The 57,671-nt window shown below is 26.4% G+C and carries 59 protein-coding genes (1 of these 59 running past the window's edge); 57 read left to right on the top strand and 2 right to left on the bottom strand.

Annotation, left to right across the window (positions count from 1 at the left end; genetic code table 11):
* The 26 genes from TY07_RS09960 to TY07_RS09850 all read left to right on the top strand — a co-directional run.
* On the top strand, nucleotides 1-1,233 hold the 3' portion of the coding sequence (locus TY07_RS09960; RefSeq protein ID WP_042398950.1) for a radical SAM/SPASM domain-containing protein. The gene continues 18 nt to the left of window position 1, outside the view; the window shows 1,233 of its 1,251 coding nt (coding positions 19-1,251); its start codon lies beyond the left edge, outside the window; it ends in the stop codon at nucleotides 1,231-1,233.
* 10 nt (nucleotides 1,234-1,243) lie between these two features.
* A complete protein-coding gene (locus TY07_RS09955; RefSeq protein ID WP_042398949.1) occupies nucleotides 1,244-2,272 on the top strand; it encodes a radical SAM/SPASM domain-containing protein in 1,029 nt (342 codons plus the stop codon).
* Nucleotides 2,273-2,328: 56 nt separating this feature from the next.
* On the top strand, nucleotides 2,329-2,493 hold the full coding sequence (locus TY07_RS18085; protein WP_156327496.1) for a hypothetical protein: 165 nt from the start codon (nucleotides 2,329-2,331) through the stop codon (nucleotides 2,491-2,493).
* 400 nt (nucleotides 2,494-2,893) lie between these two features.
* Entirely contained in the window at nucleotides 2,894-3,880 is a 987-nt protein-coding gene (locus TY07_RS09950; RefSeq protein WP_042398947.1) for a S8 family serine peptidase, read from the top strand.
* Nucleotides 3,877-5,595, top strand: a complete 1,719-nt coding sequence (locus TY07_RS09945) for an ABC transporter ATP-binding protein (protein ID WP_042398945.1) — start codon at nucleotides 3,877-3,879, stop codon at nucleotides 5,593-5,595. The genes TY07_RS09950 and TY07_RS09945 overlap by 4 nt, the downstream gene beginning before the upstream one ends.
* Nucleotides 5,596-6,251: 656 nt before the next feature.
* The gene (locus TY07_RS09940) at nucleotides 6,252-6,845 is read left to right on the top strand and encodes a recombinase family protein (protein ID WP_042398942.1); all 594 of its coding nucleotides are present in this window, start codon (nucleotides 6,252-6,254) and stop codon (nucleotides 6,843-6,845) included.
* A 592-nt stretch (nucleotides 6,846-7,437) separates the two neighbouring features.
* Nucleotides 7,438-8,385 carry a coiled-coil domain-containing protein gene (locus tag TY07_RS09935; protein ID WP_154821276.1) on the top strand — a complete coding sequence of 316 codons (948 nt, stop codon included), beginning with the start codon at nucleotides 7,438-7,440 and terminating at the stop codon, nucleotides 8,383-8,385.
* Nucleotides 8,386-8,416: 31 nt separating this feature from the next.
* A complete protein-coding gene (locus TY07_RS17310; RefSeq protein ID WP_052330684.1) occupies nucleotides 8,417-9,622 on the top strand; it encodes an exonuclease domain-containing protein in 1,206 nt (401 codons plus the stop codon).
* Nucleotides 9,615-9,791, top strand: coding sequence for a hypothetical protein (locus TY07_RS18080; RefSeq protein ID WP_156327495.1), 177 nt, complete (start codon nucleotides 9,615-9,617; stop codon nucleotides 9,789-9,791). The genes TY07_RS17310 and TY07_RS18080 overlap by 8 nt, the downstream gene beginning before the upstream one ends.
* Nucleotides 9,792-9,801: 10 nt before the next feature.
* Nucleotides 9,802-10,098 (top strand): hypothetical protein, encoded by a 297-nt coding sequence (locus TY07_RS09925; RefSeq protein ID WP_042398935.1) that lies wholly within the window; start codon nucleotides 9,802-9,804, stop codon nucleotides 10,096-10,098.
* Nucleotides 10,099-10,137: 39 nt separating this feature from the next.
* Nucleotides 10,138-10,281, top strand: a complete 144-nt coding sequence (locus TY07_RS18075; RefSeq protein ID WP_156327494.1) for a hypothetical protein — start codon at nucleotides 10,138-10,140, stop codon at nucleotides 10,279-10,281.
* A 439-nt stretch (nucleotides 10,282-10,720) separates the two neighbouring features.
* Nucleotides 10,721-10,939 carry a hypothetical protein gene (locus TY07_RS09920; protein WP_042398933.1) on the top strand — a complete coding sequence of 73 codons (219 nt, stop codon included), beginning with the start codon at nucleotides 10,721-10,723 and terminating at the stop codon, nucleotides 10,937-10,939.
* 417 nt (nucleotides 10,940-11,356) lie between these two features.
* On the top strand, nucleotides 11,357-12,109 hold the full coding sequence (locus TY07_RS09915) for a ParA family protein (RefSeq protein WP_042398930.1): 753 nt from the start codon (nucleotides 11,357-11,359) through the stop codon (nucleotides 12,107-12,109).
* Nucleotides 12,110-12,176: 67 nt separating this feature from the next.
* Nucleotides 12,177-13,481 (top strand): ParB/RepB/Spo0J family partition protein, encoded by a 1,305-nt coding sequence (locus TY07_RS09910; RefSeq protein WP_042398927.1) that lies wholly within the window; start codon nucleotides 12,177-12,179, stop codon nucleotides 13,479-13,481.
* 361 nt (nucleotides 13,482-13,842) lie between these two features.
* Nucleotides 13,843-14,904, top strand: coding sequence for a replication initiation protein (locus TY07_RS09905; protein ID WP_042398924.1), 1,062 nt, complete (start codon nucleotides 13,843-13,845; stop codon nucleotides 14,902-14,904).
* A 24-nt stretch (nucleotides 14,905-14,928) separates the two neighbouring features.
* On the top strand, nucleotides 14,929-15,069 hold the full coding sequence (locus TY07_RS18070; protein ID WP_156327505.1) for a hypothetical protein: 141 nt from the start codon (nucleotides 14,929-14,931) through the stop codon (nucleotides 15,067-15,069).
* Between the two features lie 477 nt (nucleotides 15,070-15,546).
* The gene (locus TY07_RS09895; protein ID WP_042398985.1) at nucleotides 15,547-15,951 is read left to right on the top strand and encodes a JAB domain-containing protein; all 405 of its coding nucleotides are present in this window, start codon (nucleotides 15,547-15,549) and stop codon (nucleotides 15,949-15,951) included.
* A 217-nt stretch (nucleotides 15,952-16,168) separates the two neighbouring features.
* On the top strand, nucleotides 16,169-16,372 hold the full coding sequence (locus TY07_RS09890) for a hypothetical protein (protein WP_042398917.1): 204 nt from the start codon (nucleotides 16,169-16,171) through the stop codon (nucleotides 16,370-16,372).
* A gap of 243 nt (nucleotides 16,373-16,615) precedes the next feature.
* Nucleotides 16,616-16,909: a hypothetical protein gene (locus TY07_RS09885; RefSeq protein ID WP_042398914.1), complete on the top strand. Its 294-nt coding sequence runs from the start codon at nucleotides 16,616-16,618 to the stop codon at nucleotides 16,907-16,909.
* Between the two features lie 67 nt (nucleotides 16,910-16,976).
* The gene (locus tag TY07_RS09880) at nucleotides 16,977-17,864 is read left to right on the top strand and encodes a DNA methyltransferase (protein ID WP_042398912.1); all 888 of its coding nucleotides are present in this window, start codon (nucleotides 16,977-16,979) and stop codon (nucleotides 17,862-17,864) included.
* 239 nt (nucleotides 17,865-18,103) lie between these two features.
* A complete protein-coding gene (locus TY07_RS09875) occupies nucleotides 18,104-18,433 on the top strand; it encodes a MobC family plasmid mobilization relaxosome protein (RefSeq protein ID WP_042398908.1) in 330 nt (109 codons plus the stop codon).
* Nucleotides 18,394-19,965, top strand: a complete 1,572-nt coding sequence (locus tag TY07_RS17305) for a relaxase/mobilization nuclease domain-containing protein (protein WP_052330683.1) — start codon at nucleotides 18,394-18,396, stop codon at nucleotides 19,963-19,965. The genes TY07_RS09875 and TY07_RS17305 overlap by 40 nt, the downstream gene beginning before the upstream one ends.
* A 313-nt stretch (nucleotides 19,966-20,278) precedes the next feature.
* A complete protein-coding gene (locus TY07_RS09865; RefSeq protein WP_052330682.1) occupies nucleotides 20,279-20,848 on the top strand; it encodes a type III toxin-antitoxin system ToxN/AbiQ family toxin in 570 nt (189 codons plus the stop codon).
* Nucleotides 20,849-20,980: 132 nt separating this feature from the next.
* Nucleotides 20,981-21,478, top strand: a complete 498-nt coding sequence (locus TY07_RS09860; protein WP_042398903.1) for a hypothetical protein — start codon at nucleotides 20,981-20,983, stop codon at nucleotides 21,476-21,478.
* Between the two features lie 196 nt (nucleotides 21,479-21,674).
* Nucleotides 21,675-22,610, top strand: coding sequence for a ParM/StbA family protein (locus tag TY07_RS09855; protein ID WP_042398900.1), 936 nt, complete (start codon nucleotides 21,675-21,677; stop codon nucleotides 22,608-22,610).
* 12 nt (nucleotides 22,611-22,622) lie between these two features.
* Entirely contained in the window at nucleotides 22,623-22,937 is a 315-nt protein-coding gene (locus TY07_RS09850) for a hypothetical protein (protein ID WP_042398897.1), read from the top strand.
* Between the two features lie 32 nt (nucleotides 22,938-22,969).
* On the opposite strand, the gene TY07_RS17300 is transcribed toward TY07_RS09850, so the two are convergent.
* Together TY07_RS17300 and TY07_RS17295 are read right to left on the bottom strand one after the other, a co-directional pair.
* Complete coding sequence (locus TY07_RS17300) at nucleotides 22,970-23,866, bottom strand: helix-turn-helix domain-containing protein (RefSeq protein ID WP_052330681.1); 897 nt, start codon at nucleotides 23,864-23,866, stop codon at nucleotides 22,970-22,972.
* Nucleotides 23,867-24,211: 345 nt separating this feature from the next.
* A complete protein-coding gene (locus tag TY07_RS17295; protein WP_052330680.1) occupies nucleotides 24,212-24,673 on the bottom strand; it encodes a helix-turn-helix transcriptional regulator in 462 nt (153 codons plus the stop codon).
* 218 nt (nucleotides 24,674-24,891) lie between these two features.
* Between TY07_RS17295 and TY07_RS09835 the strand changes: the two genes are divergently transcribed.
* The 31 genes from TY07_RS09835 to TY07_RS09685 all read left to right on the top strand — a co-directional run.
* Entirely contained in the window at nucleotides 24,892-25,233 is a 342-nt protein-coding gene (locus tag TY07_RS09835) for a hypothetical protein (RefSeq protein WP_042398895.1), read from the top strand.
* A gap of 109 nt (nucleotides 25,234-25,342) precedes the next feature.
* Complete coding sequence (locus TY07_RS18065) at nucleotides 25,343-26,161, top strand: hypothetical protein (protein ID WP_052330679.1); 819 nt, start codon at nucleotides 25,343-25,345, stop codon at nucleotides 26,159-26,161.
* 88 nt (nucleotides 26,162-26,249) lie between these two features.
* Complete coding sequence (locus TY07_RS09825; protein ID WP_042398892.1) at nucleotides 26,250-26,432, top strand: hypothetical protein; 183 nt, start codon at nucleotides 26,250-26,252, stop codon at nucleotides 26,430-26,432.
* A 170-nt stretch (nucleotides 26,433-26,602) separates the two neighbouring features.
* Nucleotides 26,603-29,359, top strand: coding sequence for a SpaA isopeptide-forming pilin-related protein (locus TY07_RS09820; protein ID WP_042398890.1), 2,757 nt, complete (start codon nucleotides 26,603-26,605; stop codon nucleotides 29,357-29,359).
* A gap of 19 nt (nucleotides 29,360-29,378) precedes the next feature.
* Nucleotides 29,379-31,229, top strand: a complete 1,851-nt coding sequence (locus TY07_RS09815) for an isopeptide-forming domain-containing fimbrial protein (protein ID WP_042398887.1) — start codon at nucleotides 29,379-29,381, stop codon at nucleotides 31,227-31,229.
* A gap of 42 nt (nucleotides 31,230-31,271) precedes the next feature.
* The gene (locus tag TY07_RS09810; RefSeq protein ID WP_042398885.1) at nucleotides 31,272-32,114 is read left to right on the top strand and encodes a class C sortase; all 843 of its coding nucleotides are present in this window, start codon (nucleotides 31,272-31,274) and stop codon (nucleotides 32,112-32,114) included.
* Nucleotides 32,095-32,844, top strand: coding sequence for an LPXTG cell wall anchor domain-containing protein (locus TY07_RS09805; protein ID WP_052330678.1), 750 nt, complete (start codon nucleotides 32,095-32,097; stop codon nucleotides 32,842-32,844). The genes TY07_RS09810 and TY07_RS09805 overlap by 20 nt, the downstream gene beginning before the upstream one ends.
* The gene (locus TY07_RS17285; RefSeq protein WP_052330677.1) at nucleotides 32,832-33,566 is read left to right on the top strand and encodes a class B sortase; all 735 of its coding nucleotides are present in this window, start codon (nucleotides 32,832-32,834) and stop codon (nucleotides 33,564-33,566) included. Before TY07_RS09805 ends, TY07_RS17285 begins: the two co-directional genes overlap by 13 nt.
* A gap of 375 nt (nucleotides 33,567-33,941) precedes the next feature.
* Complete coding sequence (locus TY07_RS09795) at nucleotides 33,942-34,316, top strand: hypothetical protein (RefSeq protein ID WP_042398880.1); 375 nt, start codon at nucleotides 33,942-33,944, stop codon at nucleotides 34,314-34,316.
* A gap of 160 nt (nucleotides 34,317-34,476) precedes the next feature.
* Entirely contained in the window at nucleotides 34,477-34,959 is a 483-nt protein-coding gene (locus TY07_RS09790) for a PcfB family protein (protein WP_042398877.1), read from the top strand.
* Nucleotides 34,959-36,713: a VirD4-like conjugal transfer protein, CD1115 family gene (locus TY07_RS09785; protein ID WP_042398874.1), complete on the top strand. Its 1,755-nt coding sequence runs from the start codon at nucleotides 34,959-34,961 to the stop codon at nucleotides 36,711-36,713. The genes TY07_RS09790 and TY07_RS09785 overlap by 1 nt, the downstream gene beginning before the upstream one ends.
* Before the next feature lie 16 nt (nucleotides 36,714-36,729).
* A complete protein-coding gene (locus tag TY07_RS09780) occupies nucleotides 36,730-36,933 on the top strand; it encodes a hypothetical protein (RefSeq protein WP_042398870.1) in 204 nt (67 codons plus the stop codon).
* A 31-nt stretch (nucleotides 36,934-36,964) separates the two neighbouring features.
* Entirely contained in the window at nucleotides 36,965-37,798 is an 834-nt protein-coding gene (locus TY07_RS09775; RefSeq protein WP_042398866.1) for a VirB6/TrbL-like conjugal transfer protein, CD1112 family, read from the top strand.
* Between the two features lie 12 nt (nucleotides 37,799-37,810).
* Nucleotides 37,811-38,314 carry a PrgI family protein gene (locus TY07_RS17280; protein WP_052330676.1) on the top strand — a complete coding sequence of 168 codons (504 nt, stop codon included), beginning with the start codon at nucleotides 37,811-37,813 and terminating at the stop codon, nucleotides 38,312-38,314.
* On the top strand, nucleotides 38,214-40,664 hold the full coding sequence (locus TY07_RS09765; protein ID WP_078061333.1) for a VirB4-like conjugal transfer ATPase, CD1110 family: 2,451 nt from the start codon (nucleotides 38,214-38,216) through the stop codon (nucleotides 40,662-40,664). Before TY07_RS17280 ends, TY07_RS09765 begins: the two co-directional genes overlap by 101 nt.
* Nucleotides 40,664-43,021: a glucosaminidase domain-containing protein gene (locus tag TY07_RS18890; RefSeq protein ID WP_052330675.1), complete on the top strand. Its 2,358-nt coding sequence runs from the start codon at nucleotides 40,664-40,666 to the stop codon at nucleotides 43,019-43,021. The genes TY07_RS09765 and TY07_RS18890 overlap by 1 nt, the downstream gene beginning before the upstream one ends.
* A gap of 47 nt (nucleotides 43,022-43,068) precedes the next feature.
* The gene (locus tag TY07_RS09755) at nucleotides 43,069-43,269 is read left to right on the top strand and encodes a hypothetical protein (RefSeq protein WP_042398862.1); all 201 of its coding nucleotides are present in this window, start codon (nucleotides 43,069-43,071) and stop codon (nucleotides 43,267-43,269) included.
* 100 nt (nucleotides 43,270-43,369) lie between these two features.
* Nucleotides 43,370-43,732 (top strand): hypothetical protein, encoded by a 363-nt coding sequence (locus tag TY07_RS09750; RefSeq protein WP_042398860.1) that lies wholly within the window; start codon nucleotides 43,370-43,372, stop codon nucleotides 43,730-43,732.
* 16 nt (nucleotides 43,733-43,748) lie between these two features.
* Nucleotides 43,749-44,360 carry a hypothetical protein gene (locus TY07_RS09745; protein ID WP_052330674.1) on the top strand — a complete coding sequence of 204 codons (612 nt, stop codon included), beginning with the start codon at nucleotides 43,749-43,751 and terminating at the stop codon, nucleotides 44,358-44,360.
* 65 nt (nucleotides 44,361-44,425) lie between these two features.
* Entirely contained in the window at nucleotides 44,426-46,504 is a 2,079-nt protein-coding gene (locus TY07_RS09740; RefSeq protein WP_042398858.1) for a type IA DNA topoisomerase, read from the top strand.
* 34 nt (nucleotides 46,505-46,538) lie between these two features.
* Nucleotides 46,539-46,835, top strand: coding sequence for a hypothetical protein (locus tag TY07_RS09735; RefSeq protein ID WP_042398856.1), 297 nt, complete (start codon nucleotides 46,539-46,541; stop codon nucleotides 46,833-46,835).
* A 60-nt stretch (nucleotides 46,836-46,895) separates the two neighbouring features.
* Nucleotides 46,896-48,875 carry an ArdC-like ssDNA-binding domain-containing protein gene (locus tag TY07_RS17270; protein ID WP_052330673.1) on the top strand — a complete coding sequence of 660 codons (1,980 nt, stop codon included), beginning with the start codon at nucleotides 46,896-46,898 and terminating at the stop codon, nucleotides 48,873-48,875.
* Complete coding sequence (locus TY07_RS09725) at nucleotides 48,865-49,842, top strand: hypothetical protein (RefSeq protein WP_042398853.1); 978 nt, start codon at nucleotides 48,865-48,867, stop codon at nucleotides 49,840-49,842. Before TY07_RS17270 ends, TY07_RS09725 begins: the two co-directional genes overlap by 11 nt.
* Nucleotides 49,826-50,050 carry a transposon-transfer assisting family protein gene (locus tag TY07_RS09720; protein WP_042398850.1) on the top strand — a complete coding sequence of 75 codons (225 nt, stop codon included), beginning with the start codon at nucleotides 49,826-49,828 and terminating at the stop codon, nucleotides 50,048-50,050. Before TY07_RS09725 ends, TY07_RS09720 begins: the two co-directional genes overlap by 17 nt.
* 487 nt (nucleotides 50,051-50,537) lie before the next feature.
* Nucleotides 50,538-52,370, top strand: coding sequence for a hypothetical protein (locus tag TY07_RS09715; RefSeq protein WP_042398847.1), 1,833 nt, complete (start codon nucleotides 50,538-50,540; stop codon nucleotides 52,368-52,370).
* Between the two features lie 478 nt (nucleotides 52,371-52,848).
* Entirely contained in the window at nucleotides 52,849-53,181 is a 333-nt protein-coding gene (locus TY07_RS09710; protein WP_042398844.1) for a cyclic nucleotide-binding domain-containing protein, read from the top strand.
* Between the two features lie 35 nt (nucleotides 53,182-53,216).
* Nucleotides 53,217-53,672 carry a hypothetical protein gene (locus TY07_RS09705; RefSeq protein WP_042398840.1) on the top strand — a complete coding sequence of 152 codons (456 nt, stop codon included), beginning with the start codon at nucleotides 53,217-53,219 and terminating at the stop codon, nucleotides 53,670-53,672.
* 499 nt (nucleotides 53,673-54,171) lie between these two features.
* A complete protein-coding gene (locus TY07_RS09700; RefSeq protein ID WP_042398837.1) occupies nucleotides 54,172-54,864 on the top strand; it encodes a response regulator transcription factor in 693 nt (230 codons plus the stop codon).
* Nucleotides 54,842-56,044, top strand: coding sequence for a HAMP domain-containing sensor histidine kinase (locus tag TY07_RS09695; RefSeq protein ID WP_042398834.1), 1,203 nt, complete (start codon nucleotides 54,842-54,844; stop codon nucleotides 56,042-56,044). The genes TY07_RS09700 and TY07_RS09695 overlap by 23 nt, the downstream gene beginning before the upstream one ends.
* A gap of 172 nt (nucleotides 56,045-56,216) precedes the next feature.
* Nucleotides 56,217-57,284 carry an ABC transporter permease gene (locus TY07_RS09690; RefSeq protein ID WP_042398831.1) on the top strand — a complete coding sequence of 356 codons (1,068 nt, stop codon included), beginning with the start codon at nucleotides 56,217-56,219 and terminating at the stop codon, nucleotides 57,282-57,284.
* Nucleotides 57,284-57,671: hypothetical protein (locus tag TY07_RS09685; protein ID WP_042398828.1), on the top strand; the 388-nt coding region annotated here is incomplete at its 3' end. The genes TY07_RS09690 and TY07_RS09685, both read left to right, overlap by 1 nt.

The following is a 57,671-nucleotide window of genomic DNA, read 5'->3' as shown; positions in this document are numbered from 1 at the left end:
TTTAGTGAAAACTATAGGAAACTAGAACGAGGAAATAGAGTAATATTGACCAATAGAGATTCTGGAGAATGGATTAAAATTTCAAAAGAATGTATTAGTATAATAGAGCGAGGCATTTATAATAAATTAAATTCAGAGGAATTATTGAAGTGTATAGAGGATAGAGAAGATAGAGTCTATATAGATAACTTGATAAGAATATTATATAAAATGAAATTGTTAGATAACAATTTAAATATTGATGAAAAAGTAGATACTATTTATATAAATTTGACAAATCAATGCAATTTGAAATGTAAGCATTGTTGTGTAGATGCTGATTTTATTAGCGAGTATAAAAGAATATTAAGTTTTGAAGAACTAAAAAAAGTAATAGATAAAATAGAGGTGTATGGTATTCCTAAATTAGTGTTCTCTGGTGGAGAACCTATGGTTAGAAGTGATTTCTGGGAAATTTTAGATTATACACGAAAAAATTATAAAGGAAAAATTGATATTGCAACAAATGCTACATTAATTAATGAAGCTAATGTAGATAGACTTATTGCTAATGTAAATCGTTTAGATATTAGTATAGATGGTATAGATGAAGATTCATGTAGTGAAATTAGGGGAAAAGGTGTATTTAATAAAGTTATTCGAAGTATTAACTTATTAAAAGAGCGAGGATTTGATGAAATTTACTTATCTATGGTTATTAGTGATTATAATAAAGAGTTAAAAAAAGGTTTTTTAGAATTAAATAAAGAACTTGGTACTCAGGCGGTTATAAGAATATTTGCACCGGTAGGGCGTGGATTAAAAAATTCAGATAAGTTTATTAAGATTAATAAAGAAATAGATAATAATATTGAGATAGATGATTTATCTGATGCAAGAATGAATTTACGTAGCATTAGATGTGGAGCTGGAGTTTCAGACTTAGCAATTAATTATGATGGCTGGGTATACCCGTGTGGCAATTTGATAAGTGAAAAATTTAAATTATTTAATATTTTAGAAATTACAACGCTTGAGGATGCTATGAAAAGAACTAGAGATGAGTATTTAATAGGGAACAGTTTAAGAAGTATACAACCAGATCATTATGAAAAGTGTAAGGAATGTGATGTTAATTTGTTTTGTTGGAGTTGTGTTGAAGAAATTGCAAGACTTCAAAATAATGAAAGAGAATTTAAGGAAAGATGTATAAATCATAAAAAAGTATTAGAAAAAATATTATGGGATGAATAGGTATAATAATATGGATTTTACAATTTGGGTTACCAGAAGATGTAATTTATCTTGTAAGTATTGCTATGAGGGCAATAATAAGTTAGCTGCATCTATGGATATAAAAACTGCAGATAAGACTATTGAATTTATATGTAAAACAATAAAGAAGGTAGATGAAAATATAAATGTAATATTTCATGGGGGAGAGCCTTTGTTAGAATATGATTTAATAAAGTATTTTATTAAATCATTAAAAGAAAATATCGATACTAGGCGTATTAATTTTGGGATTACTACAAATGGAACAATTATAAATGATGAAATTTATAAAACCTTAGTAAATGATTTTAAGTATTCATTAACAATTAGTATTGATGGAAATAAATTAACACATGATTTAAATCGGAAATATATTAATGGAAATGGAAGTTATGATGAAGCAATAAGAACAGCAGTAAAACTATTGAAAGTACGTCCAGATTTGAGAGTTAGAATGACTATTAACACAGAAACGGTAGATTCATTATATGAAAATATTTTATCTTTAATAGAAAATGGTTTTAATTATATAGCTCCAGCCTTTGATTACTATGATAAGAAGTGGAGTTTAGAAAAAATTAAAATTATTGAAAATGAAATGAAGAAGATTGATAAATTTATAAATAGAAAAGAAAATATATATTCTAAGATAAAAGTAGGTCTTGTAGATAAAGATTTGTTTATGAAGCAAAAATCAGGATTATGCAATGGAGGATATGGAGCATTTAATATAGATGTTAATGGAGATATATATCCATGTTCTGTAATTGTTGGTGATTCTAAATTAATGATTGGAGATATTTATACAGGTATAGACTATTTAAAAGTTGAAACTTTAAAAAAGATATACTCTAAAGAAAATAGTACATGCTATGAGTGTAGTTATAAGGAGTTTTGCACTAGCAATAGGTGTAAATTAATAAATAAATCACTGACTGGAAACTTCTTAGAAGCTGATCCGGTTGTTTGTAATATTGAAAATATAAAATATAAAATTTTAAAAAAATATACTAATTAAGCCATTGTTAGCTATTGGTAATAGAATGAAATTAATATTTTAAGGGGGATTTATTTATGAAAGAAAATAATGAATTAAGAATTGAGAAAATTAAGGATAAGGTAGATTCATTAGATATTAAGGGACAAGGGTGTTGGGATGATTGTCAAATTTGGAAAAACAATACTACAACACCTAAATGTGAATTTGATAAAACAGCTTACAACAATTGGTTTAGCTAAGATTTAGATTAATTAAATATATATAAGTTATAGTTAAGTTTAGACATCTAAAATACTGCTGAATCTATTCAGTTCTAAGAAATATAAATGAAGTTTACTTATTATAAGTTATATAAATATATTTTAACTTAATCATTATATTACCAATACTTTCAATATATATGTAGGGTACTATAAGAGTACCAAAAATAATTTTACAAATGAATAAAATAAACAAACATTTATTATAGCTCCTTGCTGTCATTGTTGTATGAGAATTCAATTATAACAATGACAGCAAGGAGCTATACATAAATGTTTCAGAAATCAATTATATAAGAAGAGCTAAAGCTAAATCTATATTTAAATAAACCACAAATAAATTACCGTTAAAAATGCACTAGCATAGAGGAGTATAAATATGTTAAAAGTAGCAATTATAGATAGTGGGATTGATTGGGATATACTAAAAAATAATGAGGTTATTGACTCTAAATCCTTCTTATACAAAAATAAAAAAATAGAAATAAATGATAATGTTATTGACGAAAGTTATCACGGTACATTTTGTTATCAGGTTATTAATGAAGAGCATATCCCTATAGAATACATTATTATAAAGATTTTAAATAAAAAAAATGAAGGACATTCACTGGGATTAATACAAGCACTAAGATATTTATATAAGAAAAAAATTGATATTATAAATCTTAGTTTAGCAACAGTTTCAGATAAATATTTACTAGAGTTAAATCATATATGTGAAAAACTAAAAGAAAAGGGAGTAATTATTATTTCTTCTTTGAGTAATTCAATGAAATTAAGTTATCCTGCTAGATTACCATCGGTAATAGGGGTTGTAGGAAATATATTAAAACACAGCAATGAATATTGGTACTCACCTAATAAAAAAATTCAAATAGTATCTGATTGTATGCCTGTTTTAGTAAAAAATAAAAATGGTCTATATACATTTTTTGGTGGGAACAGTAAAGCTAGTGCAAAGTTTACTAATATATTAATAAATCTTATTAATAGCAACAACAAATATGAAAGTGTAATTGATATTATAGAAAAAAATTCAAAGAAATCTTTTTGGGAAACAAGTGAATTTGATTATACTATAAAAATAGATAAAATATATCATCCTATTGAGGAGGATATCGTTTTTAAGGAGTTAAAGGATATTGTTATTGATGTATTAAAAATTACAAATTCAGAGAACGGAAAGCTTCTTACACATAGTCTTTTTAATCCAACTTGGGGTATGACAAAAGAAAAGGCTGGTGAAATATTTAATAATATAGAGATTAAATTTAATTTAGATTTTAGTAAGAAAGAAGTAAGAATGAACAGAGTGGAATCTTTATCAACATTGTATAATTTCATCATTGGAGAATTAGTATGATAGAAAAAACTGTTATTAAGGAATTTATACATAGAATATTTAAATACAAATATCACCATATAGGTGCTGCTATCTGCTCAGTGATATATTCTATTTGTATTTTAATACAGCCAGTATTATTAATGAAAATAGTAGATTATGGTATAGCCAAAGGTGATATAAATTTTATTTTAAAATATATTATCTTTTATATATTGTTATTAGTAGTAGAGTGTATACTGGATTACTTTACTAGTTATCTTTATGCCGTAATAGGTAAAAATTTTACTAGGACTCTAAGAATTGATTTATTAAAACATATTGAAAGATTACCAGGGAGCTATAAAGCTGATATAAATATGGGAGAATTATTTACTATATATGATAGAGATATTGATAATGTTGAAAGTATATCATCTAAATTATTATTTACAACTATAATACAAGTTGTTACATCAATTTTTATGTGTAGCTATTTATTATTTTTACAACCATCATTATTTTTTTTAGTAGTAATAATTCAGCCTTTAGTATTTTTTACTCAAAAGCATTTCAATAAGCGAATTGTTAAGTTAACAGAAGAAACTAGAATATGTCTATCTAATATGGTCAAAAATGTAAATGAATTTTTTCGCATGTTATTATATGGTAAATCATTAGGATTTTCTGAGTATTTTTGGAAGAAATATTTTAATCATGAAAGAGAGTATAGCCTTAATTCTATCAAAATAAATAAAGAGTATTCAAAGGAAATGAATATAATTAATTTTTTAAATGGAATAAGTACTATAATTATTTACGGAATTGGGGGATTGCAGATAATTTATGGAAATTTAACTATAGGAGCATTAATAACATTTAATCAATATTCTCAAAAGTTGTTTTCTCCAATTATACGTATTGTTGAAAATACCATCACATTTAAAAAAGCTAAGATTTCTATTTATAAAATAATGAATATATTAAATGAAAGAACCGAGTATGAAGTTAGGAATGGTAAAAAAAGTTTATTATCAGTAACTAAAGGTGTTAGCTTTAATAATATAACATTTAGTTACAATGGAGTAACTTCTGTCCTAGATAACTTTTCAATATCATTTCCAAAAGGAGCTATAACAGGAATTGTAGGTGAAAGTGGTGGGGGAAAATCTACAATTATAAATTTATTACTAAGAAATTGGACAGAAGATAGTGGTAGTATCAAAATAGATGAAAATGATATTAATAACTATACATTAAAAAGTATTAGAGAGAATATTTCAATAGTTACTCAAGAAATAGTACTTTTAAATGATACGATTTATAATAATCTTACAATGTTAAATAGTAAAATAAAAAAACAACAAGTTGATGATATATTAGATGTTATTCAAATGTCTGATTTTATTAAAACATTACCTAATGGTCTAGATACAGAAATAGGAGAAGGAGGGGTTAAGTTATCAGGTGGGCAACGACAGAGAATTGCAATTGGAAGGGCACTATTACGTGACTCAAAGGTTATAATTTTTGATGAGGCAACATCTTCTTTGGATAATAACTGTCAAGAACTTATTATGGAAAATTTATATTCTCAATTTGAAAATAAAGTAGTTATCATAATTGCACATAGATTATCTACAATAAAAAAGTGTGATGAAATAAATGTTTTAAAAAATGGAAAGATAATAGAGCGTGGAACATATAAAGAGTTGATGGCTAAAATGGGTGAATTGTTTAGAATGGAGAATAAATAATGACTTTAATAAAAGTTATGGAAATATAACGATCTAAAAGAGAGACAGTGTAAAAAAATGTGTAAACTAAATAAAAACTACTCCTCCTTGGAAATAATTGAGATAAATAATTATTACAAGGAGGAGTTTTTATATGTCAAGTTTGTCGAAAGAATTATTAAGAGATTATATTGAGGAAGATAGTTATCGTAGAGAGTGATTGATGGTATTTGTATATTATATTCCAGTAGAACAGTAGGTTCACTTAATTAAAACCTTTGATTTTGATTAAAGAAACAACTTGTTCATATGTAGGTACCGCCATAACTTGCAATTTAATGATAAAATATTGAAATGGCAAAAACAAAATATTTTTTAGGAGAAATTACTAATTAAATTTTTTGTAAGGATAAAGTAAGATTTTAATGTTCTATCATTTATATACAAAATAGATAGAATTACTATACAGCATAAGTACAGTAGAGATAATTTTTTATTTTAATATTATTGTAGAGTGTCAAAACTTAACACTTTTGGACTAAGGGTATTTTTGGCTTGACATATATTTTTAATCAACGATAAAATAATACTTAATAAGGGGTCAAAAATCATGGTCAAAAGTAATGGTATAAATTTTGGTGTTTTGGGACAAGTTTTGACCTTAATGGAGGGAAAATATGAATTATGGATATGCAAGAGTTAGTACAATAAAGCAAGGTCGTGGAAATTCTTTAGAAGAACAATTATCTGAATTATTTTCTTCAGGTTGTGATGAAGTCATAGAAGAAAAGTTTTCAGGAAAAACTAACGATCGACCACAATTAAAATTATTATTGGATAAGTTGAAAGAAGGAGATACTTTCACAGTTACTAAGCTCGACAGATTTGCCAGGAGCTTAATAGATGGAACTAAACTAGTACAAGAATTACTTGATAGAGGAATAAAGATAAATATATTAAATATAGGGGTAATGGATAATACGCCAGCTAGTAAATTAATAAGAAATATATTTTTATCTTTTGCTGAATTTGAAAGAGATATGATTTTAGAAAGAACAAGGGAAGGTAAGGAGATAGCAAAGACAAAAGCTGGGTATAAGGAGGGTAGACCTAAAAAGTTTACTAAAGATCAAATAGACTTAGCTTTATCTATGTTGTCTGTAAATGGTGGAGATAAAAGTTATAATGAGGTTGAGAGATTAATAGGTATTAGTGTAAGTACATTAAAGAGAGAAAATAATAAACGTAAGTTAGAAAAAATAAATAATTAGTATAAATAAGAAAGTGTTCCTCGGGAACACTTTCTTATTATTATTCTTTACATATATATCAAAAGTCATCATAAGATATAAAATCTTGTGGTGTATTGGAGAATTCATAAATGCAATAAATTACTCCAATAATTGTCGGGATGAGCAATAATGATAATAAAATAAACCTCATAAATGAATCCTCCTTTGGAAGTAAATAAAAGTATTGAAATCTATGATTAAATTTTATCACAGTAAACATTTACATAATAGTCTATAATTTGACAAGGATTTTTGGTATAATAGATATTGTGGTTAAAAATTATATTAAATTTTTATTTATTAAGCAAATATATTTAGAATAATAATTAAACTAAAATAAAAAGGTGTTCCTGGGGAACACCTTTTTTTATTTTCCATTCAATTTATAGCAAAACAAAACTAAATACACGTTAAATTTAATTAATATACTAATATTTATTAATAGTATATTATAAAAATAAATATACTATTAATATACTAATTTATTTTAGTATATTAATTTTATAAAATAGTATATTATTCTTACAAATGGTGGTATAATATAAGTATAGATAAAAATGTTGGAGGATTTATGATGAAAGAAGAAAATATAAAAGAAAAAAAGAAACAAAAAGCACCATTAGGAATTAGACCTGATGATTATATTGATATAAAATTTAGAGAACTTGTTGAGAAAGAAGGAATATCTCAAACTAAATTATTTGAAAGAATGTTTTGGGAGTTTACCAGGAACTCTAAAGATGCATTAAAACTACAAGCATTAGATTGTAGTGTTGAGTTGCAATCTATTAGTGGAGCTTCAGCAACATTGGTAAAAGCTATTGAAAAAATTGTTAATAAGGCTCAACTTGAACTTATGTCTAAAAATAGAGAAGTTGAAAATATTAAAGAAGCTTCAGATAAAAAGATTGAATTAGCTAATATTGAATTAGCTAATAGGGTTAAGGAATTAGAATTAAAAAATAAAGATCTCGAAGAGCAGCTAAAAAATTCTAATGCTATTGTTACTGGATTTAATACAGTAAAAGGTGAACTGGATTCAAAAATAGAAAACCTTAATAAAACTGTAATTGAATTAAATAATGATATAAAAGAAAAGGATAAGATTATACAAGATAAAAATAAGGAAATTATCAATAGTTCTAAGACTATTGATAATATGGAAAAAGAAATAGCGTTGATAAAAGAGCAGAAAGTAATTTTAGAAGGGAAAAATGCAAGTTTACAAGTTAATGTTGAAATGCTACAAGGAACTATTAACACTTTTAATTCTATAAAGAAAACTGAAATTGAAGCTATTAAAGATAATGAAGCTACAATAAATCAATTAAAGATAGATAAGTTAAAAGCTGAATTTGAAAATGAAGTATCTAAACTTAATAATAATATAGTATCTTTAGAAAAAGATATTGAATTAAAAGAATCTGAATTGAAATCATTAAATAATGTAATATCTTCTAAAGATTTAGAAATAAAAACTTTAATTAAAGAGAATAAACAATCTAAAAAATTAAAATAGATGTCAAATTTAAAGGGGTGAGGAATTTATAATGAAGTATGAAAAAGTCGTTTTAGATTTTGAAACTACTGGTTTAAGTTCTAAATATGATGAAATATTACAAGTAAGTGCCATAGATCAGGACGGAAATGTTTTAATAAATGAGTATTGTAAGCCTAAAAGTATTAGCACCTGGGAAGAAGCAGAAGCAATACATAAAATTAGTCCAGCTATGGTTTTTGATAAAAAGCCTTTTGAAGATTATGTAGAAATTTTAACTGATATATTAACTAATGCTGCTGAAATTATTATTTATAATGCAGATTTTGAAGTAGGTTTTTTAAAGAAGTATGGAGTTGAGTTTAATACTAACATTTATGATTTGATGTATGAATTTGCAGAAGTCTATGGGCAATGGAATGAGTATTATGGTAACTATACTTGGAAGTCTTTAGATGATTGTTGCTTATATTATGGTTATTATTTAGATAATGCTCACAATAGTTTAGAAGATTGCAAAGCAACTTTATACTGTTATAACAAGGTAATAAATAAAGAAGATAGATATGATGGAAAAGAATATGTCGGAAAAACAGTTAAAGAATTTTTAGATGAATCATGGATAAAAGTTAATAATAAATCTATTACGTTACATATCTATCCAATAGGAGCAAAACGTAAAAATTGGTATTTTTACGGTGAAATTAAAGCTTATGAAGATGTTAAATACAATGAGCTATTAGATTGTAAAATACATGAAGTAAGCTATACTACCCCTAGATATTTATCTATTTATGTTGATAGTTTTTTACAAGGTGATTATGATTTACTACAAAAAGAAGTAGAAAAATTAAAGAAACAAAACTCTGAATTAGAAGAAGAAACTAAGAAATTAAGAAATGCTAGATATGAAAATTATAAGTTATATACAGAAGCAAATGAGAAGGTTGTTAAATTAGAGAAAAAAATAAATAAGATGAAGGAAAAACTAGGTCTAGTATTGAAGGAAAAAAAGAAAGTACCAGTTTTTAATAGCTATGGTTTTTATACTGCTGAATATTGCAGAACTACTAAAAAGCCAATGATCCAGCCAAGTGAATATAGGGCATTTAAAGATGTTTTATTATCTCAAACTAGATGTAAAGAAATTAAGAAGCCAGTTCGTGAAGGTGAAGAAATTTATGCTTTTCTTAGGGTAAGAAATGGTTATTGTGCTTTGTATTATAGAAATGTTAAGGGAGGTAATAAAGATGATTAAAATTAGATTAACTTATGCTGATGATGAAGAAAAAGATATTGCTATAGAAAAAATTAAAGGGAGTTTTGAAGTTTTAAATATAAGTAGAGAATATAAAGGGCGTGGAAATAGCCAATATTCTAATGTTTATATTGATGCAAATATAATAGAGAAAATATCTAATAAATAAAGGGGGAAAAATGTTTAAGAAAAAAAATAAAATAGAGAATAGTAACCAATCAATTATAGATACTGAAAATTTAATAATAGGTTCAACTTTTTCAGGGAAAATGCCAATGATTATTAATGGATTAGATTTATATTATTTAATATTGCTACTTCAAGGCAAACAAATAACTATTATAGAATTAGGTAACAAAACATTATATGAAGGTAATGCAAGTGATTGTAATTATGAAAGAGTGGAATATGAAGTAATAAAGTTTGAAAAGATACATTATGATAACAGTTATACGATAACAGTAAGAAAAGTTTAATGCATAATTTAAAAAATATTCTTAGGAGGAACTATTTTTATGGATACAGATAAAATTAGAATTCCAGAGTTTAAAGATAAAAAAGGAAAGTGTTTAAATTGTGGTAAATTAACATATTTTTATGACGAAGGCTATTTTTGTACTAATAAATGTCGTGAAGAGTATAAAAATAAAGAAAATTAACATAGGTAACAATTCAAAAATAATAAACAAATTGGCACTAATCCCATCACCCACTTATAACGTTTCAATAAGTTAAGATATTCTATTGCCTTAGCTTGTTCCATCTACCGAGCGACCAAGCTAAAGCAAAGAATAACTAAACTTATTTTTACTATAAGCGGGTACCCGATGGAGTGCATCCAAATAGGTAAGAAGTCCTTAGGGACTTCTTTTTTTATCTTGTTTTTTTGAAGCACTAGCCTATCATATTTCCGTTCAAGTTGTAAAGCCATTCCATAAAATTTTTTGTCGGCCAACTGGATCTGCAGTTAGCAGTCAAAAATTTTTATTCCATTTTCCTTTACAACTCACTCCAATATGTAGTCTTAGGCTCAACAAAAAAACAACAACACGACGGTAGGAGTGCTAATTTAAAGTTTATATTTTAGGAGTTGATAGTATGTGCCAATACAAAATTTTCTTATCTGCTACTGATAAAGAGATAGCTGATAAATCAAAAATGAGAGTTGACCTTTTTGGGGATATGAAAATTAAAGATATTGAAGAATTAAAAGATTTTAAGATTTTATATGTTTCCCAAGGGCATGAAGATTTAGTATCTATCAAAGGTAAAGAAGTACCTCGTAAAGTTAGATATATACAAGTTTTCAAAAGATAGTTTCATTTATTGAAAGGGGGTGATTTGGTGAAAAAAAAGAAAAAAAAGAAGAACAAAATCGGAACTGACAAATTAATAATTCTTTTAACTGCATTGCTCAATTTAGTTATTGCAATTATTAATCTAATCTCACTACTTAGCAAGTAGGCTAGTCAAGGGAGGGTTTACCCCCCTCCTGTTCCAAAATCATTCTTCTTTAATGATAACAAATTATTAAGGAGGTATCAATAAAAATGACAGAAAAAAAATTAAATATTGCTTCAATAATAATAGTTATATTAAACCTACTAGTTACCCTAGCAACATCATTTGTTCTAATTTTTAGATAAGCCAAAAGGTGTCCCCAAAGGACACCTACCAATAACAAATATAATGAGATTTTAAATAAATATTAATTAGAAAATGGAGGAATTAATTATGAAAAAAGTATCAATTTTTAATATAAAAGGTGGAGTTGCAAAAACAACTTCTACAGCTAATTTAGGGGCTTGTTTAAGCCAAGAAGGTAAAAAGGTATTATTGGTAGACCTAGACCCTCAAAGTAACCTTACAAAGCTATTTAAAGCCTATAGTATGGACGATTTAACTGTATCAGATGTTTTATTAGATAAACATTTAGATATACATAAGGTAATAAAGAAAACAGATTTTGAGAATATAGATATTTTACCCGCTAATATAAATTTAACTTTTGCTGATAGAAATATTCTTATTGATAATACAAGAAGTCAACAAAATAGATTATCAAAGGCTCTTAAAAATCTAAATAATGAATATGATTATTGTTTAATAGATTGTCCTCCTAGTTTAAATATGATTACTACTAATGCTTTATGTGCTAGTGATGAAGTTTTTGTCCCAATAAAAATAGACAAATTCGCTCTTGATGGACTTGAATATTTACTTGAAAGTATTGAAGATATGAAAGATGAATTTAACCCTAATCTTAATTTTAAAGGTTGTTTTATAACAATGGATAGTGCAACAACAGTAAATAAGCTTATAAAGAAGGAACTTAAAAATTTATTAGGTAATAAGATGTTTAATACTACAATAAAGCAAAATGTAAAAGTAATAGAAAGTACATTTGATGAATGTCCTGTAGTATTTGGTAATAAGAAAGCTAGGGCAAGTATAAATTATAGAGATTTATGTAAAGAAGTATTTTAAAAATGTAGGTGTCCCTCGGGGACACCCCCAATAAAAAATAGTTAAATAAAGAAAGGTTGTTATAGATATGAGTAAGAAATTTTCAATAAGCCAAGGAATGTTAAATAGTGTATCACAAAATGTTAAGAAAGCTAATGAAATTGAAGCTAAAAATAACTTCAATGTTCAATATATAGATATAAAAGATATTGAAAGAAATAAGAAAAATTTCTATGAAATAGTGAATGTAGATGAACTGGCAGAAGATATTAAGATGAATGGATTAAATCATAATTTAGTTGTTAGAAAATTAGATAATGGAAAATATGAGTTAATAAGTGGTGAAAGAAGATATACTGCTCTTACACAATTAGTTGAACAAGGAAACGAAATATTTGCTTTAGTTCCTTGTAAGGTTATTGAAGCGAATGATATTGATAGTGAAATAATTCTTATTCAAGCTAATGCTCAAACTAGAGAGTTAACAGAAATAGAAAAGCTTGAACAAGTAAAAAGGCTTACTGAACTATATAAAACTAAAAAGAAAAATGGTGAGAAAGTTCCAGGAAAGATAAGAGAAATAATTGCTAATGATTTAAAATTATCTCCAACACAAGTAGGAAGATATGAAAGAATAAATAAAAATCTTATTCCAGAGTTAAAAGAAATACTTGAAAATGGTAATTTAACTATTGCTAATGCAAGTGAATTTTCAAGTTTAAGTGAAGATAATCAAAAAGTTATCTTAGAAATAATAAATAATAAAGTTGAAATTAGTAAGGAAGAAGCTACAGAGTTAAAAGTAAAGCTAAAGAAACTTGAACAAGAAAAAGCTGATGAACTTAAAAGGTTAGAAAATGAAAAGTTAGTTGAAATAAGAAAAATAGAAAATGAAAAATCAGTTGAGATAAGAAGAATAGAAAATGAGAAAGACGAAGCTCTTAGAAGTAAGAAACTTATAAGTGATGAAGTTTTAAGATTAAAAAGTGAATTAGATAAAAGTGAAAATAAATCGGAGGAAGAAATAAAGGAACTTGAAAATCAATTAAGAGAAGAACTTAAAAAAGATTTAGATAATAAATATTTATCAGAAATTGAAAATATAAAAAATGAAGCTAATTCTAATAAAGAAGAAAAGGAACGTTATAGAAAAGAATTAGAAGAAATGAAAGCAAAGTCTAAGGAGAATAAAGATAAATCTGATGAATTTAAAGAAAATTATAAATTAGTAGCAGATTTAAAAAGCGTATATCAAGGTTTAGTATCTATCCTTAAACAACATAGAAAAATGAAAGATAATAAAATTGTTATAACTGATGATATATTAGAACAACTTGACAAAACTATGATGGCTACTTCAATTCTTAGAACTTTGAAAGATGAAATAAAATAAATAAAAATTCTGATGAAAGGTTATCCTTTCATCAGAATTTAAAGATTATAGTATTTATGTATAGTATTTATGTATAGTATTTAGAGTGTTCAAAGATGGCTATTTTAGTAAGTTGTGGAAGATAAAACACTTCAAATTGATACTTAAAGCACATCAAATTGATACTCCCTCAATATAATACCACATCAAATTGATACTGGGAAAATATAATACCACATCAAATTGATACTTAAACCACATCAAATTGATACCACATCAAATTGATACCTTAAAACACAAAACACAACATTAATATTGCAAATGTGATGTTGTATATATATAATTATATTAATAAGTAAAATAATAGAAAGAGGTGTAATAAATGTCTTATGAGATATTAGCAACGCCTAATAGTATTGCTAGGGGTAGATATTCAATAGGAGAAAAAGAGAATAACTTATTTTTAAAGTTGATGTATGCAATACAAAGAGATAATAAAGAATATATAATAGCTGAAAATAGGAAAACTGAACTTAGTGAAGATGATATATTAAAATGGAAAAGTCTATGTGAGATAGAAACTTTAATATGTAAATTAACTCCTGAAGATTTTAACGAAATTTTTAAACGAAAAAATGATAGAACTGAAAACTCCTTAAAAGAAACCTTTTCAGCATTAAGTAATTGTAGTATTACATTTGACACAGTTACACGAGATGGAGTTAGGGCTAAGATGATAGCTTCATTAATAAGCCACTTTTATATAGAAAAAGAAACTGGAAATTATCAAGTTGTTGTTCCAGCTAAACTATATAAATATCTTTTTGACTTAGGATTAGGTCATACTCAAAATGCTTTACAAGTTATATATAGATTAAAAGGTATTTATGCTCAAAGGTTTTACATAATATTGAGAAGTTGGACTGGAGCAAAAAGAGATATTGAATTTTCAGTTCAAGAATTAAGAGATATGTTGCAGTTAGGAGATAAAAATAAAACATTTAATTCTTTTGAAACCAATATACTAAAGAGAAGTATTGATGAAATAAATTCTACAGGAATCATGGAAATAAAGATAAAAGAAAAAATTAAAAAGGGAAGATCTGTAGATAGAATAGTATTTACAGTAAAAGATAATGAGCCTAGAAACTATTTAAGGTTATATAATAAATCAGAAATAGATGAAAGTGTAATATGGTTAGATTATATAAAAGTTGAAAATAAATCATTATTGGAAAGATTGGAATTGAAATATAGCGATATGAATTTTGATAGTCCTATAGTTAAAAATATATTCCACAAAGCTTATGATAAAACTTTAAATAAAGATAATAGATTTGTGATGATTCAAGATAAAAAAGGAAAAAGTAATTTTGCATTATTCAATCACATTGTATCAGGAGAGTTATTAACACAAGAATTAGCATTAACATCACAATTTTAAATGAAAATATGGAGGGAAATATTTATGATTAATAAAAATGAAGATATGAGAAATTCAACTAAAGAAGAAATTAAAGATGATATGGAGAAATTTGAATATAAAATTGAGAATGATGAAAAGCAGTTCATTATTAAAAGTGAAGATTCAAGCGAATATAAAGTATAATAAGAGCAACAACTTTATTTTATTTGATTTAAATATCCTGGCACTAATCCCATCACCCACTTATAACGTTTCAATAAGTTAAGATATTCTATTGCCTTAGCTTGTTCCATCTACCGAGCGACCAAGCTAAAGCAAAGAATAACTAAACTTATTTTTACTATAAGCGGGTACCCGATGGAGTGCATCCAAATAGGTAAGAAGTCCTTTGGGACTTCTTTTTTTATATTGTTTTTTTGAAGCACCAGCCTATCATATTTCCGTTCAAGTTGTAAAGCCATTCCATAAAATTTTTTGTCGGCCAACTGGATCTGCAGTTAGCAGCCAAAAATTTTTATTCCATTTTCCTTTACAACTCACTCCAATATGTAGTCTTAGGCTCAACAAAAAAACAACAACACATGGGATTTTAAACCAGGGTGTTAATTTAAAAAGAAAGGAATTGATTTTTTGAACAGAATTAATATTGTAACTATCAAGATGGAAAAAGTAAAAAGTATGCTTGTGGATAATAAGAATATTGGTTCACCTAAAGATGTTTATAAAATAGTATCTGAATACTTAGATGGAGTTGATAGAGAGCATTTAGTATTATTAACACTAGATACTAAAAATAAAATAACATCTATAAGCACTATATGTATAGGTTCATTAAATGCTAGTGTGGTTCACCCAAGAGAAGTTTTTAAACCTGCTATTCTAAGTAATGCTGCAAGTATAATACTGGCACATAATCACCCAAGTGGCGACACTACACCAAGTAAAGAAGATATTTCAATAACACGAAGAATTAAGGACGGAGGGGATTTATTAGGAATTAAATTATTAGACCATTTAATAATTGGTGATGATTATACAAGTTTAAAAGAAAAAGGAATTGTATAAATAAAAAAAGGCATAACAATGAAGTTACACCCTTACTCACAATAAGATTATAACTCATTGTTTGCCTAAAGTAAAGGAGAATAGAAATGAGTATATATGTACTTTTAACCTATAAAGAATATTGTGATAAAGTAAATGAAACAATGACTTTTGAAGGACTTCATAGATATAAGAAAAAATATTGGAGAGATTAAGTATAGTTAAGGAAGGTAATATTATGAGAAAAAAAATTTGTGAATTTAGAGCAAGAAATTCTATTAAAAATGAACTTGTATTTATAGAAGTTGAATATTATAAGAGCAGTTGGTGGTATATAAATTTTAAAAATGAAAGAAGTTATAAATATAATTCTATTAATGAAGCTATAGACGATATAAGTAATATGTTTGGTGATTGGATTGATTTTAAATTATTAGTCTAATAAATCAAAAAGGTAAGAAGTCCTTAGGGACTTCTTTTTTATTTTTATGTTTTTTTTGAAGCACCAGCCTATCATATTTCCGTTCAAGTTGTAAAGCCATTCCATAAAAATTTTTGTCGGCTATGATCCTTACCAGGAATAGCAGCCAAAATTTTTTATTCCATTTTCCTTTACAACTCACTCCAATATGTAGTCTTAGGCTCAACAAAAAAAACAAACAACAAGAAAGGAAAGGTGCTATTTATGAAATTGAGAGTAGTTATGACAAATGGAGTTAATTATTTAATTGAAAGTGGGGAATTTAAAGACAAAGATTTAATGTCAGCTTTATTAAAATTCCATTCTGATGATTGGGGAATTTTATGTAATGAGGATAAAGAATTTCAAAATGAATTATTAAAAAATCCTAATTCAAAATATGAAGATAGATTTATGGGAGTCTATATGATAAATGGACATAAAATTTGGATTATGAGTGAGTATGATTATTCAATAAAGAGTTTATTAATAACTATCTTACTTCCTGAAGAATACTAAATTTAAAAAGGTGTTCCTCGGGAACACCTTTTCTTAAATAATAAAAAAATAAAAGGAGATTTTAAAAATGAATAGTATAGTTTCTTATCCAACTAGAGGGGAATATGGAGATAATAAATATAGGGGAAATGCAACAGGAAAATTATTAATTGACCTACATAAAATTTATAAATTTGATGAAATAAGTGATTATATGAGTGGAAGTTTTACAACTGCTGATGTAGGAAAAAAACTAGGAATAATAACTAATTGTTATGATTTAAATGGATTGAAAGGAGAAGAAACAAAATTTGATTTAATAGAAAATGATATTAAAGAAAGAAATAATTTTATATATTGGCATCCACCTTATTGGGATATTATTAAGTATAGTGGTCATATGTATGGAGATACACCTTTGAAAAATGATTTATCTCATATTAAAGATTATCAAGAGTTTATAAAAGCTATTAATTATTGCCTATCAAAACAATATGCGAGTTTGAAAGTTGGAGGAAGAATGGCAATATTGATGGCTGATGTAAAAAAGAATCATAAATTATATTCAATGCTTTTGGATATGAATAAATTAGGAACTGTAGAGCAAATAGTAATTAAAGAACAACATAATTGTATGAGCAATCATAGAAAATATTTTAATGAAAATTTTATAAAAATATCACATGAATATTGTTTAATACTTAGAAAAGATGAGCCTTTAATTTTAGATTATATGATTACAAAAAGGGGAAAAATGGATTTAAGAGATAGTTTAAAGGTTACTTGGAAAGACCTTGTTGCTTCAACAATTGAAAGTTTAGGGGGAAGGGTAAATTTAGAGAAGTTATATAAGAGTTTAGAAGGATATAAGAAGACATATAATAATCCAAATTGGAAAGCTAAGATAAGACAAACATTGCAGATATATCCTAATATTTTCGTAAATATAGAACGAGGAGTATGGCAATTAGTATAAATATAAAGATAAAGACTGGTAAAAAAATTACTAGTCTTTTTTGTTGAAATGCTTTTTCCTAAAAAGTATAATAAGAGATATAGAGAAGGGTAGCAAGCATAGTGAGTGGATAGCCACATCACTTTAATTTTAAAATATAAGGAAACCTTAATTTTAAAATTACTTGTTGAGGGATACCCCCAAACCCCCGAATAGAATAAATCATATATGATTTATTTTTTAGAAAGGAATTATAAATTATGGTTAATAGAAAAAGAGATATACAGAAATTTTTTCGAGTGAACGAAGAAGAAGATAAAATGATAAAAGAAAAAATGAAACAGTTAGGAACAGATAACTTTGGGGCATATGCAAGAAAGATGTTAATAGATGGTTATGTAGTTAAAACGGATTATACTACAATAAAAAATTTAATTAAAGAGATTAATAAAATTGGGGTTAATATAAATCAAATTGCTAAAAGAACAAATGAAACAAATAGAATTTATGAAGATGATATAAAAGAGTTAAAAGGAGAGCTTGAACAGGTATGGCAGTTACTAAAATCAAATCTATCAAGTCAACATTAAAAAAAGCATTAGATTATATAATGGATGAAAGCAAAACTGATGGAAAATTATTAGTAAGTGGGGGAAATTGTGCCCCTGAAACTGCATATTTAGAGTTTAAAATGACAGAAGAAACTTGTAAAGAAGTGATAGGAGATTATAGTAAAAAATCAAACAATTTAGCTTATCATATGATACAATCTTTTGATAGAAAAGATAAAATAACTCCTGAAGAAGCTCATAGAATTGGTGAAGAATTAGCAAAGAAATTAACAGATGAAAAATATGAGTATGTAGTTGCAACGCATATAGATAAAGGGCATATTCATAATCATATTATTTTTAATGCTTATAGTTATGCGACCTATAGAAAGTTTAATTGCAATAAAGATACTTTTAAAGAAATTAGAGAAATAAGTGATGAACTATGTAAAGAAAATGGATTAAGTATTGTAGAAAATCCTAAAGGAAAAGGTAAGCATTATAAAGAATGGTTGGAGAATAAAAAGGGTACAAGTTGGAAAGCTTACATTAAAGATACTCTTGATGAATTAATAGATAAAGTTAAGTCATTTGATGAATTAAAAACTGAAATGATTAATAGAGGGTTTGAAATAAAGGAAGGAAAATATATAGCATTTAAAGCACCTAATCAGCAAAGATTTTGCAGAGGAAAAACTATAGGTGAAGAATATACTAAAGAAGCTATAGAAAATAGAATTAATGAAAATCACAAGGCTAAAGAGATAATAATTAATAAAGATATTATTATTAATCAAAATGAAAATAATTATTTTGTTAGAGTGCCAGGAAGTGAAAACTATATATTTATAAATAAATCAGAATGTAATTGGATTAATGAGTTTGAATGTAAAGTAACATTATCAAAAAATGAATATAAATTTATAGATTCTTCAGGGGAAAAAGAAGAAATATTAACTGGTAAAGAAATAAATAATTACTTTACTAGTCAAGATAAAAAATCTAATGATATTAAAGTTGAAGATGTTAAAATTGATGAAAATGTATTTACTATCAGAAGAAATAAGATAAGAGATGTTAAAGAGCTTGCAAATGCAATAGTTCTATTAAGAAAAGAAAATATATCAAATAGAAATGAATTTGATGGTAAAGTACAAGAAGTATTAAATAAGAAAGATGAATTAATTAATATTATTAAAGAATTAGAAAATAAGAACGCTAAATTTAATCAAGTATCTAAATATTTGATAACATACAATAATTATAAAGAAATTTACGAGAAACATGGAAATAAGAAAACTATATTTGGGGGATATAAAAAACATGAAAATGAGATATTAATGTTCCTTCATGCTAAAGAAAAACTAGAAAACTTGGGTATAAATACAAACGTTAGTATAGATAAGTTAAAAGAAAAAATAATTGAACAAAAAGAAGAAATTTCATTATTAGGTAATGAATTTAAAAATATAGAAAAAAGATTAGAAAGTATAAGAAAGGCTAATAGTAAAATAGAAAATATAATACAAGAAAAAATCGACTTAACTAAAGAGAAAGAAAAAGAGAGATAAATTAATCTTATACAAAAATCATTAGTTATTAGGATCATTGGTTATCTTTATATAAAGGCATAAATAAAAGTACAATGTAGTTGAATATTTATATGCAGAATGGTATAATATATTATATAGAATATAATGATTATAAATCAGTATAAAGAGCGGTGAATCTCCACCAGTAAGTGAGAAACTAAAAGAGCGGTGAATCTCCACCAGTAAGCGAGAAACTAAAAGAGCGGTGAATCTCCACCAGTAAGCGAGAAACTAAAAGAGTGAAAAAAGTAATCAAAATTGATTACTTTTTTTTTATAAGGGGAGAATGGGAATGAGAATATATATAGTTAAAGAGGATTATATAAATTATCTAAAGAAATTTGATGATAATATTAGAGATAATAAAAATGAATCACGTCCATATATAGGGATATTATTAGAAGTTAATGGGATGAATTATATAGCTCCGTTGGCATCACCTAAAGAAAAACATAAATCTATGAAGAATAATATAGATTTTTTTAAATTGGAGAATGGAGATTTAGGTGTTATAAATTTAAATAATATGATACCAGTACATAAAGAAAATATAGTAGAGTATAATTTTGAAGAAAGACATAATCGTAAATATTCAATATTATTAACAAAGCAAATAAGATTTATAAATAAAAATGAAGATGTAATTAAAAATAAAGCTAATAAATTATATAATAAGGTTATAAGTGGAAGAAGCTTTATAGCTAAAAGATGTGTTAATTTTGAACTTATAGAAAAAAAAGCTTTAGAATATAATTCAGATATTAGAGAAGCAGCAGTAACAAAAACTGTAGGAATAAAAGATATTGTTAAAGATGCTTCAAAAAAAGCTGATGAACATAATAAAAAAAAAGAAAAGATTTAAAAGTTCATAAAGATATATATAGGTAAGCGATTTGTATATTAATTTAATATATAAATCGCTTATTTTTACAATTATATGTAAAATAATGGTACAATATTAGTGTAATATTACAAGTAAGTGTGAGGTGTAAAAATGGAATGGAACAGAAATAATTTAATAAAAATAGTTGAATTTATAAATAAAGAGTTGAATAATGGAAAACCAATGGTGAAAATCGAAAAAGAATCATTTGGAGAAAATGAACGAGTAATTCATAAAAGACTTATTAGATTAGGATATAAAAAGATAGATAATCAGTATGTATTACAAAATGATATTACAAGTAATATTACTAAAAAAGAAGCAAATACCCAAAGAGAAGATAGTAAGAATTTTAAAGATGAAGTAAATAATGAAAGACTATTATTATTATTAGATAATTTAGATGAAATTTTATCATTAATTAATAAAAAGAATTCAAACAATATTACAAGTAATATTACGGGAGTGAGAAGTAATATAAATGATGTAAGATCATTTAGGATAGATACTGGAATTTATGAAGAGATAAAAAAATTATCTTATAAAAGCAATGAAACTATTGGAGAAATAATAAATATTGCTTTAGAACAATATTTAAAAAATTTATAAAACAATGGTATATCAATTTTTGAAATATATTAAATTGATATACCATTGATATAACAATTAATATTTGAATTTGAATTGATATACCAATGCTATATCAATTATTTTTAGTTGCAAAATTGATATAGCATTGACATAACAATTTTTATGTGTTACTATATAAATATAGTAATTAGGAAATAAAAAAAGAGGTGTAAAAATGGAGAAAAATATTATTAATCAAGAATCTCAAATAATAGGAGCAGATATTGGGCGTGGATATACAAAAGGTTATACAGTTTACAATGGAGAAGCTAGTGAATGTTGCTTTAAATCAATAGTTAGTCTAGGAAGAGAAATAGATTTTGATGACTATAAAGATCCGATATATTTAGAAGTTGAAGGAGAAGAATATTTTGCTGGTATATTAGCTGAAGTAGAAGGTTATTCTCCAACTTCTAATAATATGGAATCTAAGATTACGTTAACTGCTGAAAAATTATTATATGCATTATTAGATAAGTTAGCAGTAGCTAATAGTGTTAAACTTGTATTAGGAGTTCCAAATAAATCTTATAATAAAAGAACTTTAACAGAAGTGATAGAAGCTTATAAGGGTAAAACAGTAAAGATAATGAATAATATAACTAAATGTTATAAGAAAGTTTTCATAGAAGATATATCAATATTTAGAGAGTCAGATGCAGCATTATTTTGGGAATTAAGAGATAGAACAACTACTAATAAACCTATTGGAATGGTAACTGTAGGTTTTAGAACTACAGAATTTACATACTTTGATAAGGGAATGAAGTTTAATGATAAAAAATCTAAATCGCTTGAATTAGGAAATAAGACAGCTCTTGAATATGTGCAAAGAGAATTAAATGATAAATATAATTTATCTAAAGAGTTATTTGAAATAGATAGTAATACTGGTGATTATGATAAATTAAAGGAAAAAGGATACAGAATACTTTCAGAAAAAGTAGCTCAAGAAGTTGATAGTTATTGGGTTAATACTGAAGAAATGGATATTTATTTTGGTGGAGGAACTACTCAAAGAATGAAAATATATAATGGTACTTTAGTAGAAGCACCACAAATGGCAACTGCTAAAGGTCTTTACATTGTGGGTACAAAAGTCTTTAAATAAGGAGATACTAAAATGGCGAAGATAAGTAAGACCTATACAATAGAAGAAGAAACTTTAAACATTGTTAGGGAAAATAAAGAGGATAGAAACCTTTCAAGTGATTCAGCTAGTTTAGAAAGAATAGTATTAGAATGGGCAGTTCTAAAAGGGAATAATAATGGAACAAGTAACGTACATTCCAATATAGATATTAATAAAATAGTAGAAAAAGTACTAGATAGGTTACAAGAAGATAATAAAAAAAAATGTGAAGAAATATCTGTAGATAAGGAAAATACTGATTATGAGAACTCTATTAATGAGTTATTAAATGATATACCTGATTAGTTAAAATATAAAAAGATGAGTAATATATACTATTACTCATCTTTTCTTATATAATCAGAAAGTTTACCAAGAACTTTACCTAATATATGAACATTAATATCTTCATATATTTGAACTTGGTGTATTGGGTTAGTGCTTTGAGGGGTTAAAATAATTTCATTAGGAGAGAAATTGATTTTTTTGCAAGTAGCTTCATCATCAATTACAGCAATAACAATATCATCATTATTAACTAAATTTGTACTTTCAATTAATATTAAATCACCAGGGGGATAGATTTTATTCATACTATCTCCTTTAACTTCAAGAATAAAATAATTTTTAGAAGGACATAGGATATTGGAAGGGATTTTATAAGTGTTTATTATTTCTTCGTAAGCATAACAAGGATTCCCAGCAGATACTTTTCCAATTAGGTTTATAGATCTATAGTCAATACTTTTTTCATTAGTTTTAAGTTCACTAGTATTAGGTGAGATTTCATCACTAATCTCTACATCTTGATCAGTATAAAGATTTATATACTTAATTAGATTATCAATTTCTTTAATTTTTTTTGGAATTTCATAATTAATTAGGGATAAACATTTTCTTTTTTTATTCTCCAATTCAAATAAGATATTTTTACGCATATCTAAATTAATATCCTTAATTTTTTCATCATAATTAATATCATTTGAAATTTTGTTTTGAATATCCTTCAAAAATTTATCATTGTTGCTAAGGTTTTCAGTCAAGAGTTTATCTATTTCAACGTTAAGGAAATCGGAAATTTTTATTAAAACATCTATACCAGGCTCTCGGCGACCATTTTCATAGTTAGAATATGAGCTAGGATTTAATTTTAAGTGATTTGCTATTTCTTTTTGGCTGATATTTAAAGAACTCCTTATATATTTTAGATTTTCACAAAAGTAATTCTTTTTCAAAAAAAAATCACTCCTTTCTATCAATAGAATAATAGCAAAATAGAACAAAAAACAGAAAAAGTTTCAATATGAATAAAATAACAAAAAGATAAACGTTTCATATTGACATAAAATGTTGAAATTGATATTATATTGTTGTAATAAGACAAAAATATAAGTAGATAATTAAATTTGTCCAACTAAATGGGTTGGGGCAACTATGTAAAAGTTTAGAGGTGTTTTGAGAAAATTTAAAAGGAAAGACTTGAAGAAATGTTAAAAGAAAAGTGTTCCCAGGGGACATGAAATAATAATGGATAGATTTAATATAAGAAAATATAAAAAAGATGAGTGATATGAAAATTATTACTCATCTTTTTTGTTGTGTGAAATTTCATTTGTTAAATCTTCATTATAAATATTGTTTATAAAATTTAAAAGAGAATCTATTTCAGATATTTTAACATCAATTTCACTTAATATAGTTTTTTTCTTTTCTTCATAAAATCTTTTATTTTTTAAAAGTTTTTCTTTTAAGTCAGAATAGTTAAATTCATTTAAATTTACACTAATTCTTGGTTCTTCAGATATAATAGTATCTATTTTACTTTTGACAACAGTATTAATTCTACTTTTTAAAAGATCATCAATTGAACAATTAAAAAAACTAGATATTTTTATTAAAATTTCAATATTTGGCTCGCTTATTCCATTTTCGTAATTTGAATAGCGAGATCTTGTTATGCCTAGGGCTTTTGATAGATCATTTTGGCTATAATCATTATCTATTCTTAGGCTTTTTATATTGTTAGCAAAAGTAGATTTCATATAATCACCTCATTCATAATAGTGTATACATTTATTTAGACATAAAAATAAAGCATATTCATAGCATGACAAGAAAATAATCTTGTCGTCAAAACTTCTGTTGACAAAATACTTGTCAAATGATAATATATATTTAAATTAGTTAAATATGGTAATTGAAAATAAAAATGTCCAACTAAATGGGTTGGGGCAACTATATATATTTGGAGGTATTAATTATGGTATTGGATTTGAGAGATAAAATTATGATTGAAAAATTATATTTAGCTGGAGTAGATGCTAAAGAAATATCTCGTAGAATTGGCAAGAGTGTTGATGCTATTAGAAAATATATACAGAGAAATTTAAAAGATTTAAAAGAAAAACATGAAGCTGAAAAGGAAAGAACAAGAGAGGTTTTAAGAAAAACTAAGTGGGAGTGTTCGCAAGAAATTTCAAATAGTAATTTTGCAAAATTTAATAGATCTATTTATAAACAAGCAAGGAATGGAGATTTAATACTAGATAGAAAAGTAGCACCAGTAGTTACATTTGATACGCCTACAAGAATTACAAAATAAAAATAAATTTGGTATAATATTGCTAAAACAGAGGATAAATTAAAGATATTGAGGAAATAAAGGTAAAAAAGTGTTCCCGAGGAACACAAATTTATAAGGAGGTAAATTGATGAATTTAGAAAAAATAAAAAAAATATTAAAGAGTAAAAAAGGAATTGTGGCAAGTGGAGTAATAGTAGGAACTATAGTTATTGGAATTATTGGTGGAGTGTTAGTTAATGGAGCAAGTAAATCAAATGATATAGCAGAAAATAACAAACCAGTTATCAATAATAAAAAAGAAGATAATAAAAAAGATAAAGATGAATCAGTAGTATCAAAAGAAAATAATAATGCTGAAGATAAAAAAGAGGAAGTGAAAGAAACTGAATCTAATATCAATATGCCTGAAAATAGTACAAGCAGTAATGATATAAATATCAATAATACTAATAAAAATAATAGCCAATCTAGTAGTAGCAATGCTAATAGTAATACTAGCAATAACAATAGTAGTAATACTAGCAGTAACACTAATAGTAATACTAGCAGTAACACTAATAGTAACACTTCAAATGGAAGTACTCATACTCATAGTTGGAACCCTATAATTGAACAAGTTCACCATGATGAGGTAGGTCATTGGGAAGATGTAGTTGTAACACCAGCTTGGACAGAGAGTATCCCAGTTTATGAGGAAAGGGAAGTTGCTATATGTAATGGTTGTGGTGCAGATATAACAAGTAATATAGACAAGCATATGACAGATAATATATTAGCAGGTAATATGGCTTGTACTGGTTGGCATACAGACTACAAGCAAATTCAAGTAGGTACAAACAATGTTAACCACCCAGCAGTAACAGAGAAGAAATGGGTAGTAGATAAAGCAGCTTGGACAGAAACAGTTACAGTTGGTCATAGTTGTAGTTGTGGAGCAACTAAGTAATATAAAAAAATTTATAGTATGTATTATTAAAGTGCCTAGAAACTAGGCACTTTTTAATTGTTATTTTTTAGTAAAGGAGCAATTATTAATGAAAAATGATAGGGGGAATATAATTTTATCTAAAAGTGATATACAACAATTGAGAATGGCTTATAATAATAAAAATATTTCTGATTATTACTTAAATTTTGATGTAGCCAATATTATGAAATATGAGAACCTTAGTAAAGAAAAGGCTATAAATAAAATATTAAGACTATTAAATGATTAAATAAAGAAAGTGTTCCCGAGGAACACTTTTAAATCTAATTATGTAACATAAAGAACTTCAACTATTAAATAGTTGGAGTTTTTTAATTGCATAATTTAAAAAGTTGATGGGGGGGAGAAAAATTAATTACAGTTTTTTATCTGAAATAAAAAGTTAAGGAGGGAAACTTAGTGAGGAAACTCAAAAGAATTTTAAGCTTGTTTTTAGTGAGTATTTTAGTTGTAGGAAATGTTCAAGCCATACCAGCAGAAGCATCTAATATAACGAAGCTAGAAATAAAAGTTAAAGGGGAAGGTGAAGTTATTATTGATGATGGAAGTTCTAAATATTCTTTAGGAAATAAAGATGTTTTTAGAGCAGATTGTACAGTAGATACTAATTTAAGAATAACTGCTACACCGAATGAAGGATATTTTATATCATCTATTGATGGTATAGAGAATGATGGAGTAATAAATGGAAATAGTAAAATTTATGATGTTAATCTAAAAGAAAATGCTAATTCTATAATTATTAATTTCACAGAAAATCCAAAAGAAGAAATTAAAGATGAAATAGTTCAATCAGATGTGATTCAAGAAGAAATACAAGATACATCAAATGAAATAGATACTAATGAGAAAAAGCCACAAGAAGAGAATAAAGTAGATAAGATACTTAATGAGTATCTTGAAGGTATATATGATTCTGAAGAAGCTTTGAATTTTAGAAAAGAACTTGTTTCTAAGCATAAGTTAGAAGATAAGGTAGATGAAAACTTCTTTTTTAAAGATGAATATATAAACAAGCTTATTGATTTAGAAACTATAGGTGATTGTATTGTTTTAGTAGATATATCAAAGAAAGATTTAGCTTTAGATTATCTTCAAGATGAAAATGTAGATCCAATTTTAGAAAGTCTGAATAATTTAAATCCTATTAGAACTAGATTGAGAAGATCATTATCTTTTATGGCAGCTAGAACTGGAATGACTGTTACTAATCATGGTAACTTAACTTACTATGAGGGTGGGATTCTTATGGGTAGGTCAGATATGTTTAGTATAAATGGACGTACAGCTTTTTGTGCTGATCACTCTAAGGTATCACCAGGAACTGGGGTAAGAATACTTAGCACTTCGGTTGAAGGTAATTCTGATATAAGAAAGATATTGTATTATGGTTTTGAAGGACCAGGACAAATAGGTGGTTGGGCATCTAATGGTTTAAGAATTGCGACTGCAATGGCTATTTCTGAAGTAAGACATGGTGATGGTAAAAACTTAGGTAGAAGATTACTTAATCAAGTAAGAGGTTTACCTGAACCACCATCTTCATTTACTGCATATATTGCTGATACAGAAGGAAGCTCTTATCAAGATTTAGCATTTTGGATGTATAATCCAAAAGGTTCATTACAAATATCTAAATCATCTGCCGATCCATCAATAACGAATGGAAATAATTATTATAATATAACTGGTGCAGAATATGGGGTATTTACAGGATCTAATGCTACAGGTCAAGTAGCAACTCTTGTTATAGGTTCTAATGGTTGGTCACAAGAAATTCAATTAGATTCAGGAACTTATTATATTAAAGAAACCAAAGCACCTAAGGGATATGCATTAGATGGAAATATATATCCGATAACAGTTAATTCGGGTAGTAAGTCAACTAAAGCATTTACAGATAGACCTCAGCTTGACCCAGTTGTGGTTGCTCTTAGAAAGGTGGATGCTGATACAGGTACAGATAGACCTCAAGGTAGTGGTTCTTTAGAAGATGCACATTTCACATTTAAATTTTATGCAGGTGAGTATGCAGATGGAGTTAATCCATCAGATTTAGGGGTTTCTCCTACTAGAAGTTGGGTTATGAAAACAGGAAGCAATGGTGTTGCTTTATTCAATGATGCTCATAAAGTATCAGGTGATGCTTTTTGGTATACAAGTTTTGGGGCTCCAGCTCTACCACTAGGAACTTTAACAATACAAGAAACTAAAGCTCCTACAGGTTATAAGCTAAATCCTGAAGTGTTTGTTAGAAGAATAACTCCTAATGGAACAGCAGAAGGGGTAAATACTTATAATGAACCAGTAATAAAAGAAGATTCCTTAGATTTTACTATAAGAAAAGTACAAGAAGGAACACATATATTACTACCTAATGTAAAGTTTAGACATACAAAACCTAACGGAACAACTGAAGAATTAACAACTAATCCAAATGGAGAAATAGTAATTAAGGGGTTAGAGCAAGGAACACATAAAATAATAGAAATATCAACTACTGAAGGATTTGAAGTAAATCCAAATGAGTTTGTTTTTGAAGTTACATCAAGTAATACAATAAGAGTAATATCTAATACTACTAATATGGGAATGAGCTATGTAGAATCAGAAGGCAATGGGGTATTGACAGTAGAAAATAGTTTAAGACCTTTTCAATTAAAAGTAGTTAAGGTTAATGATAAGAATACACCATTAAAAGGTGCTGAATTTACTTTATATTCTGATAGAGAATGTAGAAATGAAATAAGTAAGGCAGTTTCTAACGAAAAAGGAGAATTATTCTTTGATGGGTTAAAAGTTGGAACTCAATATTACTTTAAAGAAACAAAAGCACCTGAAGGTTATAGAATACCTGTAGATTCAAATGGAAATGTTCATGTATATGAAGTAGTTACTGAATCTCAACCATCAAATGGTATTTTTAACTTTACAATAGATGGAGTTAAGTATAATGCTAATTCTACAAATGGTGATATTCATATAGAAGGAAATAAAAATGATAGAGTAATCAGCGTTAAAGTAGTTAATTACATAACTATGAAACTACCAAGTACAGGATCAGGAATGATGATACCTATATTAGTAGTTGGTATGTCTTTAATGGGGGTTGCAATTATAATGAGTAGAAAATCTAAGAAAGAAAATAAGAGATAGGTTATAGGGGGATAGTCAAATGGCAAGACATAAAATATTAAAATCTGTATTATCATATGCATTAGTTGCGGGAGTTTTAGCAACGAGTACATTACCAAGTGTAATGGCTCATGCAGAAACTAGAAATGAAAGTGCTGCTACAACTTATGCTTTTGTAAATAAAAATACACCAGGAGGTGTAGCAAATTTTGGTCGTGGAAGTGCTTCAATTACTATTGAAGGTAATAACACAAGTCAAACTTTAGTTGGTAAAAAGTTCAATGTGTACAAGCTATTCAATGCTCAAAATTCTACTGGTTTAGAATCTATAAATTATACAATGAATCCAGATTATGCACCAGCATTAAAAAATGTTGTTGGTAAGAAATTAAACAAAGAAGCTAGTAAAGTAACAGAATATGAAATTATAGATTATATTCAATCTTTAAACAACAATAAAGTTGAAGGTGCTAATGCTGAACAAACTTTAGAAGGAAGATATAGTGAGTTTAGATATTTTGTTGAAGAGTTAAGAAACGAGATAGTGAAATTAAAAATTAAATCTGATGTTGTAACAGTTACAGAAGTTAAGTCAAATAACAGTATAGAATTAACAGGGTTAGATTATGGATATTATATAGTAGATGAAGTATCTAATGTTTCAGGTTCTCATTCAGCGGGATCTTTATGTATGGTAAATACGGCTAATCCTAATGCATCAGTTCAAGTAAAATCTGATTATCCATCAGTTATCAAGAAGATAAAAGAAGATGATAATGTAGATGCAGTTGGAAATGATGGTTGGAACGATATAGGGGATTATGAAATAGGACAAACTGTACCTTTCAAATTTGAGTCAAATGTACCAAATATGAATGGTTATCATACTTATTATTATGCTTGGCATGATAAAATGGACGAAGCTTTAACATTTAATAATAATTCAGTAGGTATTAAAATAAGTGATTCTACAGGAAAATCATATACATTACAAAATAGTGAGTTTAATGTAGTTGAAAATCCAGGAAAAGATGAAACTTTCAAGGTAGAAATTGTTGATTTAAAGGCAATAGTTGATAGAGAGTTTAATAATAAGAATGATTTAAATGAAAATGTTTATGGGCAAAAAGTAGAATTAACATTCAATGCTACTTTAAATGATAAAGCAGCTAATGATACTGGTAGACCAGGATTTGAAAATGATGTTAAATTAGAGTTTTCAAATAATCCTGATGGTGATGGAGAAACTGATAGAGGGGAAACTCCTTGGGATACTGTAGTTTGCTTCACTTATAAAATCAATGGTTTAAAGATAAATGACCATGATTTAAAACTAGAAAATGCTAAATTTAGATTATACTCTGATAAAGAGTGCAAAAATGAAGTATATGTAAAGAAAGCTGAAAGTGGATATATAGTAATCAATAGAGATAGTGTTCAAGGTGGTGTACCAAGTGATGCAGTAGAAATGGTTTCTGATGCAGAAGGGGTATTCACAATTATTGGATTAGACCAAGGTACTTATTGGTTAAAGGAAACTGGTGCTCCTGATGGATATAGACCAATATTAGATCCAATAGAAATAAATATAATTCCTACTTTCACAGAAAACAGAAATGTTTATGTAAAAGGTGATGGAGCAACTGATAAAACTCTTAAAACTTTAGAAGCAACTGCCAATATAAAAACTTTTTGGGATGGAATATTTAATGAGAATAATCAACCATTAGATACTAATGTTGATGATGGATCTCTTAACATAACTGTAATAAATAAGGTTGGTAGCAAACTACCTGTAACTGGTTCGGGTGCAACTATAGCATTAATTGGTTTAGGCTCAACATTAATGACAGGAGCATTAGCAGTATCAAGAAAAAAGAGTAAAAAGTAAAAAAGCTTATATAAATAAAGACAATGGAAAGTGAGTGTTGATATGGATGGGAGAAATGTTATTCGTAAGATAATATTTATAATTGGATTTCTAATATGTATATATCCTTTAGGTAGTAGTATTATAGAAAGTTTTTATCAGAGAGAAGCTATAGCAACTTACGAAAATGCAGTTAATAATATAGATAGAGCAGAATTAGAACTAGAGTACAATAAAGCTGAAGAATATAATTCAGCTTTATTTAATTACAAAAATAATATATTAAATACTAATTCAATTAGTGTTTTAGGTGAAGAAAGCTATAATAATATTCTTGATATGGGAAATGGAATAATGGGAAGCATTGAAATTCCTAAAATAAATGTTAATCTTCCTATATATCATGGGACATCTGATGAAGTGCTTTCAGTAGGCGTAGGACATGTTTACAACAGTAGTTTACCTATAGGGGGAATTAATACTAGAAGCGTTCTAACAGGGCATAGAGGACTTCCTAATGCGAAATTATTCACTCGTTTAGATGAAATAGTTGAAGGCGATTTATTCTTCGTTAGAATACAAGATAAAACATTAGCTTATAAAGTGAATAATATTGAAGTTATTGAGCCTGAAGATATAGATGCAGTAAATATTATTGAAGGTAAAGATTTAGTATCTTTAATAACGTGTACTCCTTATGGAATTAACACTCACAGATTAGTTGTTACGGGTGAAAGAGTTCCTTATGAACCATCTGAATATGAGAGTATTGAATCAAATAGAATGTCTAATAGAGAAATACTATTTGCTAGTATTCCTTTTATATTTTTAACTTTAGCAGTAGTTTTAAAACTAAGTGATAAAAGAAGAAAGGAGAGAGAAGGGCATGAAGTTAAGGAAGATTAATTATATATTAGCTATGGCTTTATTAGTATCTTCTATATCAGCATCAGCAGTTAATGTTTATGCTGATACTATTAATAATATCAATAGTAGAGCTATAATAACTGATTCTGTTGTAATAGATAAAGAAGATAGTGGAAGTACATTAGTGCCAGGAGATATACTTGAAGAAGTAAAAAGTGGAACTGGTAGTATTACAATAACTTTATCTGATACTGAAGATAATAGAGATAAAGGTAATGTGAAATTTGGATTATCTAAAGTAGCTGATGTTATAAATGGAGAATATAAAGTATTAACTCAATATGAAGCAGTAAATATAGATTTAAATAATATAAAAACTGCTACAGATTTGGAATTAGCAGCTAACTTATTTAAGAAGGTAGTAAGTACAGATAATATATTAACAACTGATAAAAATGGAAAATGTACTATAGATGATTTAGATGTAGGAGTATATTTGCTATATGCAACAGATATTTCAAACTATGAAAACATAACACCATTTTTAGTATCAATTCCATCTTGGAATGAAGCTGATAAAACTATGTCTTATGACATAAATGTTATTCCCAAACATACTAAGATTATAGAAGAAGAAAAACCTAAAGTACCAGCAACAGGATATGATAATAAAGCTTATTTATATCTAGGGGTAGGGACTTGTTTATTAATAGGTAGCAGTATTTTATTTTTTGGAGTAGGGAAGAAAAAGAAAAAATGCGAAAAGTAATAGCAAGTATATTATTAATAGTATCAATAGTGTTTCTATATAAGGGGTTTGTTGAATTTAGATATATGATATCAAATAAAGCTAAAAATCAAAGTCTTAGAGAAGTAGCAACAAGTGAAGTTGTTAATGATCCATTAGATAGAATTATAGACTTTGAGAAATTAAACAGTATAAATAAAGATATAAAGGCATGGATTTATGTTCCTGGAACAAAAATTGATTATCCTATATTGGTTGGAGAGTCTGATGAAGAATATCTATATAATGATATGAATAAAGAATATACTCCTTTAGGTTCAATATTTTCTTATAGTGGAACAAACTTTACAAAAGGGAATACATTTATTTTTGGGCATAATATGGCTAGTAGTCAAATGTTCGGTGAACTTAGAAAATATATAGATAAAGATTTTTTGAAAGAGCATAGATATTTATATATTTATACGGAAAGAAAAGCTATGAAGTGTGATATATTTTCAATTTTTATAACAAATGAAAATGATGATATATTTAATGGAGAATATGAACTTGGAACGGTAGAGTATGTATCGTTAATTGAAGAGTTAAATAAAAGAAATAAGTATAGTGAATATAGTTTAGAGGAATCAAGTATTAATTATTCAACAAGCCAAATATTTAACTTAATAACTTGTTATGGAGCTGAAGGTACAACTGAAAGATTAGTTGTAAATGGAATAGTAGAAGAAGAAAAAATAAGATAAATAATAATATAAGGGTGTTCCCTGGGAACACCTTTTTATTATTCAGTAAATTAAATAAAGCAAGTATTTTAATGCTTATTTTATTTAATTTACTCAATCAAAGTAATATAAAAAAGGAGGATTTGTATGTTTTTAATGTTGGTAGTTTTATTTTTATTAGGGTTTTCAGCATTTGCTTGTGCAATTGTTGGAACGAGAGCTGGTAAAAGGCGATACGATTAATTAATATTTTTTTAGAAAGGATATACGATAGGGGTCAAATAAGTAAAATAAATTTATTTTATTTATTATTATAAGATGTATGGAAGTTAAAAAATATTATAGATAATTTTAAAAGTGTTCCCGAGGAACACTTTTGTTATGGAGGTTTTTGAAGTGGATAGAACAGAAATTTCAATAGGAGTAAGATTAATGAGGGAAACATTAATTGACTTAGAGAGATATATAGTAAGTGAAGGATTGCATAGATATAGGATAAAACCTTCACAAGTAGCAACAATGATTGTAAAGGATTGGTTAAATAAACCTATTTTAGATAAATCTAAATTGATATATGGAAGAATTAACAATGAGCCTAAGATAAGTAGATTAACAGTAAAACTTTTAGAGGAAGAAAATATTAAACTTTACGAAATATATGTTAAAGAATATATAAGAGAGTGTTCATCTGTTAACGTGCTAATATACAATATAATTTTACAATTTTTAGAGAATAAAGGAACACTAAGTATATTAGATGAATTAAAATAGGTTTGTAATATTACAAGCAATTTATCAAAGGTATAGTAATATTAGAAAAATTTTTCAAAGTGTAAAGGGTGTTCCCGAAGGACATCTTTTTATAAATATTTTACAAAAGAACTTCTGACAGGCAATAGCCGAGAGTTTTTTTGCGAGAGGAGGTGAGTGTATGCTAGGAGATGAAGTAGGAAATAAAGCAATAGGGGTTACTGTAAAAGCATCACAGATTACAGCTAAATTAGTATTAGAGGTGATTAGATCTATAGCAAATGATAAATATAAGGTTGTTAATGGAAAGCAGAGTTTAAAAGAGTTGAACAAAAAGGGAAAAGCTTTAGAAAATGTAAATATAGATAAAGCTGATTTAAAAGCAATTCAAAGGCAGCTAAAAAAAGATGGAATTGATTTTGCAATAAAAAAGGATTCTTATAATGAAGTTTTCAACCTATATTTTAAGGGGCAAGACATCAGCCAAATTGAAAAAATATTTAAGGATTATGCAAGTAAAAATTTTAAGGATTTTAAGAGAGATGAAAGAAAGGAAGTTAAGGAGGTTGTAAAAGAAGCTAAAGTAAAAGCTGAAGAGCATAATAAGGAAGTAGAGCTTAATAAAAATGAAAAACAATTTGTTAAAGATAGAGGGGATAGATAATGAAAAAAGAAAAATTAATATTCACTTCTATAGCATCAATAATAGTATTTTATATATTTAATAGAATAGCTTTTTTGTATCAAAGTTTAGAAGGGGATATACTTACCAAAATTAATTTTATTATGGATAATTTGAGTAAATCTATCCTGGAAAACATATTTTTTATAGATAAAACACCAGAATCCATATTGATAGGTCTAGTTGGATTGATAGGTGTTTTTTTAGTGGTTTTATATAATTCTTTTACAAGAAATAATAGATTAGAAGGTAAGGAGCATGGTTCAGCAGAATGGGGAAGTGCGACTGATATAAAACCTTTTATAGATAAGAATTATGAAAAAAATATGTTACTAACTGAAAGTGAAAGAATATCAATAGATACAAGAAAAACATTGCGAAATAATAATATTCTTGTTGTAGGTGGTTCAGGTTCGGGGAAAACAAGATTTTTTGTTAAACCTAATTTAATGCAGTTACACACATCTTATGTAATAACTGATCCTAAAGGGACTTTATTACCTGAATGTGGAAAGATGTTATTGGATGCAGATTATAATTTAAAGTATTTCAATACAATAGATTTCTCTAAATCTATGCACTATAACCCGTTTGAATATATAAGAAAAGAAAAAGATATTTTAAAATTAGTAAACACAATAATATTAAATACTAGTGGAGAAGGTGAAAAATGCAAAGAGGACTTTTGGATAAAAGCTGAAAGATTGTTATATCAAGCTTTAGTAGGATATATATATTATGAATTACCCAAAGAAGATAGAAATTTTAGCACTTTACTGTATTTATTAAATCAAATGGAAGCTAAAGAGGATAATGAAGAATTTAAAAATCCTATAGATATAATATTTGAAGATTTAGAAAGTAAAGATGAAGGTCATTTTGCAGTAAGACAATATAAAAAATATAAACAAGCTGCTGGTAAAACAGCTAAATCAATATTAATTAGTTGTGGTGCTAGGTTATCACCTTTTGATATTAAAGAGCTTAGAGAAATAACAGAGTATGATGAACTAGAACTAGATACTTTGGGAGATAACAAACAAGCTTTATTTATTATTATAGATGATACAGATAGTACATTTAATTTTTTAGTTGCTATTTTATATACTCAAATGTTTAATGTCCTATGTAATAAAGCAGATAACGAGTATAAAGGAAGATTACCAGTTCATGTTAGATGTCTTTTAGATGAGTTTGCTAATATAGGTCAAATTCCTTCATTTGAAAAATTAATAGCAACTGTAAGAAGTAGAGAGATATCAGTAGTTCCTATAGTTCAAAATATGGCTCAAATAAAAGGATTGTATAAAGAACAAGCGGGAACTATTGTAGGTAACTGTGATACTACCCTATTCTTAGGAAGTGGGGAAGAAGAAACACAAAAATCTATATCAGCTAGAGTAGGTAAAACAACTATTGACCATACTGCAATAAATATAAGTAAAGGGCAATCAGGAAGTTTATCATTAAATAATCAAATTATAGCAAGGGATTTAATAACGCCAGCAGAAGTTGGGTTGCTAAAGACAGATGAATGTTTACTTTTTATAAGAGGAGTAAAGCCTTTTAAATCAAAGAAATTTAAAATAGAAAAGCATAAAAGATATAAGGAATTAGCTGATTATAGTGAAGATAATAGATATGATGTTTTAAAAGAAAAAAATAAAGATATTTTAGATGAAAAAACTGAAATTAAAGAAATTGAATTAACTGAAGAAATAAATAATTTAGTATAAAAAAGGAGAGATAAAAATGGACGTAATGAATCAAGTTTTACAAATAATAATTAAGTTCTGTACTATAGGTGGAGGACTTTGGTGTGTTTGGGGAGTAATTGTTTTAGCAGGAGCATTAAAGGATAAAAATGGACCAGCTTTACAAGGTGGGATATGGCAAATAGTAGGTGGAGGAATGATAGTTGTAGCTGCACAATTATTTTCATCTGTTGTTGGCTAAAAAAATTAAAAGTATTTAATAGGAGGATATTATGGAAGAATGGATTGTAAATACGATAATAAACATGATTACGAATGTTACATCTGTTGGGAGTGATCTAATAAAAACTCCTGAAGAATTCAATGCCACAATCTATACAGGGATTTTAAACATTCAAAAAAATATAATAACTCCAATAGCATTAGTAATTCTAGCAATATTTTTATTGCTAGAATTGCAAAGTATAACCACAAGAACAGACACTATGGGTGAAAGGGGATTTGAAATCCCCTTTAAAATAATGATTAAGTTTATAATATGTAAAACTGCGTTAGATATGACACCTTTAATTTTATCAGCAATATTCAATGTATCGCAAGAAATTATTGTAGGTATAAACGGAATATTTTCAGGGAGTGGAGGACTTGATATTGGAAGTGCTAGAGAAACAATAGAGCAGTTGGTTAGTAATGCAGATTTTTTAGAGAAAGTTTTAATTATGATAAATGTAGTTATAATAAATACTATTTCGTTTATTAGCAATATATTAATAACTGCAATAATATATGGAAGAATGATAGAAATGTATGTCTTTATAGGAATAGCACCATTACCTATGGCTACTATACCTAATGCAGAGCAGAGTTCAATTGCAAAAAACTTTTTAAAATCTTTTACTGCGGTATCTATACAAGGAGTTTTGATGTGTATTTCAATTGCAATAATGGGAATTTTATTTAGTGGAATAGTAACAATAGATCCTTCAAATATAGATTCAACAAATTTATTGAGTTTGTTATGGGAATGTACTGGATATTCAATTATAACAGTATTTGCATTATTAAGTAGTGGTAAATGGGCTAAGTCAATTTGCAATGCTATGTAAGGGGGAACTAGAATGTCAGTAGAAGTAAGAATACCTAAAGAGATAACAGAATATCAAGAAAAAATAATGTTTGGTTTAAGTGTTAGACAGTTGGTATGTTCACTTATTGCAATTGTTATAAGTGTACCAAGTTATATTTTTTTAATGAATAAAATAGGACAAGAATTAACTGGATATATAGTAATAATAGAAGTTGTGCCATTAATAGCAATAGGTTACTTGAAACCAAAAGGATTAAAATTTGAAAAAGTTTTGATAATGTTTTTGAAACATCAATTTGGAAAATCAAAAAGGAATTACAAGACAGTAGTTCAAGTTGATTTATTGGAAGGAGGATATGAAAGTGATATTAAGAAAAAAACAACCCAAAAGTCAATTAGAAGAAAGGTTAAAGAAGAAAGAGAATATAAAGGCTTTGAACCAAGCAAAAAAGATAGAGAAAGAAAATTCAAAGAAATTAAGAAACAAATTAAAGGGGCAAAACGAGATTTCAGACAGAGAAAGAAAGGTAGATAAAAACTTTCTTAAATCTTTAAAAGTTCCAGCAACAGTTCAAAACACTATAAGATATAATAGAATGTTTGAAGATGGAGTTTGTGATGTTGAGGGTGGAATATATTCAAAAACTATAAAATTTTCAGATATAAATTATCAAATTGCTAAAAGAGATGATCAAATAGATATATTCTCTAGGTACTGTGAGTTCTTAAATTATTTTGATCCAAGTATTAATGTTCAAATTACTATAAATAATAGAAGAATAGACCAGGAGGATTTTAAAAAGAGAATTTTATTATATACGCCTAAAAAGGATGATGGATTGAATAAATATAGGTATGAGTATAATCAGATGCTTATAGATAAGGCTTTAAAAGGGCAAAATGGTATAATAAGAGAGAAATATCTTACTTTCTCTTGCGAAGCAAGTAACTATGAACAGGGAGTACAAGTTTTATCAAGAATAGAGGCTGATGTACAAGCAAACATGAAAAGATTAGGGTGTATAAACTCGGTTCTTTCAGGAAGTGAAAGATGTGAATTTATACACTCTATTTTTAATCCTGATGAACCATATAAATTTGAATATGAATACTTACTTGAAAATAGTTTAAGTACAAAAGATTTTATAGCACCCGATAGTTTTGACTTTAAAGATAAGAGAAGTTTTGAATTTGGCAATAGATATGGACAAGTTGTATATTTAAAAGATTTACCTTCTGATTTATCTGATAAGCTATTAAGTGAACTTTCAGACTTAAATTGCGATTTAACAATTAATCTACATATAAATAGAGTTTCACAAGATAAAGCTTTGGATTTAGTTAAGAGTAAAATTGCATTTATGGAACAACAAAAAATAGATGAACAGAAAAAAGCTATAAAAGCTGGATATGATCCCGAGATGATACCGCATGAACTTAAATTTAGTTTACTTGAAGCTAATGAATTATTAGATGATTTATTAAATAAAAATCAAGGTATGTTTAAAAATACAATTTTAATATTTACTTCAGGAAAAACAAAGGAAGAGTTAGAAGAAAATATTTATCAAATATCATCAATTTGCAGAAAGAACAATTGTAAAATAGGATATTTAGATTATCTTCAGGAGGAAGGGATTAATTCAACTTTAATTCTAGGGAAAAATTATGTTGATATAAAGAGAACATTAACTACTGCTTCTACAGGTATATTTGTTCCTTTTACCACTCAAGAATTGTTCCATAATAATGGGACTTATTATGGGTGTAATTCATTAAGTAAGAATTTGATTTTAGTAAATAGAAAAAATCTTAAAACTGCAAATGGATTTATTTTAGGTTCTTCAGGTTCGGGAAAATCTTTAGCAGCTAAAAGAGAAATTGCAAATGTACTTTTAAGTACAAATGATGATGTAATAGTAATAGATCCTGAAAGAGAATATACTCCATTAGCTAAGGGAATTGATAATGATGTTAAAACTAATGGTTTTTATGGAGAAGTAATAAAAATATCTGCTGGAAGTAATAATTTTATTAATCCATTTGATATAAATTTAGATTATGCAGACGATGATAACCCAATATCATTAAAATCAGAGTTTATATTATCTTTATGTGAAATACTTATAGGGGGAAGATATGGATTATCTTCAGCTCATAAAACTATAATAGACAGAACTGTTTTATTAACTTATGAAAAATATTTTAATAACCCTAAGAAGGAAGATGTACCAACATTAAAAACATTTTATAGTAATTTAGTAGAACAACCAGAGCCTGAAGCAAATGATTTAGCACTTGCTTTAGAGATTTATATAAATGGTAGTTTAAGTGTATTTTCACATCATACCAATATAGATATTAATAATAGATTTGTAGTATTCGATACTAAAGATTTAGGTAAGCAGTTAAATACTATAGGAATGTTAGTGGTGTTAGACCAAATATGGAATAGGATAACTCAAAATAGAAAAATAGGTAGAAGAACTTGGATATATATAGATGAAATATACTTACTTTTCAAAAATGAATATTCAGATAACTATTTATTTGAATTATGGAAAAGAGCAAGAAAGTGGGGAGCCATTCCAACTGGAATAACTCAAAATGTTGAAGATTTATTACGAAGTGATAATGCAAGAAGTATGTTATCCAATAGTGAGTTTATATATATGTTAAATCAGGCTTCTTCTGATAGAGATGAACTGGCACATTTATTAAATATATCAGACCAACAATTAAACTATGTTACTAATTCAGATCCAGGACATGGATTGATATTTGCAGGAAATGCAATAATACCATTTGAAGATGATTTCCCTAAGAAAACAGAACTTTACAAAATGCTTACTACTAAGATTGAAGAAGTAACAGCGGGTGTTTAATGAGTATAATAAAAAATGGTTCAAGGGACTTAGTTAAGAATAAAGAAAGCACTTCTATATATGGAAGTGCTTCTTTTAAATTAGAAGGAAAAAGTATTATTAAAGATAGTGAGTATAATACGGAAATAAATAAGTCTTTTGTTAATAGATCTACTAGTGAGCAATCTTTAGATAAAGTTATAAATAATGAAAGAATTTATAAAGGGAATAATGAATCTTTAAATAAACCTCAATATTTTAAAAATGGATATGGAGATACTGGTAGTAGAAGAGAACTAATAAGTAGGATTGAATACCCATATAAAAGTAGTCAATATACAAGAGCAACAATAAAAAGAGAAGAAAGAATTAATGATAGAACTTACTCTTTGTTGAATGGAAAAGAAAATAATTATAAAGCAAGAAAAAATAGTCTTATAGATGATAAAAGAATAGATTCTATAATAAAAATAAAGGAAGTTGATACAAGAGGTAATAGTTTAAGAAAAAATAATATTACAAGTAATATTACTAAAAGAAGTGAATCAGTAATAAGAGAAAATGGATTTAAAAATAGTGCTAACTATGTAAATTCTAAGCTTGATGGGATAATAAGAGTAAGAGAAGAAAGAGTATCTGAAACAATAATAAAAAGAGATATATCTGAAACAATAATAAAAAACAATATACCTAATATAAAGAATTATGATATACAAGGAAATAGAAGAAAGAGTTTAAATATAGTAAGAAATGATAAATTAAAAGCAAAAGGAAGATATACTAATTTAATAGAGGATTTAAAATATACTAGAAGTGTAAATTTTTCAAGAGTAAAAAAGGAGTTCTTTAAAGCTAGGTATATAAGGACAATAGTAGACAATGGAATTGATAATTTAAATAGTTCAGATAATGATTATGGAAATACTTTAGCAAAAGAAAAAATGTATAGAATTGTATCAGCTCCAAGAGATTTAATAAGAGCTGGAAGAAGTTTGAAGAGAGCTTATAATGGAGCAAGGTATGTAAAAGATGTATCAAAGAATTTAAAAAACATTTCTGACATAAAGTCAATTAAACTAAAAAGAATTGTTGGAAAAGGAATAACAACTAGCTTAATAAATGAGGTTAATTCATTAAAAGGAAATGAAAATATAGGAATACAAAGCATTGTAAAAACTAAAGATACATTAGTTACTACTAAAAATACTTTAAGGTATAGTGCGAAAGCTACTAAGAAAGCAACTAAATTAACTAAAAATACTTTTGATTATGGAGCAAGAGGAATAAAACAGGTAAAGAAATTCACAAAGTTTGGTTATGATGCTGGAAAAAAACTAACTATTATGGCTACAAAACTTTTCTCTAATCCAGTAGTATTGAAGGTATTAGCTGTATTAGGAGCAGTAGTAGTGGCATTAAGTTTAATAGGAAGTATATTTATAGGGTTTATAAGTATTTTTATTGGAGAAAATTCAAATATAGATTTTGCAGTTCCTAATGAAGAACAAAGAGCATTTATATTAAAATTAGTTCCAATAGCTCAAGATAATTACAATGATTACGGGATTTTTCCATCAGTAACAATAGCACAAGCTATACATGAATCAGCGTGGGGAAAATCTGACCTTTCAGTAAAAGCTAATAATTTATTTGGAGTAAAAGCTGATAGTAGTTGGAAGGGACAAACTATTGATATGCCAACACAAGAACATATAAATGGAAGTAATATTACTGTAATGGCAAAGTGGAGGAAATATGATAGTTTTGAGGATTCAGTAAAGGATCATGGAAAGTTCTTAAAGGAAAATCCAAGATATGAGCAATCAGGGGTTTTTAAAGCCAAAGATTATAAGGAACAAGCTTATGCAATTAGAATGGCTGGATATGCAACAGATCCACAATATGCAAGTTTAATTTGTAATATTATAGAGTCATATTCATTAAATATTTATGATTTTAAAGTAGGCGATGGAAATAAAGTAGTTGAAAGAGCTATCACAACGGGTATGAGTATTGTAGGAAAATCACCTTATGTTTTTGGAGGAGGAAGAAATCCTGAAGATATTGCAGCTTTACGGTTTGATTGCAGTTCTTTTGTACATTGGTGTTATGCAAATGCTGGTCTTAATTTAGGAGATTATAGAAGCGTAGTAACTTGGACATTAGTTACTATGGGAAGAGAAGTTAAAACTGAAGAGATGCAAAGGGGAGATTTAATTTTCTTCAATACAGAAGGAGTTGTTAATAATCATGTTGGTATTTATTTAGGAGATAATAAATTTTTACATGATGCATCCACTAATGGAGTATGGGTGAATAATTTAGAAGGATATTGGAAAAATGCCTTTAATGGTACTGTTAGAAGGGTTGTTGAATAGCAAATTAGAAGTTTAGCTATTAAAACTACAAATAAGGAGCGTTTAATATGAGTATTCAAGAAAAGATAAAAGCTAAAGAAGAACAAATATTAAAGAAAAGAGAAAAAATAAAAAAAGAGGAAGAAGGTATAAAAAAATTAGAAAAAGAAATAGAAAACTTAAAAACACTAGAAATAAAAGGATTAATAAATGAAGTAGATATTCCATATGAAGAGTTGGTAAAAATGATAAAGGAATTAAAAAATTAATAGCAAGACTATTCCTGGATAAATTAAATTTTATCCAGGATATTTTTATAGTTAAAGGAAAGATAATAACAACTAAAAATAGATTATGGGAGAGAGTTTGATGAAGAAGTATGGTATTAAATCTAAAGATAACAATGATATATTAATATTCCATGCACTACCAAATGAAACTACAAAATTTCAATGGTATATTTCAGAAAATATTAATGAGAAGGGACAACCTATTGATGGACAAATATATGAATCATATACATTATCTACAGAAGTAATAAAAAGAAAAAGCTTTGAAGGAAAATACTTATATTGTGAGTATCTAGTACAAGGAATAGATCAGTATAAAAAAACAGAGTATATAAAGTTAGATTTAAATATTGATAGTATGGTTAATTCAGGAGTAATTTTTGATGATATTTCAAAATTTGATGAACAAGGTAATATATTAAATTTAATTATAAATAATTAAAGAGGTGTTTTTTTGCATGAAAAAAGAGATATTGGCTCATAATTCCGAAATGGTGGATATAATGTTAAAAGAGTTAAAAGAATATGTAAAATCAAAAGAGGATAATCAAAATGAAAAGATAGTTGAAAAGAAAAAAGCTATTAAAGGAATTAGAAAATATAGATTAGGATATGATTATTTATTTTTACCTAAAAGAACATTTAAGTATAAAGGGGATTTAATAGGTGGAATTAGCATAATGGTTTTATTTAAAATTTATGATGTGAATGGTAACGAGATTTTATTTGAAACAAAAGGTGAAGAGTTGAAAGAGCAGACAATAAAATTAAAAAACGGTGAAGAATGTTATTTAAGTGAGTTATTTTATTGTTCTTTTGATAAAGAGTTGTTTAAAGAGAATCAAACTTTTGATTTTAGTCCAACAATGAATGTAATAATGAGTAACTGTAGGATTGCTATGGAGATTCATAGTTATACGAAAGATATAGAAGTAAGGAAAGTAATTTTAGAACCTGAAAATATAGATAGAGAAGAGTTTAATGATATTCTGTTAAATAATTTAGAATTATTTGATGTAACTGATAATAAGCCAGCTCAGAGCTGTTCTTATATTGCAGTAGAAATTTAAAATCAAAAATAAGAGTATAATGTAATATTACATGTAATACATAGATAAGAAAGGAGAAATTGGGAGTGAAATTAGTAATAGCTGAAAAGCCAAGTGTAGCTTTAGAGATAAGCAAAGTCATTGGAGCAAGTGAAAAAAAGAATGGTTATTATGAAGGTAATAATTATTTAGTAACATGGTGTGTAGGGCATTTAGTTGAAAATGCAATGCCTGAAGATTATAGTGTTGAGTATAAAAAGTGGAATTTAGAAACATTGCCGATAATTCCTGAAGAATGGAAAACAAAAGTATCAAGTAAAACCAAAGATCAATTTAGAGTTATAAAAGAGTTAGCTAATAGAGATGATGTAGAAGAGTTGATTTGTGGGACAGATGCTGGAAGGGAAGGAGAACTGATATTTAGGCTAGTATATAATCAAATAGGAAGTAATAAACCTATTAAAAGATTATGGATAAGTTCTATGACTAGAGAATCTATAGAAAAAGGTTTCTGTAAATTAAAAGATGGGAGAGAGTTTGAAAGTCTTTATAAGTCAGCTTTTTGCAGAAGTAAGGCAGATTGGTTGGTAGGGTTAAATGCAACAAGATTATATACAGGCTTATATAATAAAATGCTTAATGTAGGTAGAGTTCAAACACCAACTATAAATTTAATTGTAAAAAGAGATGAAGAAATTAAAAATTTTGAACCTAAACAATATTTTGTTGTAAAGGCTGATACTGGATTATTTATAGCTGCTAAAAAATTTGATGGAATAACTGAAGCTTATAGTATAGTAAATAAGTGTAATGGTAAAGATGCAATAATAAAAAATGTTATTAAAGAAGAAAAAAATATAAAACCTAGCGGTTTATTAGATTTAACATCTCTGCAAAGAGAAGCTAATAAATTGCTAGGTTTTTCAGCACAACAAACATTAGATTTAGCTCAATGTTTATATGAAAAGAAAATTATAACATATCCAAGAACAGATAGTAAATTTTTGACGGAAGATATGAAAAATGAAACAAAAGATTTAATAATTAATTTAGTAAATTCAAATCTTTTAGGAGAAAATTTAAGGGAAAAGTATGAAATTGAAGCAGTTAAATTAGAAAGCATTATAAATGACAAAAAGGTTAGTGATCACCATGCAATAATACCTACTAACGAAGTTTTAAAGCACGATTTAAGCCTTACAGATAGTGAAGAGAAGATATTATACCTAGTTGCGTACAAGCTCTTAGAAAGCGTTTATAAGCCTATAAAACAGACTAATATAAAAATAGATTTGGGAATAGAAGATGAAATATTTGAGTTTTCAGGAAAACAAATATTAGATAATGGTTTTAAGTTGATAGAAAAATTAATGAAAGAAAAATTGGGTATAGAAATAGAAGAAGATAAAAATAGTTTTGAAGGTGAGGTGAATGTAGGACAGAGATTTGAAAATGTTGAATTATCTTCAGAAGCTAAGAAAACTCAACCACCTAAATATTATACTGAAGATACGTTATTATCGGCTATGGAGAATGTGGGAAGATTGGTAGATGATAAAGAACTTAAAGAATCTTTAAGCAAAGGTTTAGGAACGCCAGCAACTAGGGCGGGAATAATTGAGCAGATAATAAAGAAAGGTTTTGTAAAAAGGGATGGCAAAAAGCTTATATCAACAATAGAAGGAAAAGAATTGATGAAGATTTTACCTGAAGATATAAAATCACCTGAATTAACTGCTAAGTGGGAATATGAGCTAGAGAGAATAAATAATGGTGAATTATCAGAAGGTGAGTTTTTAGAAGAAATAAAAGTATATATAAATAGCCTAATAAATAATGCTAAAGGAAATTTAAATAAGGAATTTGTTAAAAGTAAAGAAAGAGAAATTATAGGTAAATGTCCTAGATGCAATAAGAATGTTTATGAAGGGAAATTAAATTTTTATTGCGAAGGTGGAAAAGAATGTGGATTTACACTTTGGAAGCAAGATAAATTTTTTACTAATGCAAAGAAAGAAATAAATAAAAGTATTGCAAAAAAATTGCTTAAAGATGGTAAAGCAGAAGTTAAAGGATTATATTCAGTAAAAAAAGATAAGAAATATGATGCAACTGTAGTTTTAGAAGATACAGGGAAATTTATTAATTTCAAGTTAGAGTTTTGATGATATAATAAAATAAAAAACTATGGAGGAAGAAATGAGAAGTATATTATTAAAAACTATTTTAAGCATACCATTAATAGTTTTAAAAATAATAATAATAGTATTTGAAGGTATGAAATCAATAATAGAACGTATTGGAGGATTTTTTCTTTTATTATTTATTATACCTACTATTTGGACTTTGTTTAAAAAAGATTATTATACTTTTTCAGCATATATATTTGGAATCATATTTGTAATTTTGATGCAAATAGGAGCAGAACTTATATTGAGTACTCTAACTTGGCTATATGAGAAAATATATATATACAAAATGGAATTAGAAGGATAATTAACACCAGGAAGATACCTGGTGTTTTATTATTGTTTTTTTTAGGAGGGAGAAGGAGGAATGTATTATAAGATTGATGAAATTAAAGCAATACCGATACAAGATGTATGTTCTCATTATGGAATAGTTTTAAAAGCAAAGGGTGAGAACTGGTGGGGACGACTTAGAGAAAATGATAGGACACCATCTTTTTCAATAAATCCAAGTAAAAATATATGGAGAGATTGGGGAATTTCAAAAGGGGGAGATGTAATTTCCTTGGTAAGTGAAATAGAAGGAGTAGATCAAGGGAAAGCAATATTGATTTTAGGAGAAAGGTTTGGCATAGAGCAAGAATATACTACAGAAAAAGTATCTGTATTTCCTACATTTAATCAATTTAAAAGTATAGGGATTTTTTCTAAAAGAGCTATACAGAATTTAGATATTAATTTAGAAAAACAATCAATAGAGGAAATTGAAAAGCTTGAAGAAAAATTTGAAATATCTATGCAAGAATTAGCTAATGTGGATATAGAGGCTTATCATAGAATATTAGATTATAAAGCGTTACCTATTTTATATGAATACAGAAAAAATACAATAGATGCTTTTATAAAATATATTAATTGTGATAATTATAAAGATCTACTTGTTTATGAGTTAATTTTTAATGAGTTTCAAGATGAATTAAATGAAAAGGTTGATATTTATAATAAAGCTAGATTAGATGGAATAAATTTAGATGAATTGAAATTTGATATAAGTAATATGAATGACATAAATTTTTCTGATGAAGATATAAGCAAACTAAAGCAGGATATCAAGAATTTAGAAAGGATATCTGATAAATTGAATTTGAATGATGAAATAAATTATCTTATAAATGTGAAAGAAAATGTAGTGAAAATTTATGAGGGATTAAAAAAAAACGGTAATTACTTTTTAAATAGTGTTGAGTATGAAGTTATGGATAATAGTCAGCAGTTAAGAGAGGATAAGTTTTTTTATAAAACTAAAAAAAGACTAGTAGGTGATGAAAATATGGTATATGAAAAAAATATAAAATCTTCTAATGAAGATAAAGTAAAAGAATTAAGTGAAAAACTTGAAGATGGAATAAAGGATTTGTTTGAGAGTGATAAATATAAAAACTTTTTAAAAGTAATGTCTAAGTTCCATAATTATTCGTTTAGAAATTCTATATTAATAATGATGCAGAAACCAGAAGCAACTTATGTAGCTGGATTTAATAAGTGGAATACATTTAAAAGAAAAGTCAATAAAGGTGAAAAAGGAATAAAAATTTTTGCACCATCTCCAATTAAGAAAAAAGTTCAACAATATAAAAAAGATGAAAAAGGTAATTTCATATACGTAGATGGCAAAAAAGTTATAGAAGAAGTAGAGCAAATAATTCCTAAATATAAAATAACCTATGTTTTTGATATAAGTCAGACTAGTGGAGAGCCATTACCAAGCTTGACTGAAGAGTTAAAAGGGAGTGTAAATGATTATAGTAATTTTAAGAAAGCATTAGAAAATAGTACAAGTTTTAATGTTGCATATGGAAGCATAAAAGGAGAAGCAAAAGGATATTGCACACCTGCTTTAAAAAGAATTATGGTTAAAGAAAATATGTCAGAAGTTCAAACAATAAAGACGCTTCTTCATGAAATGGCTCATGCAGAGTTACATACAATAAAAGATGGAAAGAGTAGAGAAACTAAAGAAGTTGAAGCTGAAAGTATTGCATTTATAGTTAGTAATTATTATGGAATAGATACATCTGATTATAGTTTTGGATACTTAGCTGGATGGAGTAGTGATAAAGAGTTAGGGGAACTTAAGAAATCTTTAGATACAATTCAAAAAACTGCTGCTTCTTTAATAGATAAAATTGATATTAATTATAAAGAGTTATTTAAAGATAAAGAAATTAAAATAGACCATGATAATAAAGATATTAAAGAGATAATTTCAGAAGCTAGTAAAAAAGCTGAAGATCATAACAATAAATTGGAGAATAAAGAGAGTAAGGAGCGTAGTTATGAAATTTAATATATTGGAGAAATTAAAGGAAATATTCTTAAAAAAATCAGAATATAAAACTGAAAAAACTGATTTTAATATAAGTGAAGAAAGTAAGTTAGAAAAACTAAACATAGGAACTTGTATAATGGATAATGAAGAAAAAGAGAAATTTTTAAGTATTAATACTCCAAAATTAGTTGAATTATATGAAAAAAAAATATCAGAAGAAGATAAAATGTTGATGGAGAAGCAAGGATTAAAGTTAGATACTTTTGTAGAAAGATTTAAAGATGAATTAAATGATCATGATTTTATAGAAGGAAATTGTGCAGTATTTTCATTTGATGATTTCTTAAAAATAGAATTATCAGGTTATTCAGAGTTAGATTTAAAAAGAGATCAAAATTTTATAGATTTACAAAAAGAGAAGGGATATATTGAAGGGAGAATTATTGACTTAAAAGAAGATATAAAATATTCTTCAGAAGAAAGTCAACATCAATCTATTGAAGAGTTAAAAAATGAGTTAAAATTATATGGAGAGTTAAATGATTTTCTTAGTAAAGAGATAAATAAAGTTGTTGGTAGTGAAATAGAGCAGCTAGAATATAATGCTAAAGAATATACAATGAAAGATGACTTGAAATTAGAGGATGGTTCTTTTATAAAGGGAGGAACATCTTTTTTTGTTGAAGGATTTAAAAAAGGAGAGTTTGAAGTTCACTTTGAAGCTAGAGAAGATAATACATATATTCCTAATGATGGAGAAGGAAGTGGGTATTATTTTAGTGGAGAAGAAATAGCAAGATATTTTGATTTAAATAAGACAGTAGATTTAGTAAGAGGAAAAGAATTAATAAATGATAATATGAAATTAGATAAAAATAATAGTAAAGATATAAAAGATATAGTTGAAGATGCGAGTAAAAAAGCTGATGATTATAATAATAAATTAGAAAAGAAAGAGGGAAAAGTAAATGAAAAAGAGCTTTAATAAAGAAGAATTAACTATTATGAGTTTTTATAATTGTGATGATAGAATTAAATTAATTAATCAATTGGAATCTGTAGTAGAAAATGTAGATGAAGTTGAGATTGAATCTGAAATAAATGAAATTGTAATAAAGCTTAAAGGTATGACGGATGACGACTTTAAAGAAATTGACTTTAAAAATATTATAGAAATTGAAGAAGATATATAAAATTTAAAAGTAGCAGTAAATAAAATTTACTGCTACTTTTTGCCTAAATTATATTGTTTTAATTCTAAAAATGTAATATAATTTAGAAAAAAGAAGAATTTCTTCTTCATATTTCAAGTCCGAACGATAAATTAAAATGTCGCCAAACATCTTAATTTATATAACTGAAACTGGTAAAGCAACTACCAAAAAACAGAGTGTTGGAACTTTAAATTCATTTTATGCTTATATTCTAGCATAAGGTGAAAATTTGTGCAATATAAAAAATAACAAATTGACAGGAGGAAACCAAAAGAAGTTTTGGGATAATTTTCAATTTGATTTTAAAGAGCATAACATAAGTTTTGATATATAACTCTTAGGTAGAAATACCTAAGAGTTTTTTTATTGTCGGAAAATATTACGGAGCAATTTAAATAGATAGATTGTGGGGAGGGGGAAACTATACCAAAAATCATAATTTATCAGATGAAAGGAGGGAAAAACTTTGAAGGATAAAGGTAATTTTATAGAGCAAATGTTTATATATAATTTGATAAATAAATATGGCGAAGTTCAAAATTATTTTGGGATTAATGAAGTAGTTTCAGGAGAATTTTCTCAAAATAGAGCTGAAAAAAAATATGAAACACATATAGAAAAAGTATTAGAATATCCAATAAAAAATAGATGGAATAAAGAACTTAGTCATATGAGCCTTCAAAGTTTTTGTACCTTCTTAAATAAACAAAATAGAAATTTAAGAACTGAAGAATTAGATGATAGATATTATCCATTTACACTTGAATTTGAATCATCAAAAAAGAAGGAAAATTTTGATGTATTATTTGAAGTAGCTCAATACCTTCAGTATTTAATGAAGGAATTAAATGTAAATGAAGAAGATTTTACTATTATAATAAATAATTCAAAGTCAGTTTATATAATGGTTAATCCAAAAGTATTTGGATTAAAGCCAAGTAAAAATGTACATAGAATTTATACAGAAATGTATAAAAGAATAAAAGAAGAACTGGGCTTAAAATTCGTAGATGAAAGCGTAGTTAATTCAAGCTACAGATTAATAAAAACTCCAGGATCTTATTATAAGGGTGGATATGTTAATTATGTTTCAGTAGATGAATTTATGCACTTAATGACAGGTCATTTAACAAGAGTAAAATTAACTAAGAAACAAAGGGACATAAGAAAATTAATGTTACCTGGTATTCAATCAATTGCAATGACTAGGCTTTATGAAAAGGCAAAAAAGAAAGTTGAAAAATCTATAAAAGAATATAAAAATAAAAGCACTAAAGTTTTAAATTTACCAGGAATGGAATGTACTAGAGAGTGTGTGAAAGCACTAATAAATATGCCAATAATGGATAAAGGGAACAGAAATAATTTCTTAGTAAGCATAGCATTAGGACTAAGTGAAGCTAATTATAGTGAAAATGAAATTAAGGAAGTCCTAAGAACAAAAGCTATAGAATGGAAACATGATGAAAGTTTAAGAGCAGTTGAAAATAAGTATAAATCATTGAAAAGAAATGGGACTAATTTTTCTTGTGATAAAGTAAAAATGCTTTTTGAAGAAGAAGGATTAAGCCTTGGTTGTAATGTCTGTAAAAAGGCAATAAATAGCATCTATATTGCAAGAAATATAGTTGAATCTATTTATAACAACAAGGGATCAGTACGCCATTATAGAGCTTATTTAGAACTAGAAAAACAAAATCTTTTTGGTAGATACTTTAATATAGCTGAAGTTGGAATAAAAGTAGCAACTTTAAAAGAACTAGCAAAGAAAGTGAATGGAACATTAGAAAAGAAAGAGGGATTATTTAAGTTAACTGTAAAGAGAGGAAAGGCAATATATAGATTACCACTTAATTATATAGAAAATGCAGTTGATATATTAGATCAAAAAATAGGAAAGGTACTAATGTTAATAGTTAAAGCATATTCAAGCAACTCATATGGAGCATTTATAAGTTTAGGCGTTGTAAAAATTGCTGAATATTTAGCTTTTAAAAATGAAAGAAGTGTATATAATTTTTTAAAAGAATTAGAGAAGTTAGGATTTTTAACTAAAAATAAAAATGGAATAACATTATATTATAAGAGTAGAAAAGTAGTAAATTTAGAAGAAGAAAGAACAAATAGAAAAGAAAATGCAAGAGTTATAGAAGGAACTAAAGTAGTAAATGGATTACAATTAAAATTTGAATTTGAAAAAATAGAAGCTGGTACAAATCTGCAACAAATAAATTTTGAAAATTATAAATTCAACAGAATTGAAAATAATAAGGAGATTAATAGAGGTTCACCACCATGATAAAAAATTAATGTTCGTGTTTTATGGCTAGAAGTTTCATGGCCATAAAACTTTTAAAGAAATATTCCAGGATAATTTTAATAGAAATACGAATAAAAATATAATTGATATTAATAATGTACAAGCTGTCTATAAGCCTATATAAGAAGAGTAAATTTAACAGGTATTAGAATATTAAAGTGCTATAAAAAATTCTAAAAATAAGATTTAAAAGAAAATAAGTAAAGGAGGTAAAAAACTAATGAAGGTAATTTCCAAAATAAGTAATTTTCTCGTATTCATGAATAATTTCATAAATATAAAACATCTTAAACCATTGAAATTACTAGCTTTGATATATATTTTATTTTTAGACATTTAAATATAATATTTTTATATAGGGTTCCTATAATTTGTTGTTGGTTATTCTTATATATTTTTTATTTACTACTAAGGAACTATGTTATAAAAGTATTCTAGGATTTAGGAGGTTTAGGTTATGACAAAAAAAGATAATTTAAATAAATGTTTATTAGAAGATGTATCTAAAATTAAATTTAAAGGGATCTATGTTCCTAATTTATATGTTTTTGATAAAGATTTGAATAGTAATATGAAGCTTATATTATTTTTGTTGTTATATATAAATAAGTATTATGAAAATAGGATAATTAAAGTTAAATATTTAAGTAGTTTGCTGGTTATAACTGAAACAACAGTATCAAGGGAATTAAAGAAACTTGAAGAGTTAGGATACATAAAATCAGAACTAGCAGTTCATAAAAATATAACTTTAGGTAAAAGGTATTATGTACAAGTTAAACCTATATAGACTTATATTTAAATAATATTAATTGGAGGGAAAAAATGATAGATGAAAATTTAAGTTGTAAAGAAATAAAAATATTTGCTATGAGTAAAGATGAACCAAGGTTTAAAAATAAAGCTTACGCATATGTTCAAAGAGAATTTTTTTTAAAAGATTTAGTTAATGAAAAAGGTAAATTTTTATATTATAGAAATGGAATGAATATATCAGGAGATACGCTTGTTTTATTTAAGTTTGATAGGCAAATAATTGCAAGTGCAATAGTAAAAAAATCTAAAAAATTTAAGATACCTGAAGTTAGGCACGGAGTTAATCATAATGGAGCATTATATCTTGATATTTCAACTATAGAAGTATTTAGGCCTATTAATATAAGTAAATTATTAGAAGAAATACCTAATTTAAATTATTCAACTAGAGGAAATAAGATAGAAATTGAGAATTTAGATATAATTATACAATTAATTAATAAAAATATTGGCTTAACGTTGTAAATTCAAATTTTTCGGATACTGATCCTAATACATTCAAATTTACTAATCTCATTTTTATAATAATAGTCTCAATTAATATTAAATAAGGATTTTTTTTATTGTCTTAAATAACTACAAATCAAAATTGGAATAATTTACAATTTTATGTTAGTATTAAATTAGAATTTGCATTAGGTAGCCACTTATTAAGTTTCTTGTTATATTGTTAAATTATAAGTTCTTGTTTGTGATAAAAGAGAATATTTAACTGTACGAAGTTTAACTATTGATAAATTATGTTTGTTTTTGGGATTTATGTGAGCATTAAGAGAAATAGGAAAATGAGATTTTGAATATCAGTAAAAAGAAATTTTATTAATTCATGAATTAAAATTTTTGGATTTATGATAAATTCCAGTATATTGATATTGAGATCATGCAGGTCAAGTATTTAAGGATAAGAGATAAGCTAGGTTAAGGTAAAAGTATTTAATTAAAAAAGAAGTATATAGGAGGTAAAATGGCAAAGCTATTAATTGTGGATGATGATTTGGATTTAATAGATATGCTTTCAAATTATTTCTTATTAAAAGGATATGAAATATATACAGCATATGATGGAAAAGAAGCATTAGATAAAATGAAGTGTACTCCAGATTTGGTTATTTTAGATGTTAATATGCCTAAACTAAATGGTATAGATGTATGTAAAAGAATAAGAGATTTTACTCAAAGTCCTATTTTATTTTTAACAGCAAGAGCTACAGAAGAAGATAAAGTAAATGGATTATTAGTTGGTGGAGATGACTATATTGTTAAACCATTTAGTGTTAGGGAATTGGAAGCTAGGATAGTTTCTAATTTAAAAAGAGAAGAGAGATCAAAGTATTCTCATAAGATGATTTATACAGGGAGTATGAGTATAGACCTTATTTCAATGGAAGTATTTATAAATGGACAAAGATTAGATTTAACTAAAAAAGAATATGAGATAATAGAGTTATTAGCATTACATGAAAGACAAATATTTAGCAAAGAACATATATTTTTAAAATTATGGCATGAGGAAAATGATAGTGATATTAAAGTAGTTACTGAATATATAAGAAGAATTAGAAAAAAGATTTATGAGTTTACAGATGAAAATTTTATCGAAACAGAATGGGGTAGTGGATATAGGTGGAAAAGCTTTGATAAGGAAATATCTAAATAAAAGGGTATTATCAATTAAAAAGAGTCTAATTTATTATATAGTTATATCATCATTATTATCAGTTATCATATCTATAGGAGTTATGAATGGGGCTAGAATTATACAAAATAGTATATGGAGTAAATATAAAACCATAGAAGAGTATAAGGAAATATATGATTTTTATAATAAGTATTATGGATATATAACAGAAGCACCGAGGATTAGCTCAAGCTTTATGAGTCAATCAGATAATATTATAGTAGAGATATGTGACTTTTTAGAAACATGGACATTATTAATAATAACGATAACTTTAAATAGCATAACATCATATTTATTTTTTAAGAGAAAGCTTAAAAAACCATTAGCGTTGCTAGAAAAAGGGGCAAATGAAATATTTAACAATAATTTAGATTTTGAAATTGAGTATGATTATATGGATGAGTTTGGTAAGCTGTGTAAATCTTTTGATAAGATGAGAATTCAATTGATAGATAATAATCAGAAAATGTGGAATAGAATTATAGAAGAAAAGGAGTTTCATGCATCAATAGCTCATGATATAAGAGTTCCACTAATGGTATTAGAGGGGTATGTAGAAACTATTTTAGAGTTTTATCCAGAAGACAACATATCCAAAGAAGAGGTGCTAGCGGAACTTAATAAATGTAATGTTCAAATTGCAAGATTGAAAGAATTTGTGGAATATATGAGAAGAGCAGATGAGGTAAAACTACGAGATAGAAAAGATGAAAAGGTAAGTGCACTAAAAATAATTTATGATATTGAAGAAGAAAACAAAGTGTTTTATAAGAAAAATGGAATTGATATAAAGGTTCAACATAATCAATTTAAAGAAGATTTTGAAATTAATATTGATAAGTTCATATTTTTAGAGATTTATGAAAATATTATTACCAATGCAATTAGGTTTGCTAACAGTGAAGTTTCTATAAATATCAATATAGAAGATGAACAGGTTATATTAATTGTTAAGGATGATGGTTGTGGCTTTGAAAGTAAAATAATTAATGAAATAGACAGTGAAAAGATAAGAAAAAACAGAAATTATGCTTCAGGACATATGGGAATGGGGCTTTATATAACTAAACTGCTTTGTGATAAATATGATGGAGATTTAAAAGTTTATAATGCAGCAGATGGAGGAGCAATAGTTAGTATAACTTTATATTTGTAAAAAATTTCACCTAAATAATAGGGTGGAATTTTTTTTGTAAAATTACAAAAGTTGATTTTTTTTTGATATTTAGAATTTAAAATAAACTTAAAGATAAGTAGTGAAGGCAAAATATATAAATGGGATTTGGAGTTTAGGGTAAAATTTAAAATAAAGAATGGAGGCAAAGGATATGAGAGGAATAATAAAAATGACTATTAAAGATATAATAAAACAACCCTTTTATTATATTGGATTAATACTATGCTGTTTCTATGTATATGTGAATCTATGTCAATATTTAGATGTAAAATATTTTGAGAATGACAGCCAAATTGTTACCTTAGATGAAAATAGCATTTCAGATGCAGATATAATGAATGGATATATTCCTGTAAATAATAAAGAAAAAGAACAACTGGCGTTAAGTACAATTTATAAGAATTTAGTTGAAGAATTAGATGTAGAACCTAATGAAGCTCAAGAGGTAATTAAAGAGTATAAACGAGGAATTAGTATAGAGGATTTTGCTAAATATTTAGATGAAAATTATGGCTATAAGAGTGCAGAGTATGCTTTTTATGATGCTAATATGAAACAAGCAACTATAGAAGAAGCAAATAATTATATTAGAGAAAAACTAGGAGAAGAAAATTATACTGAGTGGTTTTCTAAAAAGTTTGTAGATTATTTTGGAGTATGCTTAATATTCTTTATGATAGCGTTATTTCCAATATTATATATGAAGGATTGTAAAAGAGATATATATGAATTGATTCATACCAAATCCATATCATCTATAAAGTATATTGGGGGGAAAGCTATAGCAGGGCTTTTAGCTATGATTCCAGTAATATTTGTGATAACTCTTTTTTATAATTTTTTAGCTATGAAGATTGCATATAAGTGGGGATTTAATTCTTCCATGTTTGATATTTTTAAATATGTAATAATATTTATTTTACCAAGTGTAGTGATGGCACTTGCAATTCATAGTTTAGTAACAGTTATATTTAAAAATCCACTGCCAACAATACCTATTATGATTTTATATATTCTTTATTCTAATATAGGTGCAGAAATATTAGAGGGTAATATTCATTATAAGACACATCCTTTAAGTATATTTATTAGATTCCCTGAAATATTTTTTGAAACTAAAATATCTTTAGGAATGTATATTAATCAAATATCATTATTAATAGTTTCAATACTTATTTTTATGATAGCAACTGTTGTTTGGAAAAGGAGACGTTTTTGATGAAGCAGGATTTAGTAATTGTAGTTAGTAAATATAAGTTATGGATTTGTATAATATATGTAATGCTATTATCTATAATTTTTCCATTAGCATATGCTGATGAAATAGGAGGCGTTATTGATCCATATAGTTCACTTTTGTCTATTCTTTTCTTTTCAGATTTATTTTATTTAGAGATTTTAGAAAAAAGGTATGAAGTTATTAAGTTAAAGTCTAAAGACGTTTTAATAGGGCTAGTAAAAAGAAGGTTTTTTATAGCTTGGTTATTTGTAGAATTATTAGCATTAGTTCAATATAGTTTGTATTTAATGAAAGTCAATAATAATATAGGGAAAATGGATAACTTATCAATGCTTATAATTACTTTAATTGCAACAGGAGTAAGTA

This window comes from Clostridium saudiense, assembly GCF_000577815.1.
In the GTDB taxonomy this organism is placed as follows: Bacteria; Bacillota; Clostridia; order Clostridiales; family Clostridiaceae; genus Clostridium; species Clostridium saudiense.
This window is presented reverse-complemented; position numbering and strand designations above follow the sequence as displayed.

Bases quoted from the DNA above. Each gene is read 5' to 3' on its own strand.
- TY07_RS09955 (WP_042398949.1), top strand. From the start codon at position 1,244: ATGGATTTTACAATTTGGGTTACCAGAAGATGTAATTTATCTTGTAAG.
- TY07_RS18085 (WP_156327496.1), top strand. From the start codon at position 2,329: ATGAAAGAAAATAATGAATTAAGAATTGAGAAAATTAAGGATAAGGTA.
- TY07_RS09950 (WP_042398947.1), top strand. From the start codon at position 2,894: ATGTTAAAAGTAGCAATTATAGATAGTGGGATTGATTGGGATATACTA.
- TY07_RS09945 (WP_042398945.1), top strand. From the start codon at position 3,877: ATGATAGAAAAAACTGTTATTAAGGAATTTATACATAGAATATTTAAA.
- TY07_RS09940 (WP_042398942.1), top strand. From the start codon at position 6,252: ATGAATTATGGATATGCAAGAGTTAGTACAATAAAGCAAGGTCGTGGA.
- TY07_RS09935 (WP_154821276.1), top strand. From the start codon at position 7,438: ATGATGAAAGAAGAAAATATAAAAGAAAAAAAGAAACAAAAAGCACCA.
- TY07_RS17310 (WP_052330684.1), top strand. From the start codon at position 8,417: ATGAAGTATGAAAAAGTCGTTTTAGATTTTGAAACTACTGGTTTAAGT.
- TY07_RS18080 (WP_156327495.1), top strand. From the start codon at position 9,615: ATGATTAAAATTAGATTAACTTATGCTGATGATGAAGAAAAAGATATT.
- TY07_RS09925 (WP_042398935.1), top strand. From the start codon at position 9,802: ATGTTTAAGAAAAAAAATAAAATAGAGAATAGTAACCAATCAATTATA.
- TY07_RS18075 (WP_156327494.1), top strand. From the start codon at position 10,138: ATGGATACAGATAAAATTAGAATTCCAGAGTTTAAAGATAAAAAAGGA.
- TY07_RS09920 (WP_042398933.1), top strand. From the start codon at position 10,721: ATGTGCCAATACAAAATTTTCTTATCTGCTACTGATAAAGAGATAGCT.
- TY07_RS09915 (WP_042398930.1), top strand. From the start codon at position 11,357: ATGAAAAAAGTATCAATTTTTAATATAAAAGGTGGAGTTGCAAAAACA.
- TY07_RS09910 (WP_042398927.1), top strand. From the start codon at position 12,177: ATGAGTAAGAAATTTTCAATAAGCCAAGGAATGTTAAATAGTGTATCA.
- TY07_RS09905 (WP_042398924.1), top strand. From the start codon at position 13,843: ATGTCTTATGAGATATTAGCAACGCCTAATAGTATTGCTAGGGGTAGA.
- TY07_RS18070 (WP_156327505.1), top strand. From the start codon at position 14,929: ATGATTAATAAAAATGAAGATATGAGAAATTCAACTAAAGAAGAAATT.
- TY07_RS09895 (WP_042398985.1), top strand. From the start codon at position 15,547: ATGGAAAAAGTAAAAAGTATGCTTGTGGATAATAAGAATATTGGTTCA.
- TY07_RS09890 (WP_042398917.1), top strand. From the start codon at position 16,169: ATGAGAAAAAAAATTTGTGAATTTAGAGCAAGAAATTCTATTAAAAAT.
- TY07_RS09885 (WP_042398914.1), top strand. From the start codon at position 16,616: ATGAAATTGAGAGTAGTTATGACAAATGGAGTTAATTATTTAATTGAA.
- TY07_RS09880 (WP_042398912.1), top strand. From the start codon at position 16,977: ATGAATAGTATAGTTTCTTATCCAACTAGAGGGGAATATGGAGATAAT.
- TY07_RS09875 (WP_042398908.1), top strand. From the start codon at position 18,104: ATGGTTAATAGAAAAAGAGATATACAGAAATTTTTTCGAGTGAACGAA.
- TY07_RS17305 (WP_052330683.1), top strand. From the start codon at position 18,394: ATGGCAGTTACTAAAATCAAATCTATCAAGTCAACATTAAAAAAAGCA.
- TY07_RS09865 (WP_052330682.1), top strand. From the start codon at position 20,279: ATGAGAATATATATAGTTAAAGAGGATTATATAAATTATCTAAAGAAA.
- TY07_RS09860 (WP_042398903.1), top strand. From the start codon at position 20,981: ATGGAATGGAACAGAAATAATTTAATAAAAATAGTTGAATTTATAAAT.
- TY07_RS09855 (WP_042398900.1), top strand. From the start codon at position 21,675: ATGGAGAAAAATATTATTAATCAAGAATCTCAAATAATAGGAGCAGAT.
- TY07_RS09850 (WP_042398897.1), top strand. From the start codon at position 22,623: ATGGCGAAGATAAGTAAGACCTATACAATAGAAGAAGAAACTTTAAAC.
- TY07_RS17295 (WP_052330680.1), bottom strand. From the start codon at position 24,673: ATGAAATCTACTTTTGCTAACAATATAAAAAGCCTAAGAATAGATAAT.
- TY07_RS09835 (WP_042398895.1), top strand. From the start codon at position 24,892: ATGGTATTGGATTTGAGAGATAAAATTATGATTGAAAAATTATATTTA.
- TY07_RS18065 (WP_052330679.1), top strand. From the start codon at position 25,343: ATGAATTTAGAAAAAATAAAAAAAATATTAAAGAGTAAAAAAGGAATT.
- TY07_RS09825 (WP_042398892.1), top strand. From the start codon at position 26,250: ATGAAAAATGATAGGGGGAATATAATTTTATCTAAAAGTGATATACAA.
- TY07_RS09815 (WP_042398887.1), top strand. From the start codon at position 29,379: ATGGCAAGACATAAAATATTAAAATCTGTATTATCATATGCATTAGTT.
- TY07_RS09810 (WP_042398885.1), top strand. From the start codon at position 31,272: ATGGATGGGAGAAATGTTATTCGTAAGATAATATTTATAATTGGATTT.
- TY07_RS09805 (WP_052330678.1), top strand. From the start codon at position 32,095: ATGAAGTTAAGGAAGATTAATTATATATTAGCTATGGCTTTATTAGTA.
- TY07_RS17285 (WP_052330677.1), top strand. From the start codon at position 32,832: ATGCGAAAAGTAATAGCAAGTATATTATTAATAGTATCAATAGTGTTT.
- TY07_RS09790 (WP_042398877.1), top strand. From the start codon at position 34,477: ATGCTAGGAGATGAAGTAGGAAATAAAGCAATAGGGGTTACTGTAAAA.
- TY07_RS09785 (WP_042398874.1), top strand. From the start codon at position 34,959: ATGAAAAAAGAAAAATTAATATTCACTTCTATAGCATCAATAATAGTA.
- TY07_RS09780 (WP_042398870.1), top strand. From the start codon at position 36,730: ATGGACGTAATGAATCAAGTTTTACAAATAATAATTAAGTTCTGTACT.
- TY07_RS09775 (WP_042398866.1), top strand. From the start codon at position 36,965: ATGGAAGAATGGATTGTAAATACGATAATAAACATGATTACGAATGTT.
- TY07_RS17280 (WP_052330676.1), top strand. From the start codon at position 37,811: ATGTCAGTAGAAGTAAGAATACCTAAAGAGATAACAGAATATCAAGAA.
- TY07_RS18890 (WP_052330675.1), top strand. From the start codon at position 40,664: ATGAGTATAATAAAAAATGGTTCAAGGGACTTAGTTAAGAATAAAGAA.
- TY07_RS09755 (WP_042398862.1), top strand. From the start codon at position 43,069: ATGAGTATTCAAGAAAAGATAAAAGCTAAAGAAGAACAAATATTAAAG.
- TY07_RS09750 (WP_042398860.1), top strand. From the start codon at position 43,370: ATGAAGAAGTATGGTATTAAATCTAAAGATAACAATGATATATTAATA.
- TY07_RS09745 (WP_052330674.1), top strand. From the start codon at position 43,749: ATGAAAAAAGAGATATTGGCTCATAATTCCGAAATGGTGGATATAATG.
- TY07_RS09735 (WP_042398856.1), top strand. From the start codon at position 46,539: ATGAGAAGTATATTATTAAAAACTATTTTAAGCATACCATTAATAGTT.
- TY07_RS17270 (WP_052330673.1), top strand. From the start codon at position 46,896: ATGTATTATAAGATTGATGAAATTAAAGCAATACCGATACAAGATGTA.
- TY07_RS09725 (WP_042398853.1), top strand. From the start codon at position 48,865: ATGAAATTTAATATATTGGAGAAATTAAAGGAAATATTCTTAAAAAAA.
- TY07_RS09720 (WP_042398850.1), top strand. From the start codon at position 49,826: ATGAAAAAGAGCTTTAATAAAGAAGAATTAACTATTATGAGTTTTTAT.
- TY07_RS09710 (WP_042398844.1), top strand. From the start codon at position 52,849: ATGACAAAAAAAGATAATTTAAATAAATGTTTATTAGAAGATGTATCT.
- TY07_RS09705 (WP_042398840.1), top strand. From the start codon at position 53,217: ATGATAGATGAAAATTTAAGTTGTAAAGAAATAAAAATATTTGCTATG.
- TY07_RS09700 (WP_042398837.1), top strand. From the start codon at position 54,172: ATGGCAAAGCTATTAATTGTGGATGATGATTTGGATTTAATAGATATG.
- TY07_RS09690 (WP_042398831.1), top strand. From the start codon at position 56,217: ATGAGAGGAATAATAAAAATGACTATTAAAGATATAATAAAACAACCC.